37 protein-coding genes (1 of these 37 cut by a window edge) are annotated in these 40674 nt (G+C 69.2%); 19 read left to right on the forward strand and 18 right to left on the reverse strand.

Going from position 1 to position 40674, the window contains the following annotated elements; translation table 11 throughout:
* The 5 genes in view from ACI3KU_RS07760 to ACI3KU_RS07780 are tightly spaced (at most 55 nt apart) and all read left to right on the forward strand, a layout consistent with a single transcriptional unit that may run on beyond the window.
* Window positions 1–956: the 3' portion of a CaiB/BaiF CoA transferase family protein gene (locus ACI3KU_RS07760; RefSeq protein ID WP_404921734.1), read on the forward strand. The gene continues 280 nt to the left of window position 1, outside the view; 956 of the gene's 1236 nt are visible here — the last part of the coding sequence; its start codon lies beyond the left edge, outside the window; its stop codon occupies window positions 954–956.
* The gene (locus ACI3KU_RS07765; protein WP_404921735.1) at window positions 953–2065 is read left to right on the forward strand and encodes a hypothetical protein; all 1113 of its coding nucleotides are present in this window, start codon (window positions 953–955) and stop codon (window positions 2063–2065) included. The genes ACI3KU_RS07760 and ACI3KU_RS07765 overlap by 4 nt, the downstream gene beginning before the upstream one ends.
* Window positions 2062–2829: an enoyl-CoA hydratase/isomerase family protein gene (locus ACI3KU_RS07770; RefSeq protein WP_404921736.1), complete on the forward strand. Its 768-nt coding sequence runs from the start codon at window positions 2062–2064 to the stop codon at window positions 2827–2829. The genes ACI3KU_RS07765 and ACI3KU_RS07770 overlap by 4 nt, the downstream gene beginning before the upstream one ends.
* A gap of 55 nt (window positions 2830–2884) precedes the next feature.
* Complete coding sequence (locus ACI3KU_RS07775; protein ID WP_404921737.1) at window positions 2885–4090, forward strand: fumarylacetoacetate hydrolase family protein; 1206 nt, start codon at window positions 2885–2887, stop codon at window positions 4088–4090.
* Window positions 4087–5607, forward strand: a complete 1521-nt coding sequence (locus ACI3KU_RS07780; RefSeq protein WP_404921738.1) for an aldehyde dehydrogenase family protein — start codon at window positions 4087–4089, stop codon at window positions 5605–5607. The genes ACI3KU_RS07775 and ACI3KU_RS07780 overlap by 4 nt, the downstream gene beginning before the upstream one ends.
* Before the next feature lie 90 nt (window positions 5608–5697).
* On the opposite strand, the gene ACI3KU_RS07785 is transcribed toward ACI3KU_RS07780, so the two are convergent.
* Complete coding sequence (locus tag ACI3KU_RS07785) at window positions 5698–7938, reverse strand: glycoside hydrolase family 3 C-terminal domain-containing protein (RefSeq protein ID WP_404921739.1); 2241 nt, start codon at window positions 7936–7938, stop codon at window positions 5698–5700.
* A 97-nt stretch (window positions 7939–8035) separates the two neighbouring features.
* Here ACI3KU_RS07785 and ACI3KU_RS07790 point away from each other — a divergent pair, with 97 nt between their 5' ends.
* The gene (locus ACI3KU_RS07790; RefSeq protein WP_404921740.1) at window positions 8036–8647 is read left to right on the forward strand and encodes a TetR/AcrR family transcriptional regulator; all 612 of its coding nucleotides are present in this window, start codon (window positions 8036–8038) and stop codon (window positions 8645–8647) included.
* Between the two features lie 51 nt (window positions 8648–8698).
* Here the strand turns inward: ACI3KU_RS07790 and ACI3KU_RS07795 are convergent, their stop codons facing one another.
* Together ACI3KU_RS07795 and ACI3KU_RS07800 are read right to left on the reverse strand one after the other, a co-directional pair.
* Window positions 8699–9025, reverse strand: a complete 327-nt coding sequence (locus ACI3KU_RS07795) for a hypothetical protein (RefSeq protein WP_404921741.1) — start codon at window positions 9023–9025, stop codon at window positions 8699–8701.
* A gap of 62 nt (window positions 9026–9087) precedes the next feature.
* The gene (locus ACI3KU_RS07800; protein WP_404921742.1) at window positions 9088–10032 is read right to left on the reverse strand and encodes a sugar phosphate isomerase/epimerase family protein; all 945 of its coding nucleotides are present in this window, start codon (window positions 10030–10032) and stop codon (window positions 9088–9090) included.
* A 245-nt stretch (window positions 10033–10277) separates the two neighbouring features.
* On the opposite strand from ACI3KU_RS07800, the gene ACI3KU_RS07805 reads away from it, so the two are divergent.
* Window positions 10278–11477 carry an ROK family protein gene (locus tag ACI3KU_RS07805; RefSeq protein WP_404921743.1) on the forward strand — a complete coding sequence of 400 codons (1200 nt, stop codon included), beginning with the start codon at window positions 10278–10280 and terminating at the stop codon, window positions 11475–11477.
* A 181-nt stretch (window positions 11478–11658) separates the two neighbouring features.
* Entirely contained in the window at window positions 11659–13140 is a 1482-nt protein-coding gene (locus tag ACI3KU_RS07810) for a carboxylesterase/lipase family protein (protein ID WP_404921744.1), read from the forward strand.
* Window positions 13141–13187: 47 nt separating this feature from the next.
* Here the strand turns inward: ACI3KU_RS07810 and ACI3KU_RS07815 are convergent, their stop codons facing one another.
* From ACI3KU_RS07815 to ACI3KU_RS07830, 4 genes are all read right to left on the reverse strand, one after another.
* Complete coding sequence (locus ACI3KU_RS07815) at window positions 13188–14174, reverse strand: LLM class F420-dependent oxidoreductase (protein WP_404921745.1); 987 nt, start codon at window positions 14172–14174, stop codon at window positions 13188–13190.
* A 167-nt stretch (window positions 14175–14341) separates the two neighbouring features.
* Window positions 14342–15298: a DNA-methyltransferase gene (locus tag ACI3KU_RS07820; RefSeq protein WP_404921746.1), complete on the reverse strand. Its 957-nt coding sequence runs from the start codon at window positions 15296–15298 to the stop codon at window positions 14342–14344.
* Window positions 15277–16326 (reverse strand): lipoyl protein ligase domain-containing protein, encoded by a 1050-nt coding sequence (locus ACI3KU_RS07825; protein WP_404921747.1) that lies wholly within the window; start codon window positions 16324–16326, stop codon window positions 15277–15279. Before ACI3KU_RS07825 ends, ACI3KU_RS07820 begins: the two co-directional genes overlap by 22 nt.
* Window positions 16327–16483: 157 nt before the next feature.
* A complete protein-coding gene (locus tag ACI3KU_RS07830; protein ID WP_404921748.1) occupies window positions 16484–17329 on the reverse strand; it encodes an alpha/beta fold hydrolase in 846 nt (281 codons plus the stop codon).
* A 183-nt stretch (window positions 17330–17512) separates the two neighbouring features.
* Between ACI3KU_RS07830 and ACI3KU_RS07835 the strand changes: the two genes are divergently transcribed.
* Both ACI3KU_RS07835 and ACI3KU_RS07840 read left to right on the forward strand, forming a co-directional pair.
* Complete coding sequence (locus ACI3KU_RS07835) at window positions 17513–17956, forward strand: MarR family winged helix-turn-helix transcriptional regulator (RefSeq protein WP_404921749.1); 444 nt, start codon at window positions 17513–17515, stop codon at window positions 17954–17956.
* Window positions 17953–19311 carry an MFS transporter gene (locus ACI3KU_RS07840; RefSeq protein WP_404921750.1) on the forward strand — a complete coding sequence of 453 codons (1359 nt, stop codon included), beginning with the start codon at window positions 17953–17955 and terminating at the stop codon, window positions 19309–19311. The genes ACI3KU_RS07835 and ACI3KU_RS07840 overlap by 4 nt, the downstream gene beginning before the upstream one ends.
* A gap of 98 nt (window positions 19312–19409) precedes the next feature.
* On the opposite strand, the gene ACI3KU_RS07845 is transcribed toward ACI3KU_RS07840, so the two are convergent.
* From ACI3KU_RS07845 to ACI3KU_RS07865, 5 genes are all read right to left on the reverse strand, one after another.
* A complete protein-coding gene (locus tag ACI3KU_RS07845; RefSeq protein WP_404921751.1) occupies window positions 19410–20909 on the reverse strand; it encodes a DUF4038 domain-containing protein in 1500 nt (499 codons plus the stop codon).
* Between the two features lie 33 nt (window positions 20910–20942).
* On the reverse strand, window positions 20943–22376 hold the full coding sequence (locus ACI3KU_RS07850) for an aldehyde dehydrogenase (NADP(+)) (protein ID WP_404921772.1): 1434 nt from the start codon (window positions 22374–22376) through the stop codon (window positions 20943–20945).
* Between the two features lie 96 nt (window positions 22377–22472).
* A complete protein-coding gene (locus ACI3KU_RS07855; RefSeq protein WP_404921752.1) occupies window positions 22473–23564 on the reverse strand; it encodes a mandelate racemase/muconate lactonizing enzyme family protein in 1092 nt (363 codons plus the stop codon).
* Window positions 23561–24487, reverse strand: coding sequence for a 5-dehydro-4-deoxyglucarate dehydratase (locus tag ACI3KU_RS07860; RefSeq protein ID WP_404921753.1), 927 nt, complete (start codon window positions 24485–24487; stop codon window positions 23561–23563). Before ACI3KU_RS07860 ends, ACI3KU_RS07855 begins: the two co-directional genes overlap by 4 nt.
* Window positions 24484–25497 carry an NAD-dependent epimerase/dehydratase family protein gene (locus ACI3KU_RS07865; protein WP_404921754.1) on the reverse strand — a complete coding sequence of 338 codons (1014 nt, stop codon included), beginning with the start codon at window positions 25495–25497 and terminating at the stop codon, window positions 24484–24486. The genes ACI3KU_RS07860 and ACI3KU_RS07865 overlap by 4 nt, the downstream gene beginning before the upstream one ends.
* Before the next feature lie 172 nt (window positions 25498–25669).
* Between ACI3KU_RS07865 and ACI3KU_RS07870 the strand changes: the two genes are divergently transcribed.
* Entirely contained in the window at window positions 25670–26689 is a 1020-nt protein-coding gene (locus tag ACI3KU_RS07870) for a LacI family DNA-binding transcriptional regulator (protein WP_404921755.1), read from the forward strand.
* 14 nt (window positions 26690–26703) lie between these two features.
* Here the strand turns inward: ACI3KU_RS07870 and ACI3KU_RS07875 are convergent, their stop codons facing one another.
* From ACI3KU_RS07875 to ACI3KU_RS07895, 5 genes are read right to left on the reverse strand one after another with little or no spacing between them, the layout of a single operon-like run.
* Window positions 26704–27597, reverse strand: a complete 894-nt coding sequence (locus ACI3KU_RS07875; protein ID WP_404921756.1) for a nucleoside hydrolase — start codon at window positions 27595–27597, stop codon at window positions 26704–26706.
* Window positions 27598–27618: 21 nt separating this feature from the next.
* Window positions 27619–28218 carry a hypothetical protein gene (locus tag ACI3KU_RS07880; protein ID WP_404921757.1) on the reverse strand — a complete coding sequence of 200 codons (600 nt, stop codon included), beginning with the start codon at window positions 28216–28218 and terminating at the stop codon, window positions 27619–27621.
* A 3-nt stretch (window positions 28219–28221) separates the two neighbouring features.
* Window positions 28222–29142 (reverse strand): carbohydrate ABC transporter permease, encoded by a 921-nt coding sequence (locus ACI3KU_RS07885; protein WP_404921758.1) that lies wholly within the window; start codon window positions 29140–29142, stop codon window positions 28222–28224.
* Window positions 29139–30098, reverse strand: coding sequence for a carbohydrate ABC transporter permease (locus ACI3KU_RS07890; protein ID WP_404921759.1), 960 nt, complete (start codon window positions 30096–30098; stop codon window positions 29139–29141). Before ACI3KU_RS07890 ends, ACI3KU_RS07885 begins: the two co-directional genes overlap by 4 nt.
* Before the next feature lie 49 nt (window positions 30099–30147).
* On the reverse strand, window positions 30148–31479 hold the full coding sequence (locus ACI3KU_RS07895; RefSeq protein ID WP_404921760.1) for an ABC transporter substrate-binding protein: 1332 nt from the start codon (window positions 31477–31479) through the stop codon (window positions 30148–30150).
* Between the two features lie 157 nt (window positions 31480–31636).
* Here ACI3KU_RS07895 and ACI3KU_RS07900 point away from each other — a divergent pair, with 157 nt between their 5' ends.
* Together ACI3KU_RS07900 and ACI3KU_RS07905 are read left to right on the forward strand one after the other, a co-directional pair.
* Window positions 31637–33025 (forward strand): family 43 glycosylhydrolase, encoded by a 1389-nt coding sequence (locus ACI3KU_RS07900; protein ID WP_404921761.1) that lies wholly within the window; start codon window positions 31637–31639, stop codon window positions 33023–33025.
* 73 nt (window positions 33026–33098) lie between these two features.
* On the forward strand, window positions 33099–34172 hold the full coding sequence (locus ACI3KU_RS07905) for a M24 family metallopeptidase (protein ID WP_404921762.1): 1074 nt from the start codon (window positions 33099–33101) through the stop codon (window positions 34170–34172).
* A 146-nt stretch (window positions 34173–34318) separates the two neighbouring features.
* Here ACI3KU_RS07905 and ACI3KU_RS07910 read toward each other — a convergent pair whose 3' ends face one another.
* Window positions 34319–35050: a FadR/GntR family transcriptional regulator gene (locus ACI3KU_RS07910; protein WP_404921763.1), complete on the reverse strand. Its 732-nt coding sequence runs from the start codon at window positions 35048–35050 to the stop codon at window positions 34319–34321.
* Window positions 35051–35206: 156 nt separating this feature from the next.
* On the opposite strand from ACI3KU_RS07910, the gene ACI3KU_RS07915 reads away from it, so the two are divergent.
* From ACI3KU_RS07915 to ACI3KU_RS07940, 6 genes are read left to right on the forward strand one after another with little or no spacing between them, the layout of a single operon-like run.
* A complete protein-coding gene (locus ACI3KU_RS07915; protein ID WP_404921764.1) occupies window positions 35207–36934 on the forward strand; it encodes a dihydroxyacetone kinase family protein in 1728 nt (575 codons plus the stop codon).
* Window position 36935: 1 nt separating this feature from the next.
* Window positions 36936–37406, forward strand: coding sequence for a ribose-5-phosphate isomerase (locus ACI3KU_RS07920; RefSeq protein WP_404921765.1), 471 nt, complete (start codon window positions 36936–36938; stop codon window positions 37404–37406).
* Window positions 37406–38170, forward strand: a complete 765-nt coding sequence (locus ACI3KU_RS07925) for a triose-phosphate isomerase family protein (protein WP_404921766.1) — start codon at window positions 37406–37408, stop codon at window positions 38168–38170. The genes ACI3KU_RS07920 and ACI3KU_RS07925 overlap by 1 nt, the downstream gene beginning before the upstream one ends.
* The gene (locus ACI3KU_RS07930) at window positions 38167–38961 is read left to right on the forward strand and encodes a TIM barrel protein (protein WP_404921767.1); all 795 of its coding nucleotides are present in this window, start codon (window positions 38167–38169) and stop codon (window positions 38959–38961) included. Before ACI3KU_RS07925 ends, ACI3KU_RS07930 begins: the two co-directional genes overlap by 4 nt.
* Window positions 38958–39812, forward strand: coding sequence for a phosphogluconate dehydrogenase C-terminal domain-containing protein (locus ACI3KU_RS07935; protein WP_404921768.1), 855 nt, complete (start codon window positions 38958–38960; stop codon window positions 39810–39812). Before ACI3KU_RS07930 ends, ACI3KU_RS07935 begins: the two co-directional genes overlap by 4 nt.
* Window position 39813: 1 nt before the next feature.
* Window positions 39814–40584, forward strand: coding sequence for an SDR family NAD(P)-dependent oxidoreductase (locus tag ACI3KU_RS07940; RefSeq protein WP_404921769.1), 771 nt, complete (start codon window positions 39814–39816; stop codon window positions 40582–40584).
* Window positions 40585–40674 lie beyond the last annotated feature (90 nt).

Here is a 40674-nt window from a genome sequence, read left to right on the forward strand (position 1 = left end):
AGGTCGTACGGGAGCTCATCGCGGGCGCCGATGTCTTCCTGCAGAACTATCGCCCGGGTGTCGCCGCCCGGTTGGGTCTGGACTACGAGAGCCTGGCCGCGATCAATCCGTCGCTGGTCTACGTGTCGATGTCGGGCTACGGCGAAGACGGTCCCTATCAGGACCGCCCCGGCCAGGACCTCCTGCTGCAAGCGATGAGCGGTGCCATGCTGTCCGCCGGTCGTGAGGGTGAGCCGCCGTCGCCGGCCGGTCAGTATCTCGCCGACGCGGTCACCGCCTCCACGGCGTTCGAGGCGGTGCTCGCCGCGCTCCTGCACCGCGAGCGCACCGGCGAAGGACAGCTGGTGACGGTGAACATGCTCGATGCGCTGACGACCCTGCAGATGCAGGAGCTCAGCGTCTACACCGTAGGCGGTATCCCCCAGCAGCGGGGCACGGAGCCCAACGCGCACGTGTACATCCGCGCACCCTACGGCGTGTTCGCCACCTCCGACGGCTACCTCGCGCTCGGGTTCGCTGACCTGCAGAAGCTGGGCGAGATCTTCGGCGAGGCCTCCTTCGCCGACATGGACCCCGAGGTGCACGGGTGGACGCATCGCGATGAGCTGTACGCCACGGTCGCACGCCACCTGCGGACGCGAGACACACAGCACTGGCTGGACACTCTGCTCCCCGCCGGGATGTGGGTGGGGCCGGTGTACGGCTACGAGGACCTGGTCGCCGACCCGCAGATCATCCACAACGGCACCTTCGTGGAGTACGACCACCCCACCGAGGGTCGGGTGAAGACGCCCGGATTCCCCTATCGCTTCGCGAAGACCCCGGCGCGTATCGATCGTGGCGCTCCCCTCATCGGTGAGCACTCCTCCGAGATCCTGGCCGAGCTGGGCATCGAGGCGGACCGGATCCGTGAGCTGCTCGATGCCGGCGTCATCGCCGAGACGAGCGCACCGTGACGGACTTCGTCGGTCTCACGTGGGATCACCCCCGCGGACGCCACGCGCTGGAGGCCGCGGCCGGAGACCTGGGCGACGGCGACACCCTGCGCTGGGAGGTGCAGTCGCTGGAGGGCTTCGAATCGGCACCGATCGCCGAGCTGGCCCGCGACTACGACCTTCTCGTGCTGGATCATCCGCACCTCGGCGATGCGCTCTCCGCCGGGAGCCTGCGCCGGCTGGACGAGCTGTTTCCCGACGAGCTGCGGCGGCGCTGGGAAGCGGACGCCGTGGGGCCGAGCATCGACTCCTACCGGTGGGGCGGGGGACTGTGGGCGCTGCCGCTGGACGCGGCGACCCAGGTCTCAGCGCGGCGCACGGCGCTGGTGCCCACCGCGCCGGCGACCTGGGAGGAGGCTCTCGATCTGGCCGATCGCGGTCTGGTCGCCACCTCGCTCGCCGGACCGCACGCCTTCCTCTCCTTCTGCTCGATCGCCGTGTCTGTGCGTACCGAGGCCGCACCCGCCGACGCGCTGTTCGACCGCCAGACCAGTGAGCGCGCTCTGGAGCTTCTCACCCGCCTGTCCGCTCACGCTCCGGCCGGCACCGACCGGCTGAACCCGATCGGCCTGCTCGATCGGATGCGCGATCACGGCGACATCGGCTTCATCCCGCTGATCTACGGGTACGTCACCTACAGCTCACCGGAGGTCTCATTCGGTCCCCCGCCCACCCATGACGGACGGATCGGCTCGACGATCGGCGGCACCGGGATCGCGGTCACATACCGCACCGCGCCGACACCCGCGCTGCTTCGCCATCTCGCCGGACTGCTCGAACCCGAGACCCAGCGCGGGTTCATCCCCCGCCATGACGGTCAGCCCAGCATGCGCGCGGCGTGGACCGATGCCGGCGTGGACGACGCCGCACACGGCTTCTATTCCGCGACCCTGTCGACCATCGAATCCTCCTGGGTGCGGCCACGCGTGCCCGGGTACATCCCCTTCCAGAGCCACGCCTCCGCGGTCGTGCGCTCCGTCGTTCGCGGCGACCGCACGCCGGGCGACGCGCTCGACGAGATCGAGGAGCGCTTCGCCGCCCTCCCCACCACAGAGGAGATTCCTGCATGAGTGACCTCATCCACGTCGAGACCGCCGGTCACGTTGCCACGATTCGGCTGAACCGACCCGAGAAGCTCAACGCCGTCACTCAGGGCATGAGTGACGAGCTGGAGGCGATCGTGCGTCATCTCAACGCCGATCCGACGGTGCGGTGCGTGGTCTACACCGGAACCGGGCGCGCCTTCAGCGCGGGCAGCGACATCGCCACCCTCGACCGCTACGCCACCGCGTGGGAGTTCCGCAATCGGCGCGACTACTGCGATGCGCTGCGCGAGCTTCGCAAGCCGGTGATCGCGGCCGTCAACGGCTTCGCCTTCGGTGGCGGTCTGGAGGCGGCTCTCACCTGCGACATCCGCATCGCCGCAGAGACGGCGAGCTTCGCCGCCCCGGAGATCAAGCTCGGGTGGGTCGGCGGCGGCGGGATGTCGGTCCTGCTGGCCGAGTCCATCGGCGCGAGCAACGCCTCGCTGATGCTGCTGACCGGCGACCCGATCGATGCTCAGCGCGCGCTGGCCTGGGGACTGGTCAGCGAGCTGGTCCCCGCGGAAGAACTGCTGCCGCGGGCGCAGGAACTCGCCGCCCGCATCGCCGAGCGTCCTCCCATCGCCGCGGAGTCGGCGAAGGCCAACCTGCATGCGGCGTGGAACCTGCCGCGTGAGCAGGCCATCGCCTACGAGCGCGAGATGCAGGCCATCGCCTTTGCCACCGCCGACGCGGCCGAGGGGCGCGCGGCCTTCGCCGAGAAGCGTCCGGCCGTCTTCCACGGTCGGTGAACGCGATGAAACCCGCGAACGCGAACCTCGTCAACCTGTACCGCTGGAGAGCGTGATGATGAACGACCAGATTCTTCCCGAAGACGCCGACAACGCGCTGCTCATCGGCCGCGCGCAACTCCCCGAGGGGCCGGCCGTGATCGTCGTGCGCGGGGAGTCGGTGCATGACATCACCGCATCCTTTCCCACCGTGCGCGACCTCACCGAGTCTGAGGATCCCGTCGCCGCCGTCCGCGCTGCCACGGGATCGGTCATCGACACCATCGCGGAGATCTGGGCGAACACGGCGCCCGACACCCGCGATCCGCGACGTCCGTGGCTGCTCTCCCCGATCGACCTGCACGTCGTGAAGGCATCCGGGGTCACGTTCCCCGTCTCGATGCTGGAGCGCATCATCGAGGAGCGGGCACGGGGCGAGGCGGATGCCGCCGACACCATCCGTGACGTGATCACCGACGCGCTCGACGGCGATCTGCAGGGACTCGTTCCCGGCTCCGCCGAGGCGGCGCGACTGAAAGACGCCCTGATCGAGGCGGGGCTGTGGAGCCAGTACCTCGAGGTGGGCATCGGTCCCGACGCCGAGATCTTCTCCAAGGCGCCGGTTCTGGCCACTGTCGGCGGCGGATCGGACGTGGGGGTCTTGGCGGAATCGCGCTGGAACAACCCGGAGCCCGAGATCGTTCTCGTCGTCTCCTCCGCCGGTGTGATCGTGGGCGCCACGCTCGGCAACGACGTGAACCTGCGCGACATCGAGGGGCGTTCGGCCCTGCTGCTCGGCCGGGCGAAGGACAACAACGCCTCCGCGTCGGTCGGGCCCTTCATCCGCCTGTTCGACGACGGCTTCGATCTGGACCACGTGCGAGCCGAGTCCGTGTCGCTGTCCATCCACGGCGAGGACGGCTACGTGCTGGACGCGGTCTCGCACATGTCCCGCATCAGCCGCGACCCCGCCGATCTCGTCCGACAGGCAGCAGGAGCACACCATTCCTACCCGGACGGATTCGTGCTTTATCTGGGCACGATGTTCGCCCCCACCGACGATCGCGGAGAGGCCGGTCGCGGATTCACCCACCACCTCGGAGACGTCGTGCGTATCGCCTCGCCACGACTGGGCGCGCTCATCAACCGCGTGCAGCACAGCGAGAGCCTGCCACCGTGGAGTTTCGGCATCGGCGCGCTGATGGCGAACCTGGCTTCCCGCGGGCTTCTCGCCGAGAGCGGGCTTCTCGCCGATGAGCGTCTGGGAAAGGCAACCGCATGACCGCGTCGATGTTCACCACAGATCCACACACGGGCGATCGGCGTGACACCGGAATCATCCCCACCGATGCAGCGGGAGTGATCGCTGCGACCACCACCGCCGCCGCAGCGTTCGCGGTGACGCGCGCGTCGTCACGAACCTGGCGCGCCGGGCTGCTTCGCGCACTCGCCGACGGCCTGGAGCGCCATCGGGCCGCTCTCATCGAAGCCGCAGTCGCCGAAACCGGACTCACGGCAGCACGGCTGGACGGCGAGGTGTCACGCAGCGCGTTCCAGTTCCGCCTCTTCGCGGATGCGGTCCAGGAGGGCGGCTACATCGAGGCGATCATCGACCACGCCGGTACCACGGAGCTGGGTCCGGCCCCGGATGTGCGTCGCATGCTGGTGCCGATCGGCCCGGTGGCGGTCTTCGGTGCCAGCAACTTCCCCTTCGCCTTCTCCGTGGTCGGTGGCGACACCGCTTCTGCGCTGGCCGGCGGCAACCCCGTCGTGGTGAAGGCGCACAGCTCGCACCTCGTCACGTCGCAGCGATCGTTCGTCGCGCTCGCCGAAGCGGCCGAGCGGTATGGCGCGCCCACGGGACTCATCGGGATCGTGTACGGCCAGCAGGCGGGAGCGCTTCTCGTGGCCGACCCGCGGATCACAGCGGTCGGCTTCACCGGGTCGCTGGCCACCGGTCAGATCCTGCAGGAGATCATCGCGGCACGTGAGGCGCCGATCCCCTTCTTCGGTGAGCTGTCCAGCGTCAATCCGCTCGTCATAACGACGGGCGCCCTCCGCGAGCGCACCGCGACGATCGCGGCGGGGCTGTTCGCCTCGGTGACCGGATCCGCCGGGCAGCTGTGCACGAAGCCGGGCATCGCGCTGGTGCCTGCGGGAGCGGCCGGCGACGTGCTCGTGGCCGCGGTGGTGGCGCTCGCCGAGGCCTCAACGCCGCAGACGCTGCTCAATGAACGCATCCACGAGGCTTTCGGCGACATCCGCTCCCGACTGGTGCACGACGGCCGGGCGCGCCCGCTCATCGCCTCCCGGTCGGGAGAGAACGGCTTCTCCCGCTCGGCCGAGGTGCTCGAGATCGATGCGGCCGCGTTCTCCTCGGCGGCCGCCGAGGAGGCGTTCGGACCGCTCGTGCTGATCGTCCGGTACGAGTCGGTGTCGGATGTGCGCGCCGTGCTCACGGCGATCCCGCACTCCCTGACGGCCACGATCCACTCCGCGCCCGCCGAGGACGTGCAGCGCCGAGACCTCACCGACGCTGCACGCGACGTCGCCGGTCGCATCGTCTACGACGGGTTCCCCACCGGTGTCCGGGTGTCGTGGGCCATGCACCATGGCGGCCCGTGGCCCGCGACGAACACCCAGCACACATCGGTGGGCGTCACCGCGATCCGTCGTTTCCTGCGCCCACTCGCCTGGCAGGACGCGCCCACAGACGTCCTCCCCGAGGAGCTGCGCGACGGCCCCGCCGCCCTCCCGCGCCGCGTCGACGGCATGCTGGTGCTGCCTCCAGGATCGTGAGCGGGCGCATTCCTGAGCGAGCGCATTCCTGAGCGAGCGCAACAGACGACGGGCCCGGAATTCACCGGGCCCGTTGTCTCTATCGAACGGTCACGCGTTCGCTGCAGCGATCAGCTGGTGCATCGCCTCGGGGGTCATCGGTGAGCCGGGGAACGCCACCATCCGAGCGAGGGGAAGCGACTGCATCATCGCGAGCATGCCCTCATCGAGCTCCGTCGGCGCATCAGAGCCGGCACCGAGAAAACCGGAGATGGCCTGCTGCACCATCGGCCCCACCACCGGGTGGGCCAGCACCTCACCGAGTGACGAATCCGGCGTGATCGGGATGGTCACCTCGTCGGCGGCGACGGTCACCGTCGCGGACCCGCGGAGGTCCCGGCTGGACTCGCCCACCGACACCGTGTACTCGCCACCCTCCACGACCCACCGGTCCACGCGCACGTCCCAGTACGCCAGGTCGGCACGCGGCACTCGCAGCTCGACGGTCGTCGTGGCGCCGGCCGCGATCGCCACCGATTGGAAGGCCTTCAGCTCACGCGGTGCCCGCTGCACCACGGAAGCGCCGATCGAGGCGTAGGCCTGCACTACCGTCCGTCCGTCGCGACCGCTGGTGTTGGTGACGTCGACGTGGATCGTGAGACCGTCGTCATCAGCGACGACCGATACGTCGCCATAGGCGAACGAGCTGTACGACAGACCGTGCCCGAACGGGTAGGCCACCTCCAGCTGCCGCGCGTCGTACCAGCGGTAGCCCACCAGGATGCCCTCGCCGTAGCGGACGTGCCCGAACTCGCCGGGGAAGTTCCCGAACGACGGGTTGTCCTCCAGCTTCAGCGGGATCGTCTCGGTGAGGCGACCGGAGGGGTTCACGGCGCCGAACAGCACCTGGGCCGCGGCGTGACCGCCACCCTGTCCGCCCAGCCAGGCTTCCACGATCGCGGGAACCTCGTCGCGGAAGGGCAGCGCCACGACGCCGCCGTTGGAGAGCACGACGACGACGTTGGGGTTCACGCCGCGCACGTCCGCCAGGAGTGCCAGCTGGTCCGCGGGCAGGTCGATGTCGGTGCGATCGTAGCCCTCCGATTCCGCAGCCGCGGGCAGACCGAGGAAGGCGACGACCACATCGGCATCTGCGGCGACGGCCACGGCCTCGGCACGCAGCGCTGCCGCATCGCCGGAGTCGTCCAGGGAGAACCCGGCGGCATAGGTCGCCTGCGGAGCGATCGCGCGGATCTCCTCCAGCGCGCGATCCAGTCGCGTCGGCTTGATGAGTGAGGAACCCGCTCCCTGATAGCGCGGCTGATCGGCGAAGGCGCCGACCACGGCGATGTGCTGCTTCGGGTTCAGCGGCAGAATGTCGTCCTCGTTGCGCAGCAGCACGATCGAGCGCGCTGCTGCCTCGCGGGCGAGGGCATGGTGCGCGTCGACGTCCAGCGCACCCTCGGGCTTCACCACGGTCTGGGATCGGCGGATGAGCTCCAGCATGCGCTCGGCAGCGAGGTCCAGCATGGACTCGTCGATGCGTCCCGACTCGATCGCCTCCACGATCTGCGCGTCGGTGCGTCCGCCGGCAGCCGGCATCTCCAGGTCAAGGCCGGCCACCAGCGCCGCGACACGATCATTGACAGCACCCCAGTCGGAGACGACCAGACCCGTGAAGCCCCATTCGTCGCGCAGCACGCTGGTCAGCAGCCACGGATCCTCCGAGGCGTAGACGCCGTTGATGCGGTTGTACGAGCACATCACCGTCCACGGCTGCGCCTCGGTGACCACGCGCTGGAAGCCCCGGAGGTAGATCTCGCGCAGCGGCCGGGCATCGATGTCGCTCGACGCTCGCATCCGGTCGGTCTCCTGGTTGTTGGCGGCGAAGTGCTTGAGCGATGACCCGACGCCCTGCGACTGGATGCCGCGCACCAGGGCGGTGCCCATCACGCCGCCGATCAGCGGGTCTTCGGAGAAGTACTCGAAGTTGCGACCGCACAACGGCGATCGCTTGATGTTCACGCCGGGACCGAGGATCACGGCGACATCCTCGATGGCCGATTCCACGCCCAGCGCCACACCGACCCGCTCCGCCAGCTCCGGATCCCAGGACGAGCCGAGTCCCACGGCGGGCGGGAAGCACGTGGCCGGCACGCTGTCGCCGAGACCGAGGTGGTCCCCGCCGATGTTCTGCTTGCGCAGGCCGTGCGGGCCATCGGTGAGCATGAGAGCCGGGACGCCGGCGCGCTCCACCGCCTTCGTGGTCCAGAAGTCGGCACCGCTGGTCAGCGAGGCCTTCTCGACGGTGGTGAGGTCTGCGACCTCGGGAAGCTGTCCGGAATCGGTCATGGTGATCCTCTCGTCGATGAGCGTGCGGGCCGTGCCGAAAACTTTACGTTATTAGGTTTGTGATGGCAATGGCTCCCACACCTGGCAGACTCGGCACATGGCGAAACGGGGTTCGTACGCGAAAGGCATCGCGAAACGCGAGGAGATCCTGGAACGCGCACTCGAGGTGATCGCGCGCTCCGGCATGCGCGGTGCGTCGGTCAAGGAGATCGCGGACGCCGTCGGCCTGACCGCTCCCGGCCTGCTGCACTACTTCGAGAGCAAGGAAGAGCTGTTCACCGCGATCCTGCGCAAGCGCGACGAGGTGGACGGGCTCACTTTCACTCTCCCCGACCTCGACACCGCCGATGCCGCGGCCGTCTGGGAGCAGGCTACGCGGGCCTACATCGCCGTCATCCGCCATAACGCGTCGGTGCCGGGGCTCGTCGAGCTGTTCTCCCGACTCGCTGTGGATGCCGCGGATGCCGCGCATCCGGCACACGACTATTTCCTGGAGCGCAGTGAACAGCTCCACGAGCGATTCACGCGGATCGCCGCGTCCGCGCAGCGCGCCGGCATCATCACCGACGCGATCCCGGCCGAGTCCTTCGCCCGCATCCTCCACGCCGCCTCCGACGGGCTCCAGCTGCAGTGGCTCACCGACCCCACCATCGACATGGCGGGGGCCATCGCGGATGTGTTCGCGGCATTCGCGCCCGCGCGGCCGTGAGAATCAGCGGGGACGCGCTTTCGCCGGACTGTCACATCCGCGTCGGCCCGGTCAGCTGAGCTGCCCTTCAGCGCTCTGGATGATCTGTCGCATCAGCTCGACCGAGATCTCCTCGACCTGGGAATCGGTCCATTCGTGCACGGTGTAACGAACCCCGAGCTCGTCAAGCAGTGCCGCGGTGCGCTCCAGTCGCGGAATCACCTGGATGTGATCGTTGCCGAACAGCGGCGCGGAATAGACCGGCGTACCAGCCAGGATCGCATCGCGCAGTTCGACGCTCGACCGCCCGGTGATGCGATACAGCTGCTTCAGCGTGTCGGGCGTGACTCCGGACGGATCGACGATGGTGAGCGACAGGGCGTTCTCATGAGCCGGCATGGCCCTATCCCATCACGGGCGCCCGGGCGTTGTCCCGGCAGGTGCCGTGGGACAGCCATTCGTCACCACTGCGAGATCCATTTCCGCAGCGTGGCGGCTTCGAGCGCGAGCAGGTCGGGATCATCGTGCGGCACGAACTCCAGCAGGGCGTCGCGCGGTTCAGCCGCCGTGCGGAACAGCGGGCTCCACAGGCTCTCGCGTTGCGCCAATCGCAGGCGCTGCGTGGTCGGCCACCAGGAGAAGACATGCACGGCGGCGACCGCGTCGCGCAGCAGATCGTATTCGTGCAGCGCCACCTCATCGGGCGCTCCGACGGTCGGCTGCCAGTAGGTGCGCAGCCCGGGTACGTCGTCGAGGAGCCGGCGAACCGCGTCCGGAGTGTCTGCGATGGTGCCCGAGTGATACTCCAGCGCGAGCGTGATGCCGAGATCGCGGGCCGATGCGGAGGCCTCGGCGATCGCGTCGGTGATGGCGTGACGTTCGACTTCGGTCGCTTCGGCCGAGCCGATCCGGCCGGCCCAGATCCGCACGCGGTCCGCGCCCAGCGCCGCGGCCGAGTCCAGCACCGGCGTGATGTCCTCGTCCGCGCGCCAGTACGACCCGTAGGACGCGACAGTCAGGCCCGCATCCGCTGTTCGGCGGGCGGCGTCTTCCGCGCGGGCGGTGTCCCCCGTGGGAACGTGGATGTCGCCGCCCCATTCGATGCACTCCAGTCCAGCGCCGACGGCTGCCGCGATGACCTCATCCGCCGTGAGCTGGCGGAAGGTGACGGAGCAGAGTCCGATCCGGCGGCGGAGGATTGCCTGATCCACCTGGTGCACGACATCAGCTTCCCGCTCGCTGTTGGGTCGCTGGTTGCCGCTGGGCTGCGGCCCGCCGCTGGGCTGCTGGTTGCTGCTGGGCTGCGGGCCATGGGCCGCGTGATCCACGGCATCGTTCCCGCGCCGTTCATCCCTCTGCCGCCCGTGATCGGTGTGCCGCATCGCCTCTCCCGCTTCCCTGGCCATCCTGCCAGCCAAGCCGACCCGCACCCGCCCTGCAACCGGCCGACACCTCCGACACACGGCCCACCCCGACGTCGCGAACGCAGGAACATGCGCCCAACGCATGAGGAATATCGGGATCCCGTCATGGATTCGGCGCATGTTCCTGTGTTCGCAGCACCACGCCGCGCCACACTCCCCCGCAGGCACCAATGACAGTGCGAGTGCCAATGACAGTGCAAGCCCGCGCTCTGCGAGACAATCGATGAGTGCCTTCCCCTGACTCTCTCCGCGGCTCACTCACCTCGGAGGATGTGCGTCGCCACAATCTCGGGCTGGTCGCGCTCGCTCTGACATCCGGCCCCCTCTCGCGGAGCGAACTCGCGCTGGAGACCGGACTCACGCGCGGGGCGATCACGTCCCTGTCGGCGGAACTCATCGAGCACGAGATCATCCGCGAATCCGACCGCATCGCCCCCGAAGGTCGAGGTCGACCGAAGACGCTGTTGGAGCTGTCCGCCACCGATGTGGCGCTCATCATCGCCACCCTCGACGCGGATCGGGTGGAGGCGGTGGTCTCCACCCTCGACGGACAGCGCCTCGCCCGGTTCTCCGAGCGGCACGGACGCCCGATCGGCGATCCGGGTCCCGTCATCGACGCGCTCGCCCAGGTGATTTCGGAAGCTCTCAGCCACGCCGCGACCATCGGCCGTCCGCTGGCAGATCTGTCGGTCGTGGTGTGGGCTCCCGTCGGCGGCGCGCCGGCGGTGGTGCTCGCAGACACGGATCTCGGCTGGGAGCGCGTCGACGTCATCGGCCTGCTGCAGGAACGACTCCCCCGACTCAGCGCGGCACAGATCCCCCTCATCGCCGACACATCAGTCGCGGCCCTGGAGGAGCACGTCGATGCGGGTGCTCCGGATCATCTCGTCTACCTCAAGAGCGACTCGGGGATCGGGGGCGCGGTGTTCGCGGACGGCCGCGCGCTGACCGGTGCTGCGGGATGGGCGGGCATGCTCGGCCATCTGCCGGTGATTCCGGACGGCGCGCTCTGCGAGTGCGGGCAGCACGGATGTCTGGTCACGGTGGCCGGCCCGGACGCCCTTCTCTCCGCCACCGGCCTCGCCGAGTCGGCGCGGGACGAGGGACTCGACGCAGCGCTGGATCGCTTCGTGGCGGGCGTGCGTGAGGGCTCACCCCAGCACGTCAGCGCATGGACGCAGGCACTGCCACACATCGCGCGAACCCTCCAGATCGCCCTCCTCACGGTGGGCGCGGATCGCGTGGTGCTGGGCGGATACCTGGCGTCCTTCGTCGACGACATCGGCGCCGAACTCACCCGGATCGCGGTGACGGCCGGCGGGGCCGTCCCCCCACACGTCAGCGCAAGCCGACTCGGCCCCGACGCCGCGCTCCTCGGCGCGGAACGCGCGGCGCGACTGCGGATGATCGACACGCTCCTCGCCTGACTCCACCGGGGTTGAGCCTGGTCCGTCTGAGTGCCGCCACGTTCTCGATCCACCCGAGCAGAACCCTAAAACCGAATGTCGATTGCTTTTCGGCGCGTCATCGCCTAACTTATTTCACGGAGTGAACTTAACCGCCGATCGCTACGCTGATGAGCATCGGTGCCCTCGATCCGGAGATGACATGACCGAATCCCCCGTTGACGTCGAAGTCCAGACCGCCGCGGGTCGCGTGCGCGGCGCGTGGCGCGACCTCGCCGGATCGCCGGTACGCAGCGCGGCGTTCCTCGGCATCCCGTTCGCTCAGGCCCCGATCGGAGACTTGCGATTCGCCGCGCCCCAACCCGTCCTGCCGTGGCCGGGCGTGCGCGATGCGCTGGAGCAGGGTGCCACCGCGCAGCGCGGCGATCCCGGTGTCACGCTGATCCCGGAGCCGTCGGTGCCCGGTGAGAGCACCCTCAACGCCAACGTCTTCACCCCGGCACCGGGCGACACCACGGCGAAACTGCCCGTGTTGGTCTGGATCCACGGCGGCGGGTTCTTCGCGGGCTCGCCCGCCAGTGCGTGGTACGACGGCCGGGCCTTCAATCGTGACGGCGTCGTCACGGTCTCGATCGGCTACCGCCTCGGCTTCGATGGCTTCGGACACATCGAAGGCGCACCCTCCAATCGCGGGGTGCGCGACTGGTTGGCCGGCCTCGAATGGGTGCAGCAGAACATCGCGGCGTTCGGCGGCGATCCGTCGCGCGTGACCATCGCAGGCCAGTCCGCGGGAGGCGGTGCCGTACTGACGCTGCTCGGCATGCCCGCCGCGCAGCACCTCTTCCACGGCGTGTACGCGCTCTCCGGCGCTCTCGCCGACGTCTCGCCCGAGCGCGCCCGAGCCTTCAGCGCGAAGATGGCGCGCGAGCTGGGCGTTCCCGCAACGCGCGAAGGATTCGCCTCGGTTTCCGAAGACGCCGTGCTCACCGCCCAACGCAAGCTCAGCCAACTCGACCTCAGCTCGATGGGTGAGACGATCGGCGAGGGTCTGGGCCTCGGCCCCACGATCGACGACGACCTCATCGTTCGTCCCACGCCGCAGTCGTTGGCGCAGAGCGTCGGCGCCGACAAGCCACTGGTGCTGGGTGCCGCGGACGACGAGTTCTCGATGGCGGTTCAGGACCAGGCGAGCAAGCTGCGTTGGATCCCGCTCGCCCTGCTGCTGCGTCCGTTCAAGCTGACTTCCGCCGTTCGTCGCGGCTATCTCGCCGCCAACCGCGCCGTCGTCTCGCGCGGTCACGCCGCCGTGCTCGGTCGGCTGATCACCGACAAGATGTTTCGCACCGGCGTCGTGAAGACGGCCCGCGCGCGCGGCGATGCCCCCACGTGGGTGTATCGCGTCGCGTTCCGCTCGAGGAAGTTCGATGCCGCAGTGCACTGCATCGACGTGCCGTTCTTCTTCGACTGTCTCGACGGCCCCGCGGTCGACGCCCTGACGGGACCGAACCCGCCACAGGCCCTGGCCGACGCGATCCACGGCGCCGCCGTGACCTTCGTCAAGACCGGGAACCCGGGGTGGACCGCCTGGTCCACGACGCCGGAATCCGGCATCGTGTTCGGCGGCTCAGGCGCGACGGCGCAAGAGGAAGTCGGCGGGTTCGCCTCCGTCGAGCCGCTGCTGTAGGGATTGCTGTAGGGATCGAGCCGCTGCTGTACCGCGGGGATGAACCGTCAGCGCAAGGCGGGGATGACCTCGCTCGCGAACAGGTCCAGCCCGGAGCGGTCATAGGCGGCCTCCGGGAAGTAGTGGATCGCGTAGCCGAGGCCGTGCTCGGCTCGCTCTGTGAGCTTCGCCACGATCTGTGCCGGGGTGCCGAACGCGTCCGATGCGCGGTACTCCGCCTCGATACGCGCAGCGCGATCGTCCCCTACGTGCGGTCGCAGTCGCTCGATCACCCGCGACAGACGTTCGCCGGCCTCGGCCTCGGTGGCCGCGATGATCGTGTTGAAGTTGGACGATCGGGTGATCTCGGCGTCGTCACGGCCCAGCGCACGACAGTGCTCGGTGAGCACCGCGTTCTTGTGATCGAACTCTTCGAGCGTGCCCGTGAAGTTGGTATACGACGCCACCTGCGCCGCGAGCTTGAGCGTGACCTTCTCCCCGCCGCCGGCGATCCACAGCGGGATCCCGCCGTCTTGCAGCGGTTGCGGCTGAACGATGGCGCCATCCACCTGGTAGTAGCGGCCGTCCAGGGTGGCGGTGCCCGTGCGCCAGGCCCGGCTCATGATGTCGACGCCCTCGCGCAGCATGCGGAGGCGATCGGGGATGTCGGGAAAGCCGTATCCGTACGCCCGCCACTCGTGCTCGTACCAGCCGCCCCCGATCCCCATCTCCGCGCGCCCGCCCGACACGATATCGACGGTCGCGGCGACCTTCGCCAGGTAGGCCGGGTTGCGGTACCCCATGCAGGTGCACATCTGGCCGAGTCGGATGCGCGTGGTCGACGCCGCGAACGCCGCCATCAGCGTCCACGCCTCGTGGGTCGCTTCGCTGCTCGGCACCGGGGTGGTGTGGAAGTGGTCGTACACCCACAACGACTCCCATGGCCCGGTGTCGAGGTGGGCGGCGATGCCGTGCATCGTCGCCCACTGCTCGGCGGGGTCGATGCCCACCAGATCGAATCGCCAGCCCTGCGGAATGAACGCGCCGAATCTCATGCCGCCAGCCTAGATCCGTCTCCCCCAGGACCGCGAGACTTCCGTCTGTGGGTGACAATCGCGGCGTTGCACGGATTCTCGCCCACAGACGGAAGTCTCACGGGTCGTGAGGCGCGCTGGTGAGAGCCCGGGGCACGGGTGTGCGCAGGGGCGGGCGCGAGCCGGGCTCAGTCGGTGAGCTGCTCGTACTCGGAGTGGTCGGCGTCGTCGGGGGCGACGAAGCGGGCACGCGGGAGACGCGAGCGCATCACGACCGCGGCGGTGCGATTGTCATCCACGAGCACCGCGTGACGCCCCAGTTCGTCGGCCACCACGCCCGTGGTTCCGGAGCCCGCGAACATGTCCAGCACCATGTCGCCGGGGCGCGAGGACGCCTGCACGATGCGGCGCAGGATCCCCTCCGGCTTCTGCGTGGGGTAGCCGGTCTTCTCCTTGCCGGACGTCGGCACGATGGTGTGCCACCAGACGTCCGTGGGCAGCTTTCCGCGCGCCGCCTTCTCAGCTGTGACCAGGCCCGGAGCCATGTACGGCTCGCGATCCACGTCGTCGGAGTTGAACACGTACTTGTCGGGATTCTTCACGTACACGAGGATCGTCTCGTGCTTGGTGGGCCAGCGCTTGCGGGTCTTGCCGCCGTAGTCGTAGGCCCAGATGATCTCGTTCAGGAAGTTGTCACGCCCGAAGATGGCATCCAGCATCACCTTCGCGTAGTGCGCCTCGCGATAGTCAAGGTGCAGGTACAGCGTGCCGTCATCGGCGAGCAGCCTCCATGCCTCCCAGAGGCGCGGCTCCAGGAACTCCCAGTAGTCGTCGAAGCGATCGTCGAAGCTGTGCAGGGCACCGCGAATCCGCTCGTAGGCGCGGCCGTGGAAGCCACGACGGATCACCGCTTCGGTGATCTCGTCGCTCTCGGTGGCGCGCTCTCCCGGATCGAGCCCCAGGCTCTCGTCGGTCGCATCCTGCGGGATCGAGCGCGTGGTCTCGATGGCCTTCTCGCGCGTGCGGCCGGTGTTGAACGGCGGATCGAGGTAGACGAGCGTGAACGAAGCATCGGGGTACGGGCGCAGGACGTCGAGATTATCGCCCTCGAAGATGGTGACCGTCACGGGACGCGGTGCAGCCACGCGTCGGTGGCGAACTTGGTCTCGACGAGACGCTCGGCATCGGCGTATTCGTCGGGAGCGATCGTGCCGTCGACGGCACCCGTGAGCTGACGGAACGTGCCGATGAATGCTTGGATCACGTCATCGCGCGACAGGCCGGTCTGCGAGCGCAGCGGGTCGACGCGCTTCGCCGCAGACGTCGTTCCCTTGTCGGACAGCTTCTCCCGACCGATGCGCAGCACCTCGGTCATCATCTGACCGTCGATGTCGTAGCTCATCGTGGCGTGATGCAGCACGCCGCCGTTGGCGAGGCGCTTCTGCGCGGCACCGCCGATCTTTCCGGTGGGGCTCGCGATGTCGTTGAGCGGCTGATACGTGGCGTCGATCCCCAGCGAGCGCAGCGCCTGCAGCACCCAGTCGTCGAGATAGGCATAGGAGTCGGCGAACGTCATGCCCGCCACCATCTCAGCGGGAACGTAGAGCGAGTAGGTGATGATCTGGCCCGCGGCCATCATCATGGCCCCACCGCCCGAGATGCGTCGCACCACCGAGAAGCCGTGACGCGCGGCCCCCTCCGGATCCACCTCGTTGCGATACGACTGGAAGGAGCCGATCACCACGGCCGACTGATCCCACTCCCAGATCCGCAGGGTGGGATTGCGGCGCCCCTCCCCGACGCGCGTGGTGAGGACCTCGTCGAGCGCGAGGTTCATGTTCGGGGAGACGGCGGGATCGCGGACGATCTCCCACTCGAAGTCCTTCCACCCGGGTGCCGTCACGAGGGCACGGCGCACGGCGGTGCCGACCGACTCCGGCGTGAGCCCCAGCAGCTGCGCACCCTCCGGGAGGGCGGCGCGCACGGCGGCGGCGATGGTGGCGACGTCGGCGGTCTCGGGCAGCCCCTCGATCGCGGCGTTGATGTCGTCCAGAGCCGAATCGGGCTCGAGGAAGAAGTCACCCGCCAGGTGGAAATCGTTGATCCGTCCGTCGTCGACCGCGAAGTCGACGACGACGAGCTTCCCCCCGGGAACCTTGTACTCGCCGTGCATCCTCCCAGCCTAGTTCGCGCGGGGGCGACGGGGCATCTCGTGCCGGAGATGCCGCGGACGTCAGGGTCGGGGACGGGCGGGGTCTGGGTCCGACCGTGCGAGGAGAACCGCGCTCAGTCGCGAGGGAAGCGAGCGCTCAACCGAGGTGTGGGCTGGTTCAGTCGCGAGGGAAGCGAGCCTCGAGCCAGGCGAGCAGATCAGCACGGACCTTCTCCTGATCGACCTCATTGAAGATCTCGTGACGGTCGCCGGGATAGACGTAGACCGTCACGTCGGTGAGTTTCGAACGTGTCCGGTAGTCGTCGGCGAGCTTGTGCACGCTGCGCGGCCCGCCGACGGGATCCTCGGAGCCGACCATCAGCAGCACCGGCAGGTCCTTCGCCATCACACCGGCGCGTCCGCGGATGCGCAGCGTGTCGGGGATGCCGAACAGCTTCGGCAGCGGCGTCTCGGTGGTGAGCGGATCGTTGCGGAATTCTTCCCACACCTCCGGGAGCGAGCACAGCCACTCCAGTCCGTGCGCATCGGGGCCGTCCCAACGCCTGTTGAGGGGCTGGGCGTTGAGGCCGGTGAAGGTGCGCTGCGCGCTGCCGGAGAGAATCACCGCGTCGTAGCGTTCGGCGTGCTGGGCGATCAGCTCCTGCGACATCAGCGAGCCCCAGGAGTGCCCGAGGAGCACGAGCGGCAGCGTCGGGTTCTCGGCGCGGATCAGCTCGGTGAACTGCGCCAGCGCCGCGATCGTGGCGCGGAGTCCGCCCGGGCCGAGACGCCCGAGCTTGCTGACGTCACCGCCCCACTGCCTCATGCCGGTGCGACCGTGGCCGCGATGGTCGTCGGCGTACACGATCCATCCCTCACCCTGCAGGGCTGCGATCAGGAGCGCGTAGCGACCGGCGTGCTCGCCGACGCCGTGCGCCAACTGCACCACCCCGCGCGCTTCGCCGATGGCGTCGTAGCGGTCATAGACGATCGCGATGCCGTGCGCGTCGGTGTATTCGGGCATGCCGCGAGTCTAGGGGGCACGGGCATCGTTGCCACAACATCCCCCGTGAGACTTCCGCGTGTGGGCGACAATCGGCGCAACGCGGCGATTCTCGCCCACAGAGGGAAGTCTCGCGGGTCATGGGGAAACGGGAGGGGAGGGGGATTTACTTAGCAGGAGTAATTAGCTATGCTAAGTAAATACATGACTGGCGTGAATGACAATCCCCTGACCAATCCCACCGACGGCGCATCGTTGCGCATGGCGACGTTCCGGCTCGCGCGGCGACTGCGCACGCATCGGGCGATCGATTCCATGTCGGATGCGCAGTTCGCCGTCCTGGGGGTGCTGCACAAGCACGGGCCGTCCACGCTCGGCCAGCTCGCCACTCACGAGCGGGTGTCGGCACCCTCCATGAATCGCACCGTCAACAGCCTGGAAGAGGCCGGCTACGTAGTGCGCTCCGCGGACACCGCCGACGGCCGGAAGGTGATCATCACCATCACCGATCCGGGCACCACGGTGGTCGAGGCCACCATCGCCAAGCGCGACAACTGGCTGAACCAGGCCCTGGACGAACTCGACGATGAGGAGCACGCCATCCTCGTCAGAGCCGCGGAGATCATGCGGAAGGTGGCCGACCGATGAGCAGTGGCGCGACCTTCCGCTCTCTGCGGGTCTTCAACTACCGCGTCTGGTTCATCGGCGCGCTGATCTCCAACGTCGGCGCCTGGATGCAGTCAACGGCACTGCAGTGGGTGGTGCTCACCCAGCTCACCGACAACGACGCGGGGGCGATGGGCATCACGATGGGCCTGCAGTTCGCCCCACCGCTGCTGCTCGTGAGCATCACGGGTCTCGTTGCCGACCGATTCGACCGGCGCAAGCTCCTCATGATCACGCAGTCCGTGATGCTGCTGCTCGGCGCCGTGATGGGCGTGCTGCTGCTGAACGATGTGATGACCCTCCCGATGATGTACGGCTTCGCGTTCTCGCTCGGTCTCGTGCAGGCCTTCGACAATCCCGCACGCCAGGCTTTCGTATCCGACATGGTCTCGCGCGAGAACGCCTCGAACGCGGTCGCTCTCAACGCCGCCTCCTTCAACATGGCCCGCATGCTCGGCCCCGCCGCTGCCGGAATCGTCGTGGTGGCGATCGGCACCGGCTGGGTGTTCTTCGCCAACTCCCTCACCTTCATCGCGATGCTCATCGCCCTCGCGATGATGCGCCCCGCCGAGCTGGCCCCGCGCGTCCGCCAGAAGGGGCCCGAGCGCCTGGCGGACGGCTTCCGCTACGTCATCCGCCGCCCCGACCTCCTGGTCACGTTCACGATGGTGTTCCTGCTGAGCGCGTTCGGCATGAACCTGCCGATCTTCACATCCACGATGGCGGTGGAGTTCGGCCGCGATGCCGACGGCTTCGGGATGCTGAGCTCGGTGGTGGCCATCGGCTCGCTCGCCGGGGCACTGCTCGCTGCCCGGCGGGACCGACCGCGCCTCAGCATCGCGATCGGCGGGCTGGCGATGTTCGCCGTCGCCTCGACGATCTCGGCCTTCATGCAGAGCTACTGGCTGTACGCCGTCCTGCTCGTGTTCGTCGGCTTCTCGACGGTGACCGTCATGACCACCGCCAACGGTCACGTGCAGACCACCACCGACCCGTCCCTGCGCGGACGCGTGATGGCCCTCTACCTCGCTGTGCTGATGGGCGGCACACCGATCGGCGCCCCGATCGTGGGCTGGGTCGCGCACGCCTACGGCCCGCGCTGGGCGATCATCCTGGGCGCCATCGCGGGCCTCCTCGCGTTCGCCGTGGGCGCGATCTGGGTGCTGCGCTCCGGTCGCATCCACCGCTCGTCGAGCAGACGCTTCGCTCTGACGCTAGATCGCACCGGGGTGATCCCGGTGATCCCCGAGGTGGAGCCGGAGGAGTTCAGCGACGAGGTCGCCTCCACCACCCCGATCCGCATCGTGCCGGAGGACAAGGACCGCCCGGGGCGCTGATTCGCGCCGCCACGGACCGGAGCCCCCGGCGGCGCGACGTCTCAGGCCACCCGCGTGATCCGCAGCGCGAGCGCCGGAGCCCCCGGCGGCGCGACGTCTCAGGCCACCCGCGTGATCCGCAGCGCAAGCGCCTCCCCGGCGGGCAGCTCCAGCGGAGCATCGTCGCGCGCGTAGGCGTCGTTGCGCTGCACCTCGGTCACCGTGAACACCCGCTCGGACGGCGAGACCGTCATGTTCCAGGTGTCGATGACGTCGACCCGGAAGCGATCACCCACCTCCAGCCGCTCACCGACATTGCCCTGCGGAAGACGGAACGTCCAGGCCCCGGGAGCATCCGGCAGGTACTGCAGGTACTGCCGCCGAGGGGCGCCCGCGACGTAGGCCGGATCGTCCCACTTGTCGATCGGATCGAGTCCCGCGATCTCCAGCTCATCGAGGATGCGGCGCAGGAACCCGGCGCGCGCGGCGCTCTGCCCCTGGAACTCGCCGCCCTCCACCATGTGCAGACCGCCGTCGGGCAGCACGAAGCTCTCGCCATGCGTCACATAGCAGCCGCTGACCGTGGTGATCCACATGCGTCGCACGAGCTCGCCGGCCGACAGGTCGCCCCAGCGGTCGCTGATGTCACCCTCGTACTTGATCTCATCGAGGACGATCGGCTTCTCGTACACGTCGCGATACAGCAGGGCGCGACCGAAGTCGATCGTCGCCGAGCCGTTCTGGATCGAGGCGTGCGTGACCCACGGCTGGTTGTTGTCGTAGAGGTCCATCCAGTTGTGGATCGAGCGCAGATGATCGTGCGGATCGATGGCGCGCAGGAGCTCCCCCATCCGCGTCCACCGCTCCCGCGGACGATCGGTGATGACGTCGAACTCGTTGCACAGCGACCACCAGACGTTCTCGAACGCGGAGAGCCGCGCCACGAGGTAACGCAGGTAGACGGCGTCCTCCTCCTCGCTCATCCGGTCCAGGCCGAAGAACCCCTGGTCGTATGCGTTGAAGATGAGCACATCCGCCTGGATTCCGGCATCGCCGAACGCGCGCACGAGTCGATCGAGCCGCTGGAAGAAGGCCGGGACCGGACGCGACGGATTCCACGATCCGTCCGCGCGCTTCTCGAACGGCATCACCTCGGGCGTGCGGCCGACCCGATCCCCCGCCTGCGGGAACACCATGAAGCGGAACTTGTTCATGCCCGCTTCCCGAGTGGCCCGCACGGTGGTGTCGATGCGCTCATCGCTCTGGTGCAGCAGGTTGTACGCCGTGGCACCCACCGGGCGAAACGGCGTGCCGTCCGCGTGCGCGAAGTGGAAGACCGACGCCACCCCCACCGGGCCACGACGCTCCCCCGCAGCGACATCGAGCGTGCCGGTGAGCGCGTTCAGCGCGGGATGCTCGCTGGTGGTCTCCCAGCTCCAGGTCCCCGCGACGGGAGCGGCGAAGCGCACACGGTACACGTCGTCGCCGTCCCAGAAGCCGGGGACCAGCACGGTCCGATCGCCGAGGCGAAGTGTCATGGTGATCGGCGTGCGGTCGGCGGGGATGGGCTCGCCCGGAGCGTGGAAGCTCCATTCGGTGCACTCGTGCACGGTGGTCATGCTGTCATCGTCCTTCGTCACGGGGGTGGGTTCTCAGTCGAGGGTGAGGATGCCGTTCACACGGCGCGGGATGCCGAGCGGATTCTCGTCGCGCAGCGCCGGTGGGAGCACGGCAGGCGGCGCGTCCTGGAACACGATCGGCCGCAGGAAACGACGCAGCGATGTGGCCCCGACGGAGGTGTGCAGCGACGTCGTCGCGGGCCAGGGACCGCCGTGGTGCTGCGACCAGGTCACCGCGACGCCGGTGGGCCACCCACCGAACAGCACGCGCCCGGCGCGCGTGGACAGCACTGACACCAGCTCACCGATCTCCTCGCCGGTGCCGGCATGCACGGTGGCGGTGAGGGATCCGGAGAGGCCGCCGAGCACCGTGTGCAGGTCCGCGGCATCCGCGTACTCGACGATGAGCGTTGCCGGTCCGAAGACTTCCTCGGCCAGCACGGGGTTCGCCGCGAACGCGGCGAGTGTCGTCACGGCGACGCCCGGCCCCGCGGCGCGGTCGCTGCCCCGCACCGCGGTGACGACGCGGACGTCGGCGACGGCGGCGAGGCGGTCCCAGCCGTCGCGATAAGCGGAAGCGATGCCGGGGGTGAGCATCTCCGCCTCGGCCGTTCCGGATGCCGCGGCAGCGACCTGCTCGGCGAAGCCGAGTCCGGCGGGGACGAAGATCAGCCCCGGATTGGTGCAGAACTGGCCGACACCCAGGGTGAACGATGCGGCCAGCCCCGCGGCGAGACCAGCGGCGTCCTGTGACAGCGCCGTAGCCGTGATCACGACCGGATTCACGCTGCCCAGTTCGCCGTAGAACGGGATGGGGTCGGGGCGACCGGCGGCCAGATCGAACAGCGCGCGTCCCCCGCCCACCGAGCCGGTGAAGGAGCCCGCCGCGATGCTCGGGTGCACGATCAGCTCGCGCCCCATCTCGCGACCGTGCACCAGCCCCACAACGCCCTCCGGAGCCCCCGCGGCGACCAGTGCGGCAGAGAGCACCTCGGCCGTCCGCTCCGACAGCAGCGGGTGTCCTGAGTGGGCCTTGACCACGACGGGGCACCCGGCCGCGAGCGCACTGGCGGTGTCGCCTCCGGCCACGGAGAACGCGAAGGGGAAGTTCGAGGCGGAGTAGTTCGCCACCACACCCACCGGGATCAGCATGCGCCGCAGCTCGGGTTGCGCGCGCTCGGGCACCGCGTGGTCGATGATCGCCTCACGCCACGACCCCTCGCGCACCACCTCCGCCAGCAGGCGCAGCTGACCGGTGGTGCGGGCGACCTCGCCCTGCAGCCGCGGGGTCGGGAGGCGGCTCTCCTCGTGCGCGATCGGCACCAGCTCGTCGCGCGCGTCGTCGAGGGCGTCTGCCGCGGCATCCAGCCAGCCCGCGCGATCGAGGTCGGCGGACTCCCGCAGCAGCGGGGCCGCCGCCGCAGCGCGCGCGATGATCGCGGCGGCTTCGTCAGGGGTGGTGGTGATGGTCATTGCTCTGCTCCGTTCGATGACAGCAGGGTTCGGATGCGGTGTGGTTCGAATGCAGGTGGTTCGGATGCAGGTGGTTCGGATGTCGGTGGTTCACGACGGCAGCGTGGTGTGAGACAGCGGCGGGATTCGCCAGTGAAATCCCAATCCGGGCCGATCATCCACCGTGACACGTTCCGCATCGCGACGCACGGGCCCCGGCCCGACGAGAGCTCCGAGGTCGCCGAGCCAGGCGTCCTCGACGTCCTCGATCCACACCTCGGTGTCCAGGGTCATCGCCACCTGGGTCGACAGGTCCGGCAGCAGGTGCGGAGCGAGGGTCACCCCGGCGGCAGCGCATTCGGCCGCGATCTCCCGGAACGGTGTGATGCCCCCGACACGCACCACGTTGGGTTGGAGCACATCCACACCCGCGTCGATCGCCTCGCGGAAGCGGTGCACGGTGTGCAGGTTCTCCCCCATCGCGATCGGCAGATCGGTGCGCCGGCGAAGCTCGCGATATCCCGCGATGTCGTCCGCGCGCAGCGGCTCCTCGACCCACGCGGGATCGAGCTCGCCGAGCACGTCCAGAGCGCGTTCAGCACGATCGAGGCTCCACCGCTGGTTGGCGTCGATCATGAGTCGGCGATCCGCGCCGAGCTCATCGCGGATCAGCCGCATGCGGCGCAGATCCTCCGTCGTGTCGGCATGTCCGACCTTCGCCTTCGCTGTCGGGTAGCCGGCGTCGGCCCAGCGCCGCGCCTGTGCCCGAAGCTCGTCATCCGTGTAGTGCAGATTCACGCCCGAACCGTACAGCGGCAGCGACTCGTGCCGGCGGCCGATCAATCCGGCAACGCCGGTGCCCTGACGACGCGCGGCGAGATCCCACAGGGCGAGGTCCAGCCCCGCCATCGCGATGGTGGTCACTCCACCGCCTCCTGCCTCATGCAGGTGCACCCAGAGCTCGGGCCACAGTTCCTGAGGATCGGTGCCGCGACCGAGCGCGAACGAGCGGATGTCATCGCGCAGCAGCGCCGCGACCGCGGAGACGCCGATGGTGGGCGTCCAGGAGAAGCCCGTACCGGTGGCACCGTCCGTATCGACGACCTCCACCAGCACCAGGTGCATGTCCGGCGCCGTGGGCACCCACGGACGCGGCATCCGGTACGACACCGGGCGCACGCGGATGTCGGCGATGCTGCTCACGCTATGCCCACGAGATCGTGTCCCGCCGCCAGGATGCGCTCCAGCTCGGCCAGGTGCTCCGGCGACGGGTCCACCAGGGGCGCGCGCACTCCGCCCACCTCGGCACCCTGCAGACGCAGGCCCGCCTTGATCAGCGAGACGGCGTAGCCGGGGGTGGTGTCGCGGAGGTGGACGAGCGGGTGGTAGAAACCGCGCAGCAGGCGCTCGACGCTCGCCGTATCCGCCGCGCGGTACGCACGGTAGAAGGCCGTCGCCACGTGCGGAGCCATCGCGAACGCCGCCGAGGAGTAGAGCGGAACGCCGGCCGCGTGATACGCCGACTGACTCGCCTCCGCGGTGAGCAGCCCGTTGAAGAACTGGACGCCCGGGCGCACCTCGCTGGCGCGCAGCACGATCTCATGAACGCGCGCGACGTCGCCGATGCCGTCCTTGAACCCCACGACGTTCTCGTGTTCGGCCAGGAGCCGTGCCACGGTATCGGCGCTGTACGCAGCCGTACCGCGGTGGTAGATGATCACCGGCAGCGCGGAGGCGGCCGCCACCGCGGAGACGTAGCGGTACAGCCCCTCCTGCGTGGCGCCGACGAGGTACGGCGGCAGCAGCAGCACACCGTCGACACCGCTGGCCTCCAGCTCGCGCACGGCGGCGACAGCGCCGCCGACGGGCCCGCCCACACCGGGCAGCACCGGGACCGCGCCGCTGACGGTCTGCACGGTGGCACGAGCGACCGCGATGGCTTCGGCCGGTGCCAGCGCGTGGAACTCCCCGGTGCCGCAGGCGGGGAAGACGCCGCCGGGACCGTGTTCGAGCGACGACTCGATCAGAGCGGTCGTGCGATCGAGGTCGACCTCACCGTCCGCTCCGAAGGCGGTGACCGGGAAGTACAGGGGTCCATCCGCGAATGCGATGCTCTGCTGGCTCATGCCGTGGTCCTCTCTTTCTGTCCCGCAGCGCCGGGGAGGCGCGAGACGTCCTGCTCCGTGTGATCGCCGAACCGTCGATCGGCGGAACTGCCCGCGGCGTCGATGTCCGCGGTGGTCTGGGGGTCGAGTTCGGTGCGCCAGGTGCGCTGTGCGCGCCAACCGAGTTCATCGGCGGCGCGAGCGCTGTCAAAGGCGGGAAGCGTGCCGGTGAGGGGTGCGCAGATCGCCTTGTCGTAGCCTCGCGTGACCGGCAGCAGGTCGGCAAGCGGTCGTGTGGCGAGGGCGTCCGGTGCCCCCACGAAGTAGCACTGGCCGTTCGGGACATCGGCGGTGAGCCAGGTGTCGATGAATGCTGCCGCATCCCGAGCATCGAGATAGTTGAACAGCGCCACAGCGGACAGGCGCGGATCCCTCAGGCGATCCACGATGGTGTGGCCCTGCTGGGTGGGCGCACCCGCCCACTCTTCGGGGGCGATCACGTAACAGGGACGGAAGGCGCCGAACAGTCGGTCGGGGTGGGAGCGCGCGAACATGCGGACGGTCTCCTCTACTACGACCTTGGAGAGCGCGTACGCGTTGTCGGGCATGACCGGCGTCCCCTCGCTGAGCGGAAGAAGCTCCGGGCTCCAGTCAGCACGCGGATAGCCGAGCACGGTGGGCGACGATGCCGCCAGCACGCGAGCGACGCCGAAGTCCACGGCCGCCTCCATCAGCTGAAACGCCATCGAAGTGTTCACGGCGAAGATCTCGTGTTCGGGACGGGAGAACGGCACGGCGATGGCCGCAAGATGCACAATCGCCTCGGGCCGCTCCTCGGCGACGAGGGCACGCAGGGCATCGCGCTGCTGCAGGTCGACGGCGCGGAAGCGGGGCTCATCGTCGGTGGTCGCCTCCGGGGCGGTCTCGGCGCCGGCCCGATCGACGCTGACCACCGCGTGTCCGCGCTCGTGCAGCACCTGCACGACGGTGCGGCCGAGTCGGCCCCGCCCTCCGGTGACCATGACGCGCATTCGAGCTCCTTCGCTGCGACCCTGTCGCTGACCGTCGACTCGATGAGCCAAGAAACCGGTTTCTCACACCATAGCGCTCTCCACCCGCCACGCCAACCCGCGGTGACGATCGGGCTAAGCTTGCGCCCTGACGGGCATGCACACGGGGTCATCGCCCCGGGGAGGAGCCGCGATGGCCGCGCAGTCCGCACAGGCCGTGACCATCGGCGACGTCGCCACCGCCGCGGGGGTGTCCCGAGCCACGGTGTCCCGCGTGCTCAACGGCCTGGCCACGGTGGATCGCGATATCGCGGCACGCGTGGAGCGGACGATCGCCGAGCTCGGCTACCGACCCAGCGTCACCGCCCGCAACCTCTCGCTCGGCCGCACGAACACCGTCGGTGTGGTGGTCCCCGACCTCGGCAACCCGATGTTCCAGGCGATCCTGTCCGGTGTCACCCGCGCTGCCGGCCGAGACGGCAAGCGGGTCCTCGTGGCAGATACCGGCGAGCAGGCCGACGCCGAGCGCGAGGTGGCGCTGGAGATGCGGCGCGCCACTGACGCCCTCGTCCTCTGCGCACCGCGTATGCCCGACGCCGAGCTGAACGAGGTGCTGGCGCAGTCGTCGCCCGTGGTGGTGGTCAACCGTGCCGTCGCCGGCGTCGCGGTACCGCAGATCGCGCTCGACTACGCGGACGCCACCACCCAGGTGATCGATCGGCTCGCCGCGCTCGGACACCGTCGCGTGCTGTACCTCGGCGGACCGATCGCGAGCGCATCCAACCGGCTGCGTGTGCGCGCCATCGCGGAAGCGGCGACACGTCATCCCGAGCTCAGCATCGAGCAGCTGACGGTGGGCCCATCGCTGAGTGACGGCACCGATGCCGTGGGACCGACCCTCGCCTCCGGTGCCAGCGCGGTGATGGCGTACAACGATCTGGTCGCCATCGGACTCATCTCGGGACTGCGCGAACGCGGGGTGGACGTACCGGGGCGTATCTCGGTGGCCGGCATGGACGACATCCCGTTCGCGCGTTTCGCGCACCCGTCACTGACCTCCGTCGCCCTGCCGCAGGACCAGCTGGGTGAGCTCGCCTGGCAGGCGCTGCGGCCCGCTCTCGACCCGACGCAGCCGCCCTTCGACGCGACCGGCACCGTCTGGCTGCGCGGGCAGCTGCAGGAGCGCGACAGCACGGGCCCGTCGGCGCGCTGAGGCACCGCGGCCGTTCAGCCGGCGGCGTGCTCGGCGAGCTTGGCGAACATGTCCTCCAGGAGGAAGCGCGTGTCCACGCTCTCCACGACCAGCACGTCGCCGCCGACCGGATTGGGAGCGTAGGAGCCGTCGGCGGCGAAGCGCACGGGACTCTGACGCCGCAGCACCGCGCTCCACGGCTCGAGCATCATCCCGATGGCGGGCGAGTCTCCGAGCGAACGCGACTCGATGGCGACGCGGTGATGCGCGGCGTTGAAGTCATGCACCTGCTGGGTGAGGTACTCCCCCAGCGCGCCGTGCGGCTCCACGCGCGCCTGCAGCTCCGCGTAGCTCACGTTGACGAGCCGGTAGATGTTGGCAGGCACCTGACGGATCTCGATGCCGGAGTCGAACACCACATTCGCCGCGGCGATGTCGTTTCGGAGGTTGAACTCGGGCCAGGATCCGAACGAGACGAGATCGCCGTAGGGCGGGCCGCCGATCCAGATCAGCACCACATCACGCTGGGCGATGTCGGGAGCCAGCAGCAGGGCTGAGGCCAGGTCCGTCAGCGGTCCGAGGAACGCGAGATACAGCGGTCCGGCGTCACTGCGGCGCGCTTCGTCGATGATGAGTCGCGCCCCCGCGCTGTCCACGGGCGTCGTCTCATCCGGCAGGGCGTGCGGCGCACCGTCGAAGGCCGGGATGCTCACCGCGTCGCCGAGGAGCCGGCCCAGGTGTTCCAGCTCCGCCCGCGACTCCTGCTGCGAGATCGCGGTACGTCCCGTGCCGAAGTGCGCCGCGATCACTCCTCGCACATCGAGGGTCGGCGAAAGCAGGGCGTGCACCACGGCGAACTGGTCGTCCGCTTCGTTCGCCACATCGGAGTTGATGATGACGCGACGGGTGCGGTCATCGGTGATCTTCATGCGGTGCCTTTCGAGCGTCGTTCATTCGGTGCGCTGCGGCAGTCGTGCCCGTACGGCGACGACGGCCAGGGCGTAGGGACCGGCGATCACGGTGGCCAGCACGGGGGCGATCACCACGAGGGCGATGGCCGTCAGCGAGGCCAGCAGCAGCATTCCGCCTGCCCCTGGCGCGCGACCGAGCGCTGCGCCGGTGCGAGCCCACGCCGGCGCCGCCCGCTCTCCGGGATGCAGCATCGCCGCGAACAGGACGCCCGCCGTCAGTGCCGCCGCGGCGAGCAGTCCGACGATCGCCGCGGAGAGCGTGGTGCTCGAGGTGATCAGCGGCAGCAGCAGCAGATCGGCCGCCAGCAGCACGATCACGACCAGCGGCACCACCACGTGCGACAGCCAGCGCCGCAGACGCCCGAGGAACGCCACCCCGAAGGCCCGCGCCCGCACCGGTCCATCCGCCTGCCGCGCAGCCCCCAGCACGTCCACCCCCGCCGTGAGGGCCGCGAAGGCCGTCACGACGGGGAGGGACGCGAGGAAGATCAGCAGCCCGAGCAGCAGCACATCACTGAACTGGCGGAAGCCATCCGAGTACGGCGTCAGCACCCGCCGCCGCGTCATCGTGCGCGCCACCGGTCAGCCCTTCAGCCCGGAGGTGGCCATGCCGTCCACCAGATAGCGCTGGAAGATGGCGAAGAAGATCACCACGGGGAGAATCGCCAGCACGCTCATCGCGAACATCGGGCCGAACGCGGAGGCACTGGTCTGATCCACGAAGAGACGCAGACCGAGCTGCAGCGTGTAGGTGTCCGGGTTCTGTAAGTAGATGAGCTGCGGGAAGAAGTCATCCCAGCTCCAGATGAAGGAGAAGATCGTGGTGGTCACCAGCGATGGCCGCATGAGCGGGAGGATGATCGACCAGAAGGTGCGGAAGGGGCCGGCTCCATCGATCAGCGCCGCCTCATCCAGCTGACGCGGGATGCCGCGGATGAACTGCATCATCAGGAAGACGAAGAACGCCTCGGTGGCGAGGAACTTCGGCAGCACCAGCGGCAGGATCGTGCCGATCATGCCGAGCTGATTGAAGATGATGAACTGCGGGATCAGCACCACGTGCATCGGCAGCATGATCGTCATGATCATGAAGGCGAACAGAGCTCCGCGCGCACGGAACTTCAGACGCGCGAACGCGTAGGCCGCGAGCGCGCAGCTGAACACGTTGCCGATGACCGTGAGGGTGGAGATCGTCATCGAGTTGAGGAACAGCTGCCAGAGGCTGAGCGGCCCGACCCCCTGCAGCGCGGTGGCGTAGTTCTCGAAGGTCACCTGCCACGGGATGGGGCTGGGGTTGGCCAGGATCTCGGTGCCCGGCTTGAAGCTGGAGCCCAGCAGCCAGATCACCGGATACAGGAGAACCGCCAGGATCACCAGGCAGATCACGTGCCAGAGCACCGATCCCACCCGCGAACGGGTGGGGCGACGACGAGCGAGCTGCGGGGGAACCCCGATCGCCACGGCGGTGTCCGTACTGGTGGAATCGCCGAGCACAGCGGTCATGATTCGTCTCCCGAGTAGTGCACCCAACGCGTCGATGAGCGGAAGATGAGCAGGGTCACGGCACCGATCACGATCAGCAGGAACCACGCCATCGCCGAGGCGTAGCCCATGTCCATCGCGGTGAACGCGCGGTCGTAGAGGTAGAGCGTGAAGAACAGCGTCGAGTCGATCGGACCGCCCCGGCCACCGGAGACCACGTACGCCCCCGTGAACGCCTGGAACGCGCCGATCATCTCCAGCACCAGGTTGAAGAACAGCACGGGTGAGAGCATCGGCCAGGTCACCGACCAGAACGTGCGCCAGCGCCCCGCCCCGTCCACCGATGCCGCATCGTAGAGTTCCCCCGGAACCTGCTTGAGGCCGGCGAGGAAGATGACCATGGGAGCGCCGAACTGCCAGACCGCCAGCGTGACCAGCACGTAGAGCGACATCGACGGGTTGGAGATCCAGCCGCCGAGGTTCACCCCGACACCGGAGAGCATCTCATCCACGGCGCCCTCGCGGGAGAACAGCGCGCGCCACACCAGGGCGACGGCCACCGAACCTCCGAGCAAAGACGGCAGATAGAACGCGGAGCGGTAGAAGCCCTGCCCGCGTCGCGGGCGGTTGAGCAGCAGCGCGATGCACAGGGCCAGCGCCAGCTTGATCGGCACGGCCACCAGCACGTAGTTCAGGGTGACGCCCACCGAACGCCAGAAGCGCGGATCCTCGAAGAACATCCGCTCGTAGTTGGCGAACCCGATGAAGGTGGGAGCACCGAACATGTCGTAGTTCGTGAAGGAGAGCACCAGCGATGCCACCATCGGCCCCACGGTCAGCAGCGCTGCCCCCATGATCCACGGGGACAGGAACACCCAGGCCGCGTTCTGGTATCCCCTCGCGGGGCGTCGCGTCGGCGCTCCCGTTCCGCGACCGGCGGCCGGAGCACGCCGTCTCGCCACAGCTGTTGCGCTCATCGCGCCTCCTTAGAGTCGTGCGGCCGGGCTCGCGCCCGGCCGCACGCGGTCACTTGATGGTCGCTTCGAACTTCGAGAAGAGGTCTGCGGCGGCGTCCTTGATGGACATCTGGCCGAAGATGACGTTCTCGTAGGCCAGCGTGAAGTCGGCCGGGATGGTGGCAGCCCCCGGAGGCGCCAGCGGGTCGGGGTCCACGAAGCGCTCGGAGTACTCCTGAACGAAATCGCCGACCTCCTTGTCGGCGCCGGTGAGATCCGCCGTGATGGCCTCGTAGTTCTTCGCGTTCAGCGGGATACCGCGGGTCAGGCGCAGGATGTCCGCCGCATCGGGGTCGTTGATGAGGAAGTTGAGGAACTGGGCGGTCTGCTCCGGGTGCTTGGACTTCGAGGAGATGGCGGCGACGTTGGTGCCCGCCATGCTGAGCGCGAGGTTGTCGGTGTCGCTCGGCAGCGGGGCCAGTGCCACGTTCTCCGCGCCGAGGGTGTCGGCGTACGCTCCGGTGAGGGATGCGGCGGCGAACTCGCCGGCCGAGACGCCACGCGCCAGACCCGAGTTCTGCATGCTCTGATCGATCGTGGACGTGGTCTCCGCGTCCGTGGTCGCGCCCGCATCGCGCAGGTCCTGCATCAGCGTGAACCACCTCTCCAGGTCCGCCTGGGTGAAGCCGAGCTTGCCGTCCTCCGTCCAGCCGGAGCCGCCGTTCTGGTTGACCCAGGTGGCGAACCAGGCGATGTAACCGCCCGGGTCGCTGATCGCGGCGACCTTCCCGTCGGTGTTTGCGCGGATCTTCTTTCCCGCCTCCAGCAGGTCCTCCCAGGTGAAGCTGCCGGACGGCAGCGTGGCGCCGGCAGCCTTCCACACCGTGGGGTTGTACACGAAGGCGTTGGTGGCGGTGCCGAGCGTGAAGCCGTAGGTGGTGCCGTCCACCACGCCGATCTTCTGCGTGGCCTCGCTGATGTCATCAACCGCGATCACCGAGCCGATGTAGGGCGCAAGATCGAGAGCCGCTCCCTTCGACGCGTACTCCTTGACCGTCTCCATCGGCATCAGGAAGAGGTCAGGGGCGCTTCCCGACGCGATCTGCGTGGCGAGCTTGGGGATGTACGCGTCGATCGTGGAGAACGAGGTCTGCACGGTGATGTTGGGGTTGCGCTCCTCGAACAGGTCGATCGCCTTCTCGGTCAGTGCGGCGCGCTCGTCGTTGCCCCACCACTGGAAGGAGATCGTGACCTTTTCGTCACCCGATCCACCCGCCTCGCCGGACGCGTCGTCGGCCGGTGCCGCGTTCGATGCGCATGCGGTGAGAGCCACCGCGAGACCGGCCGCAGCCGCGCCCGCCGTCCATCGACGCCAGGCGGCGCCGGTACCCGTTGCTGTCATTGCTACTCCTCGTCGAGTGGAATCGGTAACCGGTTTCTCTGTCGAGCCAGAGTTGTTCATCGTCCTGAGTCAGGAGCGTGAGAAACCGGTTTCTGGGGTACTGTAGCAGGCAATCGCGGTGAGACCAACACCCCGCGATGCCCCTCGAAGGAGAGACGTGTCGACGCATTCACCCCGGAGTCGCCCGGTGCCGCCCTATCGGAACCCGATCGTCGCGCGAGATGTGCCCGACCCCGACGTCATCGCGCTGACGGACGGCGGGTACGCGATGGTGGCGTCCAGTTTCGATCGCACACCGGGACTTCCGCTGTGGTTCTCGGAGGACCTCGTGAGCTGGCGGAGCGTCGGACACGCCGGCGGCGCACGCCCCGACGCCGCCGACGACGGTGGCGTGTGGGCACCCGCCATCCGCGAACACGACGGGCTGCTCCACGTGGTGTGGGGGGACCCGGATCGCGGCATCCTCGCGGTGAGCGCACCACGGCTCAGCGGACCCTGGTCTCCGCCACGCACGATCATCGCGGGACGCGGGCTCATCGATCCGTGTCCGTTCTGGGATGAGGACGGCCGCGCCTATCTGGTCCACGCCTACGCTCGCTCCCGCGCCGGCTTCAACAACCGCCTCGACGTCGTCGAGGTCGATCCCACGCTGAACCACGCCACCGGGGTGCCGCGGATTCTCATCGACGGCGATCGCGTACCCGGCTGCAGCGTCTTGGAGGGTCCGAAAGTCTCCCGTCGCGGCGGCGAGGTCTGGGTGTTCGCTCCGGCCGGCGGGGTGGCCGAGGGCTGGCAGTATGCCTTTCGCGCATCGTCCATCCTGGCCTCCGACTGGGAGCACCGCATCGTGCTCGAGCAGGGGGAATCCCCGGTGAACGGACCCCACCAAGGGGCCTGGGTGCGTGGACATGACGGGCACGAGTGGTTCCTGCATTTCCAAGCGACGCCCGTACACGGTCGAATCCTGCACCTGCAGCCACTGCGCTGGGGCGAGGACGGCTGGCCGCTGATCGGCCGAGCGGTAGACGGCGGTCCGGCCGAGCCGGTGACCGCACACGGGGACGCGCGCGATGTGGCACCGGATATCCCTTCGTCGGCTCCAGGGCCGGACTGGTTCGGTCGTGGCGCGCTCCCCTCCGCGCTGATCGCCGACGCGAGCGCTGCCGGCTTCGTGATCCATCCGCACCCGGCCGCGACCCTGGGGCTCGCCGTGGACGCGCGCTGGCGGCGAACATCACTGGGCGTGCGCTCCGGCAACGCCGAGATCGCGGTGGGCGACGATCCGGGTGCCACGCTCGTCGTGGAACCCGGTGAGGCATCGGGAACGGCGCGAATCCGCCTCGGTGAGCACACCGCCACTGCCGCCTATCCCGTCGCCGTCGCGATCGTCTGGGGTCTGACGGATGCCACATTCCACCTCGATGGCGCTCCCTTCGGCACTGCCGTCGCGCTCACTCCGCGCCGCTGGACCGGTGCCGAGCTGACCTTCGCCGCGCGTGGTTCAGAGCCCGCGGTGTTCAGCCCGCTGGAGACCGAACTGCGATGAAGACTCACGACCGCACCCGTACGCTCGCCCTGTCAGGGCCCGCCGTGTTCAGCCCGCTGGAGGCCGAACTGTGATGGCGAGCCTCGACCTCTACCCCACGCTCCCGCCGTCCGCCCGTGACCGCGCGGTGAAGCAGCAGCGTGTGCTGGATATCCTCGACGGCACCGGAACCGGTGCCGTCTGGCTCACTTCTCCGGCGGCACTGAGCTGGTACTTGGATGGCTCACGCGTGCAGGTGGGCCCCCTCGGCGATCCCGTGCTGGCCGTTCGCATCAGCCCTGACGGGGATCGCGTTCGGGTGTTCACGAATGAGGCCGACCGCCTCATCGCAGAAGAGCTCCCGGCCGGCCTCGACGTCGAGCATGTGCCCTGGCATGGCACCCTGGTCGATGCCGCACCCGATGACGCCGACGAGCGTGCGCTGGCTGCCGAGCTGCGTGCCGCGCGCGGAGTGCTCCTTCCCGCGGAGACCGAGCGCTACGCCCGCCTCAGCACTGACGCCGCCACCGCCATGACCGCTGCACTCGCCGCCGCCGATCCCGCCGAGTCCGAGCGGGCGATCGCCGCACGCCTCGCCGCAGAACTGTGGCAGCGGGGCATCGAACCTGTCGTGCTCCTGGTGGCAGGCGAGGGACGACTCCCCCACCGTCACCCTCTTCCCACCGCCGCGCCCGTGGGGTCGCGGGCGATGGCCGTCGTGTGCGGACGACGACACGGGCTGATCGCCAACCTGACCCGCTGGGTGCGGTTTCGCCCTGCCACCGCCGCCGAGCGCGACGCGAACACACGCATCCGCGATGTCGAGGCCGCCTTCTTCACCGCGTCCGTGCCCGGTCGATCCTTCGGGGAGATCCTGGCGACGGGAGCCACCGCGTATGAGCGCGCCGGCTTCGCGGCCGACGAGTGGCAGCGGCACCATCAAGGGGGTGCCGCAGGCTACAACGGACGCGATCCCCGTGCGACCCCCGGGCTCGACGAACTCCTGCAGGACGGTCAGGCCTTCACGTGGAACCCGAGTGCACCCGGCGCGAAGATCGAGGACACCGTCCTGATCTCGGCCGGACGCGTGCGCGTGCTGACCCTGGATCCTTCGTGGCCCACGTCGCGGCACGAAGGGCTGGAACGCCCCGACGAACTGGAGCTGTGACCGCTACCCGGTCGCGAGCGGAAGAGATTGACCATCCCGGTCACGAGCGGAGGAGATTGACCATCCCGGTCACGAGCGGAGGAGATTGACGCCAAACGAGGACGGAATTGGCCAGAACGCCCCGCGTTGGGCGAAATCTCCTCCGCTCAGGATGCCTCGCTGAGGCGGATCGCGGCGGTGGCCATGTGCGCCGCCATCGCAGATGCCGCGGCATCCGAGTCTCGTCGGCGCACCGCGGTGAGGATGTCCTCGTGCTCGCGAATGGCCACCTCGGCGTGGGCCGGGTCGCGCACCGCCCGATCGGCGTACACCTGCAGCAGCGAGCGCACCACGTGCAACAGATCGGTGACGGTGTCGTTGTCCGCGGTCTGCGCGAGCTGGTGATGAAAGTCGAGGTCGGCGCGGGCGAACGCCGCGAGGTCATCACGCGCGTCCTGCATCCGGGCGATGTCGGCGTCGAGACGGGTGACCGCGTCGTCGTCGGCACGCTGGGCGGCCAGGCGGGCGACGTAGATCTCCAGCCCTTCACGCAGCTCCAGCAGCTGCCGAGTGTTGCGCTCGCCGATCAGCAGACCCCAGCGCAGAGTCTGCGGCAGCAGTTCGCTGGCCTCGCCGCGCAGGTAGGTGCCCGAGCCCGGACGCACGTCGACGATGCCCAGGATCTCCAGCGCGGCGAGCGCTTCTCGCACCGCGGATCGGCCCACCTCCAGCGTCGCCGCCAGCTGGCGCTCGGGCGGAAGCCGCGTGCCGGGAGAGATCTCGCCAGACGTGAACAGATCCAGCAGGCGCCGCGCCACTTCGGAGACCGGCGTGCCCGAGGGCAGCGCGCTCAGAGCGGCGGCAATCGAGTCGGTGGAGTTGTCCGAGTAGGCGGGCATGCGTAAAACCTACCCCGCTGCCGCCTTGCAATTGGTCAACCGGTTTGCCAAACTTGTGCCCGACATCACGAATGGAGTCGACGTGGACACTGCATCGAGCGGAGCCGTGCATCGCCGCACGTCCCGAGCAACGACTCGCCCGAGGACGGCGATGCGATGACCCGGTTATGGAACGAGCCGGCGGATTTCACCGACGAGATGATCGACGGGTTCGTTGCGGCCAACGAGCGCTACGTTCAGCGCGTGTCCGGCGGCGTGATCCGCAGCACGGTGATCCCCGACGGCCAGGTGGCGCTCGTGGTCGGCGGCGGATCCGGTCACTATCCCGCGTTCGGCGGGCTGGTGGGTCCGGGACTCGCGCACGGCGCCGCGATGGGCAACCTCTTCGCTTCCCCGTCCACGCAGCAGGTGCACGCGGTGGCGCGACAGGCCGAGTCCGGTGCTGGCGTGCTGCTGAGCTACGGCAACTACGCCGGAGACGTGCTGAACTTCGATGCTGCCCAGGAGCGTCTGCGCGCCGAGGGAATCGCCTGCGAGAGCGTCGTCGTCACCGATGACATCTCATCGGCCTCCCCCGCCGAACGGCACCGCCGCCGCGGCATCGCGGGCGATCTGACCGTGTTCCGAATCGCGGGCGCAGCCGCGGCGTCGGGCGCGGACCTTGCGGACGTGGCACGCGTGGCCCGCCACGCCAACGACCGGACGCGCTCCTTCGGCGTAGCGTTCTCCGGATGCACCCTTCCGGGCGCACCGGAGCCGCTGTTCACGGTTCCCGCCGGACGGATGGCGGTGGGCCTCGGCATCCACGGCGAACCCGGCATCGATGAAACCGACATCCCCACCGCCGACGAGCTGGCCGAGCTGCTCGTCTCCCGCCTGCTCCGGGAGGTCCCCGACGACGTGGAGATCGTGGGCGCTCGGGTCGTGCCGATCCTGAACGGGCTCGGATCGCTGAAGTACGAGGAGATGTTCGTCGTCTACCGCCGCGTGGCGCAGCTGCTGACGGACGCCGGCGTCGAGATCATCGACCCGCACGTGGGCGAGTACTGCACGAGCTTTGACATGGCGGGCACCTCGCTCACCCTGTTCTGGCTGGACGACGAGCTGGCAGCACTCTGGGACGCGCCCGTCGACGCCCCCGCGTACCGTCGCGGCGCGGTGGCCGCCCAGCAGCGCGCAGCCGCCTCGACCGTCGAGGAGGCCGCCGCGGAGGTGCCGGAAGCCGATGACGCCTCGCGCGCCGTGGCCGACCTGGTGGTCCGCGCGGTGGCAAGCATCGTCGCCACCGTCGACGAGCACGTCGGCGAACTGGGCCGCATCGACGCCATCGCCGGGGACGGCGACCACGGCATCGGCATGCAGCGCGGCTCACATGCCGCACTGGCGGCGGCGCAGGCCGCGCAGCGCGCCGGCGCGGGAGCCGGGACCACCCTGCTCCGCGCCGCCGACGCCTGGTCGGATCGTGCCGGCGGCACCTCCGGCGCGCTGTGGGGCGTCATTCTCACCGCCGTTTCGCGCGCCCTCACCGACTCCGGAACGCCGCGAGCGGCCGCCGTGGCCGCGGGAGTCGCAGCCGGATCGCGCGGGGTGACCGACTACGGCAAGGCGCAGATCGGCGACAAGACGATGGTCGACGCGCTGGTGCCGTTCGCCGCCGAACTCGCCGCGGCCGTCGACACGGGTGCCTCGCTCGGCACAGCGTGGCCCCGCGCCGCCAGCGTCGCCACCGCCGCCGCTGCGGCGACGGCCGACCTGCTGCCGAGAATGGGCCGCGCGCGTCCGCACGCCGAGCGCTCACTCGGCACCCCCGACCCGGGCGCGCACTCGCTCGCCCTCATCGTGACAGCGATCGGCACTCTGCTGACCGATCGCGAGGAGGACTGACATGACCGAGCCCCTGCGCATCGTGATCGGCTGCGACGACGCCGGCTTCGATTACAAGGAGATCCTGAAGAAGGATCTGGAGAGCAGCGCGCTGGTCTCCCAGCTCGTGGACGTGGGCGTGGACGCCGACGGTCACACGCCGTATCCGAAGGTGGCCATCGCCGCAGCCGAACTGGTCGCCCGTGGCGATGCCGATCGTGCCCTGCTCATCTGCGGCACGGGCCTCGGCGTCGCGATCGCCGCCAACAAGGTGACCGGCATCCGCGCGGTCACCGCGCACGACTCGTTCTCCGTCGAGCGCAGTGTCCTCTCCAACGACGCTCAGGTGCTCACGATGGGACAGCGCGTCATCGGCATCGAACTGGCACGCCGCCTCGTGCGCGAGTGGCTGACATATCGGTTCGACCCCACGTCGGCGTCGGCGGAGAAGGTCGCGGTCATCGGCGAGTACGAGAGCACCGGATCCTGCTGATGCCGATGACCGTGGGCGTCAGCCTGAAGATGTACTTCGGGCATGCGCAGGCCGAGGCGTGGTTCACCGACGTCGCCGCGCGACTGCGCGAGCACCCGGCGCTTCGCGCGGGCCTCGTCGACGTCTTCGTCATCCCGACCTACCTGCAGGTGCTTCCCGCCGTCCGCGCGTTCGCCGGAACCGACGTTCGCATCGGAGCCCAGGACGTGGCCGAGGCCGAGACGGGCGCCTTCACCGGCGAGGTGTCAGCGGCGGAGCTCGCGGAGGTGGGGGTGTCCGTCGCCGAGATCGGCCATGCGGAACGGCGACGCCTGTTCGCTGAGGACGACGCCTCCTCGGCACGCAAGTGCGCTGCCGCGCTCCGCCACGACATCAGCCCGGTGCTGTGCCTTGGCGAGACGGAGCGCTTGTCGCCGACGGATGCTGCCGCCGCGGCCGCCGCGCAGCTGCACGCCGCGCTGCGCGACGCGCCCGCGGGTCCCGTGATCCTGGCGTACGAGCCGGTGTGGGCGATCGGCGCTGCGGAGCCCGCTCCCACCGACCACATCCGCGTGGTGACCCGCGCGCTGCGCGAGCTGCTGGCGGCGGACCCGGATCGAGCGGGATCGGCCGTGATCTACGGCGGATCGGCCGGTCCGGGGCTGCTGACGGAGCTGAACGGCGACGCCGATGGCCTCTTCCTCGGGCGCTTCGCCCACGACCCTGCTGCCTTCCTCGCGGTGATCGATGAAGCCTTCGCTCTCGCGACGGGAGCCGACGCGTGATCGGGCTCGGCACCTATGCCTACTTCTGGCAGCACTCGACGGAAGTCCCCGAGCCGCTCAGCCTCATCGGCGCGCTGGCGGACACTCGGGAGCAGGGCGTCGAGCTATTCCAGATCTGTGACTACGCGCCGCTGCTGACCATGTCCGCCCGCGAACTCGCCGATGCCGCCGCTGCGGCCCGCGACCTCGGAGTGACGATCGAGCTGGGCACGAAGGGAGTCGGCACCGGGCTGCTCACGAGCTTCCTCCGCCTCGCCGAGGTCTTCGATGCCCGCCTCGTGCGCAGCATGCTGTACGGGCCCGACAGCAGGCCCACGCTGGCGCAGGCGGAGGAGTCGCTGCGCGCGGTGATCGGCGACTACGAGAACGCGGGCGTCGAGCTGGCGCTGGAGACCTACGAGCAGGTGAGCACCGCCGATCTCGTCGGGCTGGTATCCCGCGTCGACAGCGGAAATCTCGGCATCTGCCTGGACCCCGCCAACGTCGTGGCGCGACTCGAGAACCCCCGTGACTGCGTGGAGCTGGCCGCCCCGTTCGTCCGCAACGTGCACGTGAAGGACTTCGCCTTCGCCCGCATGCCGGGCTGGGTGGGCTTCACCTACGGCGGCGCCCCGATGGGCATCGGCCTCCACGACTACGACCACCTGCTGCGCACCGTGCGTCCGCGCGAGCGCGGCGCGAACGAGATCGTCGAGCACTGGCTGAGCTGGCAGGGCGATCCCGAGACCACCATCCGAACCGAGCGGGAGTGGACCCGCATCACACTCGAACACCTGAGGAGCACATCATGACCGAGAGCTACCGGATCGCCGTCGTCGGCGCGGGCGGCAAGATGGGCATGCGCGTGTCCAACAACCTGGTCCGCACCGACCATGCCGTCAGCTACGTGGAGACCTCTCCCGCGGGGCGCGAGCGCACCCTGGCCGCGGGCCGCGAGCTCACCGAGCTGGCCGACGCCGTCACCGACGCCGAGATCGTCGTGCTGGCGGTTCCGGACCTCGCCCTCGGCGCCGTGACTGCCGAGGTCGTCCCGCAGCTGCAGCCCGGCGCGATCGTGCTCACGCTGGACCCGGCCGCCGCCTACGCGGGCCTGCTGGCCACGCGTGAGGACGTCATCCAGGCCGTCGCGCACCCCTGCCACCCCTCGGTGTTCCTGGAGCGCACCACGAAGGAGGAGTGGGCTGACACGTTCGGCGGCATCGCGGCGCCCCAGGACGCCATCGCCGCCGTCGAGTCGGATGATCCCGCCAAGAAGGCGATCGTCGAGGCGACCGTGCGCGCGATCTATGCCCCTGTCATCGACGTGCACTGGGTCACCGTCAAGCAGCTGGCTCAGCTGGAGCCCACGCTGGTGGAGACGGTCGCCTGCATGATCGGCTCACTGCTGAACGAGGCGCTTCAGGAGGCCATCCACACGATGGGTGTTCCGGAGGCCGCCGCGCGCAGCATCCTGTACGGCCACACCCAGGTGGCGCTCGCGAACGGCCTGCGCGGCGACAACCCGTTCTCCGACGCATGCCTGATCGCGATGGACTACGGTCGCGAGTCGATCATCAAGGAGGACTGGAAGAAGATCTTCCGCGATGACGAGCTGGACCGTAACCTCGCACGCATGCTGCACCTCGACGAGATCGTCCGCTGACATGACGAATACGGGGAACGGGCGCCTCGCCGGCAAGACCGCACTCATCACCGGGGCGGGGGCGGGCATCGGACGGGCGGTCGCAGAACGCTTCGCGCATGAGGGAGCGCGTGTCATCATCGCGGACCGCGATGCTGCTGCCGCGCAGTCCGCTGCCGACGCCATCGGCGACGCGGCTCGCGCGGTCGTCTGCGACGTGTCCGACGAGGCGACCGTCGCCGCCGCGTTCGACCAGGTGGCAGCCGACGGCTGGGCACCGAACGTCGTGGTCGCCAACGCCGGCGTGCAGCTGTTCGGCCAGGACGCGAAGGCGGCGGTGCTCGACCTGGACGTCTGGCGCCGCACGATCGACATCAACCTCACCGGCACGTTCCTCACCGTGAAGCACGCGGTGCGCACGATGCTGGAGCACGACGGCGGATCGATCATCCTCACCGGCAGCCCCACGGGCCTGAACGGCGAAGGGGCCGACTTCACCGCGTACAGCGCGTCGAAGGCCGGCATTCATGGCCTCGGGCGCACGGTGGCGGCCGCATATGCTCGTGACGGCATACGCGTCAACACCGTAGTTCCCGCCTACACCGAGACGGGCCTGGTGACCACCATCACCACCGATCCCGAGGCACGCGCCGCCATCATCGGTCGCATTCCGATGGGGCGCGCCGGAGCGCCCGATGACGTGTCCGGTGTGATGGTGTTCCTCGCCAGCGACGACTCCGCGTTCGCCACCGGCGCCCTGTTCGCCGTCGACGGCGGCATGACCACCCTCTAACGCCCCGAGAAACCCAAGCAAGTCCGAGAAACCCTGCAACGCGGGGTTTCTCGGACTTGCTTGGGTGTCTCGCGAGGGAGCGAGAGAGAG

The sequence above is a fragment of the Microbacterium sp. ZW T5_56 genome (genome assembly GCF_044987425.1).
Lineage (GTDB): Bacteria > Actinomycetota > Actinomycetes > Actinomycetales > Microbacteriaceae > Microbacterium.

What these genes read in the sequence shown, in the direction of transcription:
- ACI3KU_RS07800 (WP_404921742.1), bottom strand. Translation starts at nt 10,032, where the DNA reads ATGGCCAGGGAAGCGGGAGAGGCGATGCGGCACACCGATCACGGGCGG.
- ACI3KU_RS07875 (WP_404921756.1), bottom strand. Translation starts at nt 27,597, where the DNA reads ATGAAGATCACCGATGACCGCACCCGTCGCGTCATCATCAACTCCGAT.
- ACI3KU_RS07860 (WP_404921753.1), bottom strand. Translation starts at nt 24,487, where the DNA reads ATGAGCCAGCAGAGCATCGCATTCGCGGATGGACCCCTGTACTTCCCG.
- ACI3KU_RS07895 (WP_404921760.1), bottom strand. Translation starts at nt 31,479, where the DNA reads ATGACAGCAACGGGTACCGGCGCCGCCTGGCGTCGATGGACGGCGGGC.
- ACI3KU_RS07830 (WP_404921748.1), bottom strand. Translation starts at nt 17,329, where the DNA reads ATGCCCGAATACACCGACGCGCACGGCATCGCGATCGTCTATGACCGC.
- ACI3KU_RS07825 (WP_404921747.1), bottom strand. Translation starts at nt 16,326, where the DNA reads ATGCACGGCGAGTACAAGGTTCCCGGGGGGAAGCTCGTCGTCGTCGAC.
- ACI3KU_RS07835 (WP_404921749.1), top strand. Translation starts at nt 17,513, where the DNA reads ATGACTGGCGTGAATGACAATCCCCTGACCAATCCCACCGACGGCGCA.
- ACI3KU_RS07845 (WP_404921751.1), bottom strand. Translation starts at nt 20,909, where the DNA reads ATGACCACCGTGCACGAGTGCACCGAATGGAGCTTCCACGCTCCGGGC.
- ACI3KU_RS07790 (WP_404921740.1), top strand. Translation starts at nt 8,036, where the DNA reads ATGGCGAAACGGGGTTCGTACGCGAAAGGCATCGCGAAACGCGAGGAG.
- ACI3KU_RS07770 (WP_404921736.1), top strand. Translation starts at nt 2,062, where the DNA reads ATGAGTGACCTCATCCACGTCGAGACCGCCGGTCACGTTGCCACGATT.
- ACI3KU_RS07815 (WP_404921745.1), bottom strand. Translation starts at nt 14,174, where the DNA reads ATGAGATTCGGCGCGTTCATTCCGCAGGGCTGGCGATTCGATCTGGTG.
- ACI3KU_RS07940 (WP_404921769.1), top strand. Translation starts at nt 39,814, where the DNA reads ATGACGAATACGGGGAACGGGCGCCTCGCCGGCAAGACCGCACTCATC.
- ACI3KU_RS07890 (WP_404921759.1), bottom strand. Translation starts at nt 30,098, where the DNA reads ATGAGCGCAACAGCTGTGGCGAGACGGCGTGCTCCGGCCGCCGGTCGC.
- ACI3KU_RS07925 (WP_404921766.1), top strand. Translation starts at nt 37,406, where the DNA reads ATGCCGATGACCGTGGGCGTCAGCCTGAAGATGTACTTCGGGCATGCG.
- ACI3KU_RS07865 (WP_404921754.1), bottom strand. Translation starts at nt 25,497, where the DNA reads ATGCGCGTCATGGTCACCGGAGGGCGGGGCCGACTCGGCCGCACCGTC.
- ACI3KU_RS07785 (WP_404921739.1), bottom strand. Translation starts at nt 7,938, where the DNA reads ATGACCGATTCCGGACAGCTTCCCGAGGTCGCAGACCTCACCACCGTC.
- ACI3KU_RS07780 (WP_404921738.1), top strand. Translation starts at nt 4,087, where the DNA reads ATGACCGCGTCGATGTTCACCACAGATCCACACACGGGCGATCGGCGT.
- ACI3KU_RS07905 (WP_404921762.1), top strand. Translation starts at nt 33,099, where the DNA reads ATGGCGAGCCTCGACCTCTACCCCACGCTCCCGCCGTCCGCCCGTGAC.
- ACI3KU_RS07840 (WP_404921750.1), top strand. Translation starts at nt 17,953, where the DNA reads ATGAGCAGTGGCGCGACCTTCCGCTCTCTGCGGGTCTTCAACTACCGC.
- ACI3KU_RS07870 (WP_404921755.1), top strand. Translation starts at nt 25,670, where the DNA reads ATGGCCGCGCAGTCCGCACAGGCCGTGACCATCGGCGACGTCGCCACC.
- ACI3KU_RS07885 (WP_404921758.1), bottom strand. Translation starts at nt 29,142, where the DNA reads ATGACCGCTGTGCTCGGCGATTCCACCAGTACGGACACCGCCGTGGCG.
- ACI3KU_RS07810 (WP_404921744.1), top strand. Translation starts at nt 11,659, where the DNA reads ATGACCGAATCCCCCGTTGACGTCGAAGTCCAGACCGCCGCGGGTCGC.
- ACI3KU_RS07795 (WP_404921741.1), bottom strand. Translation starts at nt 9,025, where the DNA reads ATGCCGGCTCATGAGAACGCCCTGTCGCTCACCATCGTCGATCCGTCC.
- ACI3KU_RS07910 (WP_404921763.1), bottom strand. Translation starts at nt 35,050, where the DNA reads ATGCCCGCCTACTCGGACAACTCCACCGACTCGATTGCCGCCGCTCTG.
- ACI3KU_RS07935 (WP_404921768.1), top strand. Translation starts at nt 38,958, where the DNA reads ATGACCGAGAGCTACCGGATCGCCGTCGTCGGCGCGGGCGGCAAGATG.
- ACI3KU_RS07915 (WP_404921764.1), top strand. Translation starts at nt 35,207, where the DNA reads ATGACCCGGTTATGGAACGAGCCGGCGGATTTCACCGACGAGATGATC.
- ACI3KU_RS07775 (WP_404921737.1), top strand. Translation starts at nt 2,885, where the DNA reads ATGATGAACGACCAGATTCTTCCCGAAGACGCCGACAACGCGCTGCTC.
- ACI3KU_RS07920 (WP_404921765.1), top strand. Translation starts at nt 36,936, where the DNA reads ATGACCGAGCCCCTGCGCATCGTGATCGGCTGCGACGACGCCGGCTTC.